A 51,359-nucleotide genomic window follows, 5' to 3' on the forward strand; every position below is an offset into this window, starting at 1 on the left:
ATTGCGACGCTTCTGGATCGCGTGCGAGCCTGTTGTTCCCCAGATACCGCCGGCTCTACAAACGACCCACCGGTAAGGTCTACCACACATTCCGCAGTGGACGCGACGTTCATATCGAGACCTCAGCTGGCTCAATAGACATGGACGCGTGCAGACGGGTTGCGCGGGCCGGGAGTCGGCCATCGTGGCTTAAACATCTAAAGGTTAGCTTGCATGGAGCCGTCTCGGCGGCGGCTATTCGTCCGACCAGTTCACAACGACGGCTGGGTTCGCGACGCTGAGAACCCGTTGTCGTGGCGGTACGGTGAGACCGCTAGCGGAACGTTGGCGCAGCCCGGCGATAAATGTCGGATAATTAGCGTCGTCAAGGGTCTGGGCTTCGCGGCCCCGTGGAATTGTCAGATAGTGGGGAGAGAAGTGGCTAAGCGCACAGCGGCGGCGGCCCAAAAACCGGCCGAGAACCCGCCACCAGGCAAACCGAAACAAATCGCCGATCAACTGCGCGGCGTGATCATCACCGGCGGATTGGACGAGGGTGACCTGCTGGGCACCGAGGCCGATCTGCTTGACCAGTTCGACGTGTCACGGCCATCTTTGCGTGAAGCCCTGCGAATCCTGGAGGCCGATGGCCTAATCTCGGTGGCACGCGGTGTGCTCGGCGGTGTGGTCGTCCATCGTCCGGACCAGCGCATGACGGCCCGCGCGGCGGCGTTGGTTCTGCAGGCGCGCAGCGTCTCGCTGTCCGATGTCTTTGACGCCAGCGCCGTCATCGAACCGGCCGCAGCGCGTATGTTGGCTACCTCGCGTGGTCGCCAGCGCGCAGCCGAACTGCTTCGGCAGGTCATTGTCGAGCAGAAGCGCACCGTCGACGATCCGCTCGGGTGGGCCAACGCCGTGGTTCGTTTCCACAGTCAGATAGTGCATCTGGCCGGAAACCAAACACTGATACTCATGGCAGAGACCATCAACGAAGTCGTCGACCGAGCGATCGCCGACGTGCTGACAAGGGGCCAAGAGCAACCCGCGACCGCACGCCGGCGTACGACTCGCGCACATGAACTGCTCGTGGAACTCATCGCCGACGGTGATGCTGATGCCGCCCAAGCACATTGGGCCACCCACATGGCGCGGCTGCGTCGCACGCTACTAGGCGAGTTTGCGACCACGTTTGTCAATCACAATCGCCACGTGTAGCGTCTTCGCACCCGGTTGATCCGGGTCATGTTGTGCCAGAAGGGGAGTCGGGTGGGACTCCATCTTCACCTTCTGGTGCGGTCGGAATGTTCCTCATTTCTTTCGCTCAACGCTCGCCTGTGCTCGGGCCCATGTGTAATCAGCTTTGCCGGCGGGACTGCGCTCAATACCGGGCCGGAACAGCACTGCCTTCGGCAGCTTGTAACGCGCCAGCGAAGCCGCCGCGTGGGTGATCAGAGCCGCGGCGTCGACCGCACCGGGTTCGGTGAGCGCGACGATCGCGATCACCTCTTGGCCCCAGCGCTCGCTCGGGCGACTGGTGACCACGACGTCGGCGACAGATGGGTGCGAGGCAATCGCCATCTCGACCTCCTCGGCGAAGACTTTTTCGCCGCCAGAGTTGATGGACGCTGCTTCCCGGCCCAATAGCTCAATTGCGCCGTCCGCCAGATGACGTGCCCGATCACCGGGTACTGCGTAGCGGATACCGTCGATGACGGGGAATGTCTTCGCAGTCTTGGCCCGGTCGTCCTTGTACCCGAGCGGAACCCATCCGCGCTGGGCTAACCAACCGGTGCCTTCATGACCTGGAGGCAGCACCCGATCGCAGTGCTCACCGACCACATAGGTATCGGGTCCCGGCTTGAATGTGCCCGTCGACACCGCGCCGGACGTCGACATGTGGGTCAATTGAGCTCCTGTCTCCGATGAACCGACGCCGTCCAGGACAATGAGCCCTGGACATGCATCGATCAAGCGTTGCTTGATCGATGCAGTCAGCCGAGCGCCGCCGTTCCCGACCAGGGCGAGCGATGACACATCGGCGTGCGAGTTTTCGATCGCTTCCGCCAGAGGACGCGCCATGGCATCGCCAACGATGGATGCCACAAAAACCTTCTCCCGCGAAATGGTGCGCACGGCCGCGTCAGCATCGAACCGGTGTGTCACGGGGGAGAACACCGCGGTGTGCCCGAGCGTGACCGCGGACATGACACCCCACTGCGCTGCGCCGTGGATAAGGGGTGGAAGCACCATGAGTTTGGTGCCTGTGGAAGAGGCGGCGCGCTCGACGACCTCCTCGATCGAGCCGACAGAGCGGCCGGTGTACAAATCGCGTCCGCCGAATGCGGCCATGAAGATGTCGTGTTGACGCCAGAGCACACCTTTCGGCATTCCAGTGGTGCCACCTGTGTAGAGGATGTAAAGGTCGTCTGGCGATGGGGTCACTGGGGGAGCTTGCGATGAACCTGCTGCGACGATCGACTCGTAATCGACTGCACCGGGAAGCAGGGGATTGCCCGACTCGTCGGCGATCTGAACGAGTACCCGCAGATCGGGTAGTCCAGGCAGCACCTCGGCCAGCACAGGTGCAAAGGTGGCGTGATAGATGAGAGCGGTTGCGGCGGAATCCGAAAGCAGGTAGGTCAATTCCGATTTGACATAGCGGTAGTTGACGTTGAACGGCGCAACCCGCGCCCGGAACGACGCGAGTAACGACTCAACGAACTCGTTGCCGCTGTAGGCGCAGATGCCGACGACATCCTGTCCGACGGCGCTGCCGTCCAGCGCGGACCGTTCGGTGTGACACCCCAGACCTTGCCCATGAAGAAAGGATGAAAGCCGGTTGGACCGGTCCCTGATCTGTGCGAATGTGTAGCGGCGGTCCCCTTGGACCACCAGCTCCCGATCGGGGACGGCGTCGGCAACGGCGTCGAGTACCGAGGGCATGGTGAAGGTCGCCGCCCCCGTGAGCGGATCGATGATGTTACGGCAATCGCTCATGCGTACGTCATTCCAAACCGCTGCGCGGAATTGTCGTGAAACCTTTGACCGCACTTCCTGAGCGCCATATACGCTGTGCCAGCGGATTTCGACCATGGCCCCAAGTACCGCGGTGCATGCGCGAAGCAGCCCCCGGCGACAAAGGTGCACAGGAACCTCACGGTGGCCACCTCGTTTCCAACTGTCAGCATGTGGTCTTAGTTGCGCCACAGGTCTATCGGCAGACTAGCGCCACATTAAACATCTAGAGATATGGGATTGTAAAGTGGGCACCCAGCCAGTTGGGCCGCGCTGACGTGACCTAACGGCCTGGACCAGCGGCCGTGGATGTTAACCAACTGCGGTGACGTGGTTGACAAAATCGATAACCGCTCCCCGCACCGTACTTCACACCGACAGACACCCGGCCGATCGGGGCGGTCCCGCGGGGCCGCCGAGCTAGGTCGAGCGCGGCATTGCCGATCCTCTGCACGCCTAGCCAGTGGGCATGGTGCACGTCTGCCGAGAGTGGTGTAATCAACTAGGACGGTACTAAGATAGATCTAAAGGTTTCGCGTGCCTTGTAGCGCCGGTTCAGTATCGCCGCCCGTTAGTGAGGAGCGGAGCGCCGAGAGGTCGGGGCTAGCGACCCGCGGTCATCGGACGGCTGACCGCCCGCGTCGAACAAGACCTAAACGCACCTGGTGGGCCGGGCCATGGTTATGAGAGGGACACAAGAAATGGCGTTGGATTACAGGCCAATTGACGTTGACCACCACTACTACGAACCGTTGGATGCCTTCACAAGGCATCTGAGCAAGTCGTTCAAGCTGCGTGGTGTGCAGATGCTCACAAATGGCAAGCGCACCACGGCCGTCATCGGCCAGCGAGTCAACCGGTTCATAGCCAACCCGACGTTCGATCCAATCATTGTGCCTGGATGTTTGGATCTACTGTTCAGGGGAGAGATCCCCGATGGCATTGATCCGGCCTCGCTCATGAAGGTTGACCGACTCGCAGAGCACCCCGAGTACCAGGACCGCGAGGCCCGTGTGAAAGTTATGGACAAGCAAGGCATCGAAACGGTCTTTATGCTGCCGACGTTCGCCTGCGGCGTTGAAGAAGCGTTGAAGCATGACGTCGAGGCCACGATGGAGTCGGTGCACGCCTTCAACTTGTGGTTGGACGAGGACTGGGGATTCCACCGGCCTGATGGACGGGTTATTTCGGCGCCGATCATCTCCCTCGCTGACCCCGACAAAGCCGTGGATGAAGTGGAACGTGTGTTGGACCGCGATGCCAAACTCGTCCTCGTACGGCCCGCCCCCGTACCGGGCGTGGTTAAACCCCGGTCACTGGGACACCCCATCCACGACCCGGTGTGGGCGCGGCTGGCTGAGGCGGGAGTGCCCGTCGGTTTCCACCTCAGTGACAGTGGCTATTTACAATTCGCGGCGCTGTGGGGCGGCAAGTCGACATTTGAGCCTTTCGGGTCCAAGCCGGATCCACTCGATCAGATCCTCGTAGACGACCGAGCCATCCACGACAGTATGGCGTCGATGATTGCCCACGGCGTATTCACTCGCCATCCGGCGTTGAAGGCGGTCAGTATCGAAAACGGATCATATTTTGTCTTCCGGCTGATCAAACGCCTCAAGAAGGCGGCGAACAACCACCCGCGGTTGTTCCCCGTAGATCCCGTGGAACAACTGCACACCAACGTTTGGATCGCCCCCTACTACGAAGACGACCTCGATGCCTTGGCCGCGGCTGTCGGAGTCGACAAGATTCTGTTCGGATCGGACTGGCCCCACGGCGAGGGGCTGGCCGATCCAGTTGCTTTCACCAGCGAGTTGACGTCCTTCAGTGACGCAGACATCCAGAAAATCATGCGCGAGAACGCGTTAGAGCTACTCGGCGGCTCCGGGTGTTGACGGGCGCAGTTACGGATCGCTCGATGTGCGAATCGACCATTGCCATCGGCGATGCTCTGGCCGGCACTTTTCGTTGGGCACTGCAACACATTCGCTTACCCCTGGAAACTTACATTGCCCTATTCGCGGACGAGGGGACGCCGCGGTGGCACCGGTAGCAAGAATTGGTTTCGCCAACCACGAGGGTGAACAGCGAGCACGGCTCGCCGCGAGTACGGTCTCATGACTGTCCGGGTCATTCAGTGGGCAACAGGCCCGGTCGGTCTGGCGCAGCTGCGTGAGGTCATCGACAGACCAGAGCTCGAACTTGTTGGCGTGTTGGTCTACTCCGAGACGAAGGTTGGGCTCGACGCCGGCGCACTTGTCGATCGACCGGCGACTGGTGTGTGCGCTACCGCTGACCAGGGCGCAATCTTCGCGCTCGAGGCGGATGTGGTTTTGCACGCTGCAAGCAAAGCCGGGACTGTGGACACGAACGTCGATGACATTGTCGCCCTGCTGTCGTCGGGGAAGAATGTCATCACCACGACTTCCTACAACCACTTGCCAAGCTGCAGTCGAGCGATCGCTGATCGCATCACCGCAGCTTGCCGTACAGGAGGGTCGCGGTTCTTTGCAGCCGGCGAGCACCCTGGATTCGTCTTCGAACGACTGGCCACAGCAGTGACCGCACTTTCCCAGCATGTCGACTGCATCACCGTGCAGGAGTTCGTCGACTGCTCAGAAATCTCGGAGCGCGGCATGCTCGTAGATCTCATGGGAATGGGCAAGCAGCCGGACGAAATCACCGTGGAGTCACCGATGTTCAGCGCAGTTTCGCTTCAGTACGAGCAGGCGCTCGGGGGAGCGGCTGATGTTCTAAACTGCCGGATCGACTCCATCGAGCGGTCAATTGAGACCGTTACGGCATCCCAGGACGTCGTTCTCCGCTGCGCGACATTGAAGGCTAGGACCGTCGTTGGGCAAAAACTCTGCTGGACTGCGTATCAGCAGGGCAAGCCCGTCCTGGTTGCTGAGGAGTACTGGTCTGCGGCGAGTGATATACCGCAGTGGAGTTCGCAGCTTGCCGGACAATTCAGGGTCCGCATCACCGTAACGGGCGTGCCCTCAATGCAGCTCGATCTCGAGATTGGCAACGGCATCGTTCCCGGACTCGCCAACGTTTCGCAGGGACAGCTTGCTGTGGCGATGACAGCGGTCCGTGCAATCGGCGACGTCATGGCGTCGCCCGCCGGACGCGTCGTCATACCGAGGGTTTTCGGCGTCTACCAGTGGCCCGAAAGCTAGCGCCGGCGGCACCGTCTGTGTCGGACTCGGTTATGCGAGACAGCCGCAGCCATTGTGACTTTCCGGAAGGCACCTGGGGATCGGAAGGACCAGCGATCGCAGAGGCTTGTCGAGCGGTGCCGATGTGCTGAGTGATGCTACGGGCGGCAACTCGTAAGGACCGCGCCCAACGGAGTAGCTGCGCAAAAGACTTCAATGCCGGGCTGGACGCCGCTAGCCGGCTGGCCCGTCGGCGAACTTGAGGAGCACCACCCCCGGAATCGACTCGAATCTGCTGACCCGTCACATAACGGGACTCGTCGCTGGCCAAAACGACGGCAACGTTGGCGATGTCCTCGGGCTCGACGTAGGGCATGGGCACCCCTTAAAGCAGGTGAATTCCGATTCCGCATCGGCCCGGCTTGTCTTCGCATTCTTCATACCGGCCGAAATATGGCATGAAGACAAGCTCAAGATGGACCTGAAAGCCGGTTGTCGAGGTGCCAACGCGGTGACCGGTCACATAACTTTCGCCTGGTCTGCTCAGGCGTGAATGTGCCGAGATGCCCGGGTGGTCATGAGCTCCCATTCGGCCACAATCGGATTCGTGTCCTCGAGGGACGGACCGGCTAGCCCCCACTGGACCATTGCGCGCGTGGCGGTGATGCACAGGACCATCACGCCGAATGCCGTCCAGTAGTTGCAATCGCTTACCGGTCGGCCGGTCCGTTGACTCCAGCGCTGCCACGTTTCTTCGGGGGAGGGCACTCCCGGCAGGGGTTCGTCGGAGTTTTGCCGGTGCATCTCGTCGAGGAACAGCCCATAGCCGATGTCGGCCGCGGGATTGCCGATATACGCCACCTCGAAATCGACCAGGGCTTGCACGCTGTCCCCGTTGACGAGGGCGTTTACCAACCGAGCGTCGCCCATGCAGATGGCCGGAGCGGCGTCGGCGTCAACTGGGATGTTGGCCTGTAGCCAGTCGAGCACCGCCAGTTGGCGAGCCACCGTTTCCGCGTCGGCAGCGTCGAGTAGCGATGATCGCCAGTACTCGATCGCAGCTCCGCAGCCGCGGGGCAGATTCTCGGATTCTGCGAACTCGCTGGGATCGACTTTGTGCAAGGTCCCCAACGCATCGACGAAGCTTTCCCAAATGAGACGTTGAGTATCCGAGGAGTGGTCCCGGAACCAGCCCGTACCGTGGTAACCGTCTGGAGTCGTGTCGGCCACACTTCGTCCGGCGACGTGTTCGAGAATAAAGCATGGCCGGCCGATTACTCGAGCTCCGTGGTCGACCGCAATGATGCGTGGCACTGGTGCGCCCAGTCGTCGGGCCGCATCCATGATTCGTGCCTCGCGACACGGATCAGCCTGAAACACCATCCCGCCGGTAACCGGTGGCGCCTTGAGGACGAATGACACGGACGCATCTGCAAGCGTGCTGTCGACTCTCCAGGCTCCCCCAGAGTGTCCACCTCCGAGTTTCGTCACTGTCAGCGGCCCTAACGAAGGGTCGACTTCGTTCGCGAGCCAGTCGTGGAGGCGTTCGATGTCGAACGCCTCTTCGGCGGTCGCGGCGGTGTCACCGGTCATTCCGTCTCCCTGAGTTGTTCTGTGAAGCTGCCTAGCAGTCGAAAATTAGTGTAGGTCGTAACACCGATCCATCTAGATATTTTCCATACATCTAGATATTTTGGTTGGGGTCACCACGGGCACTATGCGCTACGGCCTCCGATCGACGGAGACGGCCTCGTCTAGGAAGAGAGTGATGCAATGGAGCTTGTCAAGGGTCAGCGGGCAATCATCACGGGTGGGGGGACCGGTCTCGGCTTTGCCAGCGCCAAGACACTGATAGAGCACGGCGCGCACGTCCTGATTGCGGGGCGACGCGCCGATGTACTCGAGTTGGCTGCCAACGAGCTCGAGAAGTTCGCGGTGGGTGGAACCATAGCCACGCACCAGTGTGACGTCACTGAGGAGTCGCAGGTGGAAGCCGCGATGGCGGCGGCGGCAGGCCCCTCCGGGCGGATCGACATCGTAATCGCCAACGCGGGAGGGGCATTCCCCGCACCGATAACCTCACTGGATCCAGCCGGTTGGCGTTTCGCTCTGGACCTAAACGTGATCGGCACGGCGTTGACGATCAAGCACGCGGTGCCGGCAATGAAGGAGAACGGCGGTTCCATCATCACGATGTCGTCGACAGCAGGAGTTAAAGTTGAGCGCTGGATGGCAGCCTACAGCGTCAGTAAGGCGGCGGTAGAGATGCTCACAAAGTGCGCAGCATTTGAGTTGTCGCAGTTCAAAATCCGCGTCAATGGTATTCGGCCGGGGTGGCATTCCACCGAGTCCAATCTGCAGTACTGCCCTCCGGAGTTCCAGGAGGACGTGATCGGCAAGACTTTCCTCGGCCGCGCTGGTGAACCCGACGACATTGGGAATGCGGTGTTATGGCTGGCAAGTCCATTGGCTTCATTCGTCACAGGTCACATCCTCGGTGTCGACGGTGGACTCGGAGTGGACGTCGGTGAAGACTTCGAGGGCATGGTGCGGATGCTGATGGGAGACGGCATGATGGACGCGGCTCTCGGCCGGACAGATGTGGACTCAGCGCCCGTGGCTTGATCGTACTGAGTTGGTGGTGCAGGGCTGGGTCAGCGAAGGGTCTCTGACCCAGTGTTGGAGTGGTCGTTTGAGCAGCTTGCCCGTCGGCATGCGATCGATGGAATCGACGAATGCCACCGAAGCTGGGCATTTGGAGTGGGCGATCAGTTCATGAGGTAAAGCGAGGAGTTCGTTTGCCCGAGCGCTGTCGCCCGTGCCTAGAACCACAGCTTCCCTACGTGCCCGCTGGCTGTTCGGTGCGGTCACCGCCGAGAATGCGCAGTGGGCGAGCAGTATTGCCCCAGTGAGCTCGGGTGGTCAATCCACTCTTGGAGGTCTGATCGTGCAGGCGGGACCCAGATATTTCAGTGTTGGAACGCCGGTGCCAGGTGCCTCAAGGGTTGGCTGGTATGAGTTCCACCACGCTAGATGCGTTGGTGCCCAATATCACTCGTCCCAGCGCGGCCATGTGTGCACGCCAGTGGGCTTCAGCGCGGTCGGCGTCACCGGCCTCGATGATCTCGAGTAACCGTTCCTGGGAGCGTAGATCGCGTCGTCGAGTGGCGGTCACTGCGAGCACGGGGTCGCCTCGGCTGTCGTTGATCAATGCGTGCGCGACGATCTGGTTGATCGTCTCAGCGAACATACTCAGGGTGGTGTTCCCGCCCAACGAGACGAGAGCCTCATGGAAGGCGAGGTTGGCGACACCAAACGCTTCCAGGTCATCGATGGTTCGACGTTGGTCGTCGAGGAGGTACCGCAGATGAGTGAGGGCTGAACGTCTGCCCTTTCGGCGTGCGGCGATCGCTTTGGCAGCGATGGGCTCAATAAGTGAGCGGGCCTCGAATACGTCGGCAAGCGAGACATTGCGCGATCGCAACAGGATCGCGGCGGTGCGTGCGGTGGTCCGGCTGTCAGGTGCGCGAACGAATACACCGCCATTGACGCCACGAACGACTTCGATCAGCCGCTCGGCCTCGAGGATCCGCAAGGCTTCTCGCAGAGACGGTCGTGACACTCCAAAGCGAGCCACCACTTCCGGTTCGCGGCCGAGGCTTTCGCCTTCCTTGAGTACACCGCTGACGATCAGGTCACGAAGCTCTTGTGCGATCTGCTGGGGCTTTTCGATTCCCGCCGTGCGCTTGCCGTCAGCCACCGTGGGTGCTCATCGTCATCAGTGCCTGCTCAAGCTGGCAGCTGCGGAATCAACCGTCAATTCGTCAGCCGAGGCTAGATCGTCCGTCGTCCCGTTACTGGCCGTCTCACCGTGAATAGCAGACCAAGGCGGTTTGGGAAATGGCGTGGACAGACGCACGACGCCGTCGAACCCTGCCGCCTCAATCTTGTCGGCTGTGGCGGAGCAGGCAAGCAGGTCGACCATAAGCAGCGCATTGGCTTTCACTGTGCTCTATCCACTCTCCATGTTCGGCGGAAGACATTCAGGTTTGCGGGACCACCGTCAGCGGGGTCCGTCCCTCAACGGTGATCGCGATGGTGGCAGTTCCGTCCTGGTTGGCCGTGATGACGTCAGTGAGGGCTCCAACGCAGCGGTACCGGGCACCCGGACGAAGTTGCGCCAGTTCGAGGTGGTGCCGTCCGGCGTCACGCCCGGGATACAACACTGTATCCAAGGCAGCACCATCTCCGAATGCGCGCGCCACCAGCACGTCGGGATAATGCACGTTGCGCAGCACGGGGCCAGTCCGGTTCGACGGATCGCTACCAAGGGTGGCAAGGTCGTGCAGGCCATCCTTGCGGCCCACCCTACCCATCAGCAGGAGGGCGTGACCCCACACCGAAACGTCGTGGTAAGAAAGCACTTTGGCCTCGCTGCACGAGGTCAACTCGGTCTCGATAGCCGCGCATATCGCGCGAGCGAGGTCATCGTCGCCGAACTCGCGGGCGCCGTGCAACAACATCCCGAATTTGAATCCCGGGCTGCGCTTCATATTGCCCGGATCAAACGCGGGCTCGTTTTGCTTTAGCTTACTTTCGCCACTTTCGAGCTGCTCGACGACATCGTCGCGACTAAGCCACCACAAACCTTCGGCGCGCTCACGGCATAGCGGGTGCAGGCCGATCGCTGCATTCATCGTGGTGGCCGGCCCGTTAGTGAACGGAGGAGTCAATCCCGTGTAGGCCGAGCGAAGTTCGGTGATCGTCCCGTCGAGCCGGGTGAACTCTTGGGCGATGTGACGATCGAAGCGCTCGGCAACGCGGTCCCAATGTGCAGTGCCGTGCGCCGCATCGTATGCGCGGATGGCCACGCCACCGGTGGTGTTGCAAAAGAGGTAAATCCAGTTCGGCTCGCACGGCCACGCTCCGAACGGTGCGCTCTCGTATTGGGACACCAAGATCTCTATCAACGTGGGCACGTCGTAGACGTAGCGTCGACCGCGTCGCGAAACCAAGGTGTACGCACCGGGCGCGTCGTGGCGAAGGTCGCCGGTGGCGGCTTGGTACAGGCCAAGCTGTTTGCCAACGTAGCCGCTGTACATGATGTTGTCGTGAATCAGGGGGTCCGCTCCCAATCGGAAGTTGCCCCAAAGGTTCTCCCACTTCCAGTACGACCACAGTCGTGGATCGCGGGTCTTCTCCAGGAGGTTGAGCTGCGCGTCCTGAAGGTAGCCACGCATTGCCGGCAAGTAGTTGGCATTGGCCAGTGCAAGCGCCCAGCCCAGCGTGAAGATTTGGTACCGGGTCGCCGAAAGCTGCCATTGATCTCCGAAGTGGAACCCGTTGAACTGTTCGACCGGCTGAAGCGCTCGATCCAGAGCAAACCGCAGTGCCGACAGATCGGCGAGCGACAGCTCGTCGCGTTGCTCGGCGGGCCGCGCGGCCAACATCGGTGCGCGGGAGGCCCGCGCGGCGTGAAGTTGCACGCGGCCGTCGATCTGTCGGGCAACCCGATGCTTGCGGTATGTCTCAGCGGCAATGATGGCGACGACCAAAGCGGCCACGATCAGCCACGAAGTGTCGAGGACTGCATCGTGGTGCATCGTCGCTGCCAGCGCAGCCGTGCCCACCCATACGATGATGGGCAGGAGCACGATGCCGCACCACCACCACACCACCACGGCAACGGCGAAGGCCCCCGCTGAAACCGCGGCGAGTGCTAGGTGCTCAGTCACGGCCCAGAAATCACCAGCCAGATAGTGCAGGAATCCACCCCCAGGCAGAACCAGTCCCAGCCCGAAGGCGCGCCAGTGGTCGCTGGGCGCCAGCACGCTCAACGCGAATCCCGCACCGGCTACGGCACCGTAGCTGAGCCGGAATCTTCTCAGCCGTTTTCGTGTGACGGGCCCTGGCCATTGCCGCGGCACATCGAAGTACCGGCTGTCCAACTCGGTCACGTGGCTCATCGGCGAATGTTGTCCTCAAAGATCACGCGATCACTGGCACTGGAGACCGGGAGTCGCCAGTGCGTCGCGTTGGCGGCACGCCGGTCGAATCGACGATCGGCAAGAATAATTCGGCGCAGCGGGGCCAGTAACGCGGTCATCACCATCGCCCCCATCACACAGCACAGCACAGCACAACCTTACTAAAAATCTAGATCTTTCACTGCGATTTGTTTAAATGTATCTTGGGCGCTGTGCCTGGGTGAGGTGGGAAGCCGGATACTGTCCACTGCGCAAGCTCGGCCCGTTCTAATGATTGGGGTGTCAATGACGATGCTAGATGTGATCGACGGTCACACGACAGCTGTAGGCGATCGCTGATGGCACGAGGACTGTCGTCGTTCACGGCGGCCGACGAAGACCTTCATCCCATCGACCCCGGGGACTGGTCCTGGAACGAGTCGTGGTTCTTGTCCTGGATCGACGCCAACGGTGGCCCGGCGGGAGTCTTCCGCGTCGGCGTCACCCCCAACCAGGACCGCGCAATGCTTTGGTGCTTCGTACACGTCAACGGTGCATGGCTCACCATCGAGGAATCAAGGCTCAACTACGCCGACATCGCCTTCGACGACGGAGTCGCCTACGACAAATGGGGCCTGACCTTCTCCAGCCGCGACGAGCAGGCGCTCAGCAGTGGCCACCTCAGCATCGCAGGGACCGCCCTGGTCCGCTCCGGGCCTCAGACGGGCGCGCGGGTGCCGCTGTCGGTCGAGCTGGACTATGCCGCGACGGGACCGTTGCACGGAACCGGAATCGGACCGGACGAGGGCCTAACACGTTATGCCACAGGGCGTTTCGAACAGTCCCTGTCGGCTAAGGGATTCGTAACCGTCGGCGACCAGAGTCATGCCGTTCGAGCCGGAGCGCACCGGGACAAATCGTGGGGGCCACGCGACTGGCGCAAGAGCTTCGCCATGGGCGATTTGCAAACGCAGCGCCGACAACTGTATTTCGTCGGGAGTGTATGGCCCGAACTCGCCATGGGCTATCTGCGCGATGATTCCGACCACCTTCAAACCTTGACCTGCATCGATGCCCACTTCGATTACCTCGACGAACAACGAACGATCAAGTCGGCAGAACTTTCGTTCCGCATCGACGGCGGAGGAACTGTTGACGTCTCGATGGTCCCGGTCTCCGACAGCATCGTGTTCGACATAGCGCACACCTGTCAGCAGCCGGAGCACTGGTTGTATTGGCGCACCCTCGTACAAGCGGAGGTCTCGGGATGGGAGGCGCCGGCGCGGGGATGGTTCGAATCCTCCCGGTACGACATCTGATGACTCATGTCGCAGGTGACATAGCGCCCAGAACAGTCCTAGTGGAGCGCCCCTCTAAGCGGTACGCGGTGGTGAGGCTGAACAATCCCGCGCGGTTGAATGCGCTCAGCATGGACCTCGTGGCTACGCTGCACGACACCCTCGACCAACTGGCAACAGACCCGACGTGTCGCGTCATCGTTCTTACCGGCGCTGGCCGCGGGTTCTGCTCTGGCCTGGACCTGTCTGAACCCCCCGTGGCACCGACCGCTCATCACCGCAGTGGATCGGGTGCGGCACTTCGTACCCAGGAGTTCGTCGCGGCTGTGATTCCGAAGATGATGCGACTACCTCAACCGATCATCGCGGCGATCAATGGTCACGCGTTCGGAGGTGGCCTCGCTCTCGCGGCCGCCTGCGATCTGAGGCTTGCCTCGACCGGTGCCACCTTCTGCACGCAGACCATCCGACTGGGGATCTCGGGGTGCGACGTGGGCATGAGCTACACCCTCCCGCGCGCGGTGGGTGGCACTCGCGCAGCAGAACTGATGTACACCGCACGAACCTTCGATGCCTATGACGCCTTGAAGATGGGCTTCGTCACCGAGCTGGCCGCTGACGATCAGCTGATGGAACGCGCCGAGGTTCTGGCCGACACGTTGGTGAGTCACAGCCCACTTGCCTTGGAGATGACCAAACAGGTATTGCGCGCCAACGAGAATGCGCCCAGCATCGACGCCGCCGTGGCACTGGAGAATCGCACACAGGTACTTGCCGGCAGTGACGGAGACTTCGTCGAGGCACTCGCGTCGCGAGCGGAGAAGCGCAAACCCCATTGGCTCACCGATGATGACGGGAGCGCCGGGTCATGACAGGTGTAAGCAGCAACCCTGACGGCGCCTGCCCTGCCCCTGATTTGCAGGCCATTCTTGAAATGCAACGGCGGTCATTCATCTCCGATGGGCCCCCGTCGGCCGCAGTGCGTCAGAGCCGGATCGATCGTCTGCTGACGCTCGTGCTGGACAACTGCGACGAGTTCGCCGAGGCACTCGTTGAGGATTTCGGCACCCGGTCGAAGACCGCATCGACCTTCATGGAGGCCTACGGCATCGTCGCGCAGATCCAGCATTCGCGTGCGCGGCTCAAGGACTGGATGCGTCCGGTCAAACCGATGCGCGCTGGGCGAATCTTCGGTGTGAGAGCCGAGATTCGGCCAACCCCCATCGGCGTCGTCGGCATCATCGGTCCGTGGAATATCCCGGTGAATCTAGTCGCACTGCCAGCCGCGGACGCCTTCGCCGCAGGCAACCGGGTGATGATCAAGGCCTCCGAGATCACCCCGCGTACAGCAGACATCCTTCAGCGCAAAGCCCCGGAGTATTTCGATCAGACCGAACTTGCCGTTGTGACAGGGGGCGTCGACGTTTCCGCTCGGTTCGCCGCGCTACCGTTGGATCACATCTTCTTTACTGGGTCCCCGCAGGTGGGTGCGTTGGTTGCGCAGGCGGCCGCACCGAACTTGGTTCCAGTCACCTTGGAGCTCGGCGGGAAGAATCCCGTGGTGATTTCCCGCGCGGCGGACATCGGCGTGGCTGCAAAACGAATTGCCAAGGGAAGACTTGTCAACGGCGGACAAACCTGTATCTGCCCTGAGTACGTGTTCGTCCCCGCGGAGAGCATGGACGATTTCGCCGAAGCGCTTCGTCACGCATTCCGAGCGATCGCACCGACGATCGAAGGTAACGACGACTACTGTTCCAGTGTCAACGCCGCCAACTATGAACGGGTGGTGGCGCTGATCGACGACGCCCGTCACCTCGGCGCCAGCATCGACGTCGTCGCGCCATCCACCGAACACCTGCCGAACTCCGTTCTGCGCAAAATCGCGCCAACCATTGTCCGTGGTGTCACCGACGAGATGCGGATCGCATCGGAGGAAACGTTCGGCCCGGCAATCTGCCTGCTGTCCTACACCCATGTCGACGATGTGATCCGCTACGTTAACGCTCGACCGGCGCCACTCGTCGCGTATTGGTACGGCCCCGACAGCACCGACTTTCGGGAGTTCATCCGGCGCACGCGCAGCGGCAGTGTGGCTCGCAACGACTATGGCGCACAGATGATTGCGCTATCAGCTCCGTTCGGCGGGGTGGGCCGTAGCGGGATGGGGGCATACCACGGCAAGGCAGGATTCGACAACTTCAGCCACTACCGGACAGTGGTTGGTACCGACCTGCCTTTCAGCATTACCGGGATCGTCGCTCCGCCGTACCCCGCCGCGAAACGAGTAGCAGTGCGCATCGCCGTGGCGTCTGCGCGCAGACGTGCCCACCGCCGCATCGCCCGAAACCGCACGGAGTGAAACCCGCCAGGACGCTGGCTATGCAATCAACGCACCCAAAGAAGAAGGTAGGCATCGTGCCAACCATGCATCCCTGCGACACCGTCGATCTGGCCGTGTTCGAGCACCCGAATTTTCACGCCAGCGTCGAGCTGACCGTCACACCCAGGCAGGCCTTCGAGGTGCTTGAAGACGCCGATGCGTGGCCGCAGTGGCTGACAAGTCTGCGGAATGTGACGTGGACCAGTCCAGATCCCAAGGGTGTGGGCACCACTCGCACTGTGCGGATGGGTGGCGGAATCGTGGCCGAGGAAGTGTTTCTCGCGTGGGACGTCGAGCGGCGGATGGCATTTCGGTTCACCAAGTGCTCGGCTTCGGCTTTCGTCCTCTTCGCAGAGGATTACCGACTCGATCCCACATCGGACGGCTGCCGCCTCACGTGGAGTGTGGTGATCGAGGGCAACGGGGTATTGGGTCATGTGTTGCCTCGTCTAGCACCGGTGATGAACCGTGTCCTCCGTCGATTCCTCATCAACCTCAGAAGATTCACCGACGCGCGTTATTCCGAAACGACGCCAGGGCGGCACTGGCCCGTATGCCCGAAGAGGAACGATGGACAAGATTCAGGGTAGGACTGCTGTCATCACTGGTGCGGCTCGCGGTATCGGCCTGGCCACAGCGCGAGCACTCCGGGCGCGCGGCGCCACGGTGATCATCGGTGACCGCGACATCCGCGCGCTCGAAACAGCATTGGCCGAATTATCGCCTGCTGGAGGTGTCACCGGATATCTGCTCGACGTGACTGACCGAGAATCGTTTGCGGCGTTCATCGTCAGAGCCAAGGCTGACGGTGGTGGGCAGATTGACATCCTCATCAACAACGCCGGCGTGATGCCGGTCGGGTCATTTGTGGATCAATCGCAACAGGCCATCCGATCCTGTCTCGAGGTGAATTGTTACGGTGTACTCAACGGTTGTCAGCTGATTCTGCCCGACATGATCGCCAGGGGCAGCGGTCACATCATCAACATCGCGTCGATGGCCGGCATCATGGCCGTCCCCGGGCAGGTCGTCTATGCCGGCACAAAGTACGCGGTCATCGGATTCACCACCGCAATGGCCGATGAGGTCGCACCTCACGGCGTAGATATCACCGCCGTGCTGCCGCCCTTCACGCGAACCGATCTGATCGCCGGAACCAAATCCACCGGAGTCGGTAGGGCGGTCGGGCCGGACGTGGTGGCCGCGGCCATCGTCGCAGCGATCGATAAGCCGCGCACGCACGTTGCCATTCCCCGGGCCGCTCGCTTTATTGGACCATTCGTTGCCTCGCTTGGGCCACGTGGCCGACGGTGGATCAACAAGCGAACGCGTGCCGACAGGATCTTTCTCGACGACATGGACCAAGACGCCAGACGCATTTACGAACAACGCGCAGAAACATCGATCGGACTAGATGAGTCTTGACAACGACGGGCCCTCTGGCGACGGCAATGACGCGACGCCATGGTGGGAGTAAGCCGGCCACGCGGACCATTACGGCCACGGCAGAGGTAGCAGCCGGTGTTGAGTCGGAAGCCGGCGTCGCAGCGCTCGCAATGAGCCGTAGTCGGTCCCTTAACAATTCGCGCAACTGTACGCTGGATAAGCGCGCTGACCGTCGGTGATCCTGTGAAGAAGAGGTGATCTAGCATCGCGGCACCGCGTGGGTCCGACTCGGTTACGCGAGGCGCCGCTGCCATTGCGGCTTTCCGCAATGCACGTGGGATCGGCCAGGCCCAGCGATCGCACGGGCTTGTCGAGCGGTGTAGGGTTCGCATAACCTTTATAGGTATAGATGACCACCGAGATCGAGAATCCGACAATTCCTATTTATAGCACCCGCTCCAACGATGCGATGCCTGCGCTTGGTGGGCACCTAAACGTTCGAATGCCCTCCAACAGCAGACAGTTGCGTCATCTCCGTTGCCGCCGTGGTACGGGTGTGGGGAGGTCCGGCTCGGTTTGGAGCATTGGCGGCGGGAATCGTCTAGCACAGTCAAACAAGCGTCCAGTAGCTAGGAGGGCCCAATGAAGGTGCCGTTCACGTGGAAGGTCACCGGTTGGTTCATGATCGGATGGTCGGCGGAGTATGAAGTCGGCGCGGTCAGGGCGTTGAAGTACTTCGGTGAGGACCTCGCCGCCTACCGGGACGAGAGCGGCGAGTTACATGTGCTCGAGGCGAACTGCAAACACCTTGGCGCTCATATCGGACACGGCGGCAAGGTGGTGGGTGACTGCATCGAGTGCCCGTTCCACGGGTGGCGATGGGGGCCGCAGGGAGACAACACCTATATCCCGTATCAGCCCGACCGACCCAACCGCGGGCTTAAGTTGCGCACTTACCCGGTCAAGGAGCAGTACGGCTGCATCTTCATGTGGTACCACCCCGCCGGTGATGCGCCGCGGTGGGAATTGCCGGATATCTTCTTGAAGTTCCCACAATTCGAAGTGGATCCCATCGCCTACTACCGGCCCTTTCCGGAATTCTCCAGCAGGGCCGACGCGATACCGGTGCACCCGCAGATTGTTGCCGAGAACGGCCCGGACAGTTCACATTTCCGCTACGTGCACGGCGCCACGGTGACCCCGGTCTGCCTGGACTGGGAACACGAGGCTGAGGAATGGCGGTTCCTTACCGGGTGGCCAGACGCCCGCAGCGATGACCCGGACAAGATGGCACTGCGCATCCACAGCCACTTCTCCGGGCTTGGCTTTGCCATGAGCGCGTTCGAGGGGACGTCGAACCATCGATTGATCTTCGCCTGCACACCGGTCGATGACGACGTCTCCGACATGTTCTACTCGATCTGGTGGCCCAAGGTTCCTGGTGAGTCCTCGGACATCCCACCGGATTACGTCCGCAGTCAGGTTGAGCGGCAGTTCCTTAAGACGGTCTGGGAGGACTGCGACATCTGGCGCTACCAGAAGTACGTCGAGCACCCACCATTGGCCAAGATCGACGCAAAGCCCTACATGGCCCTCCGTAAATGGGCCACCCAATTCTACGAAGTCCCGCCTGCTGAGAGACACGCATCCCTCTGACCGATCGGCAGGATGGACACGCCGAAAGGCTCTGAAACGCGAAAACTTCATTGCCGGCTCCGACGCCACTAGCCCGGCCCCGCAGGCAGATTGAACGGCGTCCCCACATCGACTCGAATCTGCTGACTCGTCACATAACCGGACCTGTCGCCGGGTCAGACGGCAAGGTTGTTCGATGTCGTCGGGCTCGATGACGGGGAGGACATCGCCTGAAGTTGGTTCCGTATCGGCCGAGATTGCTTGGCTCTTCATGTCCGGCCGACATCCCGCATAACGGACGTGGCCATGCAACAGGCGGGTGTCGCAGTTCGTGGGATGAATGGCGTTGACCCCGATGAGTTGGAGTGCCCGGTGTAGCGCCATCGGTTGGACCTAGCTGATGATGGAGTTGGTTGGCCCAGACGTAACCGGCGCCGGCCCTCACCGTTGAGGTGAGCCCGTCGTAGTGGTCCAGTTGTTGTGGGACTCTGCTGCGACGGCCGCGGTGATCTGGTTGCGCCACAACAGGTTCGCCTCGGCGACGAGGCGGGAACCTGGCCGCTGCTCACGCGGGCCGCCATCGACGGCACCGGAATCGATGTGCGGGCCGCCAACGCTGCGGCCAAGACTTGGTGCGCGCCGAGGTCAACGCCAAGATCCATTCCGAGATTCAGGCAATCCCCGATGAGCACCTCTGGCCGAATATGAACTCCTACAACCACTGCCATCACTACGTCTGCAGATCGGGGCGCCCTCGGTACTACTCAAGGTCGACCGGCTGTCGTGGATCCGGTATGCCCGGCCCGCTATTCAGTGCCGACCCGGTCGATTGGAACAACTGTGGCCGTGGTGCTCGATCACGGCGGCGTCTGCCTCGATGAGCCCAGCACCGGGATGATCGTCGCCAAGCACGAACTCGTCCCCCCAAGGCGCCGCCTCGATCCTCGATGACCACTACGAAGGACCACGACCGGCGCCCAGCCGGGGCCGCGACCCAAAGCCCATACTGATCAACAGTCCTGCGACCTCGGAGAGGACGCCCAAGCATTTCTCGCCGGGGCTGCGGCCACCGGCAACACCCGCCTGAGATCGGAACCAGAGGCACTCTGGAAACTGGCGCCGCCCACGGCGTCGACGCCTTCACCGCGGCGCTACGCGGCGCAGTCGCCATCCGACGGTGCCGCGTCAGTGCCGTCCGCTCCATCCTGGCTGCTGGCGCGGGGAACACCTCAACCCCGGACCGTCGGGGACACGTTGATCCTGGGCCTGCTGGCCGCCCCGGCTCGCTCCCTGGATGCCTACACGGTGACTCCCGCCGCCGATGGTGGTGCCACGTCATGGCCAAGTGCCGAACAACATTGCCGGACCCGGTTGTACCGCCGGCTGTTCCAGCGCTAGCGACTGATCTCGATACTGGACTTCCGGCGGCTCCGCTTCTGGCGTTATGTGCTGATCTGGCAGAAGCCAGCCGCCCAAAACGCCTGAGGGTGGGATCCTTTCGCGTGCAGTGTCTAACACCTGAAGGCGGCGCCCTACTTGGGTTGGTTCGGTACGCCCGGGAAAAGCTCGTCCGTGGTTCCTGCGGAGGTGACCCAGCCGCCCAGCTTCGCCGCCAGATGCGGCGCGAACACCGCGCCATAGAGGAGGTTTCCGATTACCACGACCCCGACAATCGACAGGATCGACGATGTAAGTCGACTCGATGATCTCTTGTCGGCCCACATTTCGATGACATTTCGCCCTTCGGAATCCGTTCTTCCGAGTAGGTAGGTAAAGACCATCATCTGCACGCCCATCGCCAGGGCGTCGTACACGGGGTACTGATGCTTGGTTCCCTCCCACAACCCGAGCCCGGGGATCACATAGCCGTAGTAGAAGACGCCGAGCCGTGCTCCCAAGATCGCGTTGAAGAGAAAGGCCCAGCAGGCCCCGACCACGAGCCCGACGGTCAGCAAGGTGATCGGCCGTCGCCATTGGAGCTTCGCGCTCAACCATCGCCCGAGCGTGGCGCCGATTACGGCAGGCAGCACGAAGTAGGCGATATAACCCAGGGGGACCACCGCCGGCAGCCCACCCCATGTCATGTTTAATGGCCACCACGACGGCATGCGGGGGGCCGAGGGCGGGAACTGCGCGTACATCGCCCAGTCATAGGGCGCCTCGATCCAGGAGAATGAGATCGCAGAAATAGCGATGAGTAACAGAGGATGAAGGCGCCGGCGGCGATAGCTCAGATACACACCAAAGGCGAGAAACGCGATACCCCCGACGTAGCCGAAGGTTGTCGAAAACCCCTCGGCGCTCACCGGTTGCCCCCCTCATGCGGGGCGCGACGCGCCTCCGGATCGTAGCGGAGTACCACCCCGTATATCACAATAATCAGTCCGAACAGCGTGCTCAACATGATCACAGTACCCACGTTCATACCTCGCTTTCGATAAGCGTCGCTCGATACATGCTAAGCCTCTAGAGATATCAAAGAGATTATCGCAATTCTGTTCCCATTCCATGCGTTTCGAAGACCTGAGGTGAGCCCGCTGTAGTGGTCCAGTTGTTGTGGGACTCTGTTGCCCGGTGTTCGGGCAAGGAAGAATCGACAACGACAGCGCATCGAACAAGCGCCGGCGGCATACGCCGGATCAGATCATCCGCAAGCTCGCCGAGGGCAACAAACTGCCCGGGTCTGCCCAGGAACTCAACGAGGTATGCCGTCCCTGAAGATCACTGAGTCGACGTGGCATCGCTGGCTTGCCAAGTGCGGCGGCATGAAAGCCAACGAGGCCAAGCGGCTCAAAGAGCTCGAGGCCGAGAACGCCCGGCTCAAGAAGCGAGTCGCTAACCAGGCACTCGACATCGACATGCTCAGGGAGATCTCGGCGGGAAACTTCTAACCCCGATCCGCAAGCGCTGCGCCGTTTCGGCGCTTCGCGACTGGTTCGGGGTGTCCGAACGCCGCGCCTGCACGGTGGTGGGTCTTTACCCTTCCACGATGTGTCTGATGCCACCACCGATCACTGCGGAGGAGGCCAAGTCGCGTGCCTGGTTACGCCGGTTCTCCACCTACCGGCCCTGCTGGGGATGGTGGCGGGCAGCCAAGAGGCCCGCAGAGGTGGCTGGCAGGTCAACAACAAGCGCGTCCGCCGGTTGCGGCGGGACGAGGGCCTGTGGGTTGCGCAGCGGCGTAAGAAGAACCGTCTGACCGGTATTGGTGTCGCCGTGGGCGCGATGTCACCGATTCGTCCGAACGTGATCTGAACGACGGACTTTCAGTTCGACACGACCGCCGATGGGCGCACGTTGAAGATGTTGAACGTGATCGAGGAGTTCACCCGCGAAGCACTCGATCGACGTCGAACGTGGTATCGATGCCGACGGCGTCGTCGATGTCTTGGATCGCCTGGTCCTGCAACAGGGGCGCCGCACTACGTGCGTTTCGGCAACGGTCCCGAGTTCGTGGCGCGCGCCGTGCACGATTGGTGCCGATCTAACAGTGCCGGTTCACTTTTCATCGACCCTGGCTCGCCTGTGGCGGAACGCCTGGATCGAGTCGTTTAACGGCCGGCTGCGTGACGAGCTGCTCGACGCGTGGCGCTTCGACGCGCTGCTGGAAGCCCGCGTGATCATCCAAGACTGGCGCTGCGACTACAACGCCAGCAGACCCCACTCCGCCCACGGCGAACTCATCCCAACCGAGTTCGCTCTACAGTGGACCACGACCACCAACCCCAAGCTGCACAGCGAATGGACCACCAAACTGATCTCCCTCACCATTGCCGAGCTATCGGTGATGGCGGGCGTCATAACGGCCGTCGATCCGACCGATGATGACGCCCTACTGATGGAGAGGTGCGTTACGACGATTGCCCATAGTGCTCCATGGGTTTGGGGTCTTGGGGGACCTCAGATGGTGGCGAAGTCAATGACACCGCGGATGTTGGATCCCTCGCGCATATGCTTGATCGCATCGTTGATTTCGTCGAGTTGATATCGTCGCGTAATCAGTTCGTCAATCTTGAGGTCACCGGTTTCATACATCGACAACAGCATCGGCATGCTGGCCCGCGCATTCATCTCTCCGTACAACGAGCCTTTGAGCGTCTTCGACGAGTTGACCAAATCTGCCAGGACCATCGGCACGTTCATCTCCGATAGAGGCGTCATGGCCGTCATCACGCAGGTACCACCTTTGCGAGTCAGCATCAGCGCCAAGGGCACTAGACCGGTGTCGACCACACCAACGGTGACAACGACGGCGTCAGCCATTACGCCCCAGGTAATCTCCTTGACCAGCTCAAGCGCTGCGCCGGCGTCGAGCACCGTGTGCGTCGCCCCAAACGAGTGTGCGACTTCGCGCTTGAAGTCGACCGGGTCGACGGCTACGACGTATTTGGCTCCGGCGATCCGCGCGCCCTGGACCGCGTTCATGCCTACCCCACCGACGCCGATCACCACGACGGTGTCGCCGGGCTTGGTGCCCGCGCTGATGCTGCCGGACCCGAATCCCGTTGTAACCCCGCATGATACAAGTGCAGCGGCTTGAAGTGGTATCCAATCGTGCACCTTGATCAGAGAGCGTTCGGAGGCGACCACGTATTCTGAAAACGTACCGACCTGCATCATCGCCATCAGGTCCTCGCCGTCTAGGTGGCGTCGTGGTGTGTCGTCGGTGATCATGTTCTTGCTGAACATGTCGGCGCCCACGTCGCACAGAAAGCTGGATCCAGTTACGCACCATCGGCACTTGCCACAGCATGGCAGGAACGACACGGCGACGTGGTCGCCAGGTTTAAACGTTTTGACGTCGGGCCCGACCTGTTCGACGACGCCCGCACCTTCATGTCCGCCCAATAACGGGAACCACTGGGGCGCGGGCATACCCGCGGCCAACATGGCGGCGACCAAGTCCTCGCCGGGAACGCTGTCACCGGTGGCGAAGTGGTCGTCGGAATGGCAGATGCCAGCAACGGACGTCTTGACCAGGACCTCCCCGCTGCGTGGCGGGTCGATGTCGATGGTGGTGACGTCCCATTCTTGGCCGACGCCGTGAAGTACCGCTGCTCTTGATTTCATCGAGGACTCTTTCCGATCGGATTTGGTTGGTAGAAATGCCGGAGGCTGACGCCGCTTGTGTCAGGTGCGGACGGGAAGTTTCGCCCAGCCTCGTACACTGGCGGTGTGTGCGTGCACGGCATTGGTGTAGTCGACTTCCCAGTCGGGCCAGCGTTCGATCACCTCTTCCAACGCAACACGCGCCTCCATCCGCGCTAGTGCTGCACCCAGACAAAAGTGAAGGCCCTGACCGAAACTGAGATGTGATGCTCGGCGATGGATATCGAAGCGGTCAGCGTCCGGATAGCGGCGATCATCACGGTTGGCCGATCCGTTGATGAGCAGCATCACCGACCCCTCGGGCACAGTGACACCGTAATGCTCGGTATCGGCGGCCACGTAACGCGCCTGCACCGGGGAGGGGGCCTCATAGCGCAGCACTTCTTCAACCGCATTGGGGATCAGTGAACGGTTTGCGGCAATCTCCCGGCGCTCATCGGGATGATCGGACAGCAGCTGGCCGGCGAATCCGATCAGTCGAGTGGTCGTTTCGCTGCCCGCTCCCATGATGGTGCTGATGTAGGTCAGAATCTCGGTGCGGGTGAGCGCACGTTTGGTGCCGTCCTCCTCCTCGACTTCAGCCTTGATCAGGTCGGTCATGAGGTCGTCGGAAGGGTGACGGGCGCGCCAGTCAACATATTCGCCGATCATCTCGAGGTTGGGCGGTGTAAACACCTTGCCCCTGCTAGGCCCCCTCGCTGGCGCGCCGGCCCTGAGTGCAATGACCTTGTCGGTTTGGTCGCGCATCGTGGGCTGATCCTGTTCGGGGATACCCAACAACGCACCGATGGTGCGCATCGGCATCCAGGCGCCGAGGTGCTCGATGAAGTCGAAACCGCCTGCGCCGACAAGGGGATCCAGTGCGGCGATGGTGAATTGACGAGCGATCGGCTCGACGTCCGCCATGCGTCGTGGCGTGAACACACGAGACAGGATGCGCCGGTGGATGTCATGTAGCGGCGGGTCTTCGAAAAGGACCAGGCCCGGCGGGATCTCCATCCCGCTGGCGATGACGTCAAGGACTGTCCCGCGCCCGGACCGGAACGTCTGCCAGTTGTACAGCCCCTCGGCGACGTCGTTGTAGCGGCTCAGCGCGTAGAAGCCGTACTTGTCGTTGTGGTAAAGCGGAGCGTGCTCGCGTAGCTGCTTCCACACCGGGTAGGGGTCATCGTCGATCGCGAAATCGTAGGGATCGTAATACACATTTACTTCGGCGGCGTCAGGCATGGCTGGTCTTAATGCTCCTTGCGTGATGGTTGGTTAGGGCAGCAACCTGAGCAGCTGCAGATCCGTCATGTACTTGGCTATGATCGCCGGTGTTATGTGCGGAATATCTGGATACTGAGTTGTTTTCGCTGCCTGCACTGCAGCGCGGAATCGGTATGCGGGTGCCAAGGTCCCGCGCTGCGCAACCTGGGGCCTTGAGTACCTTTGCATAATTGGCAGCAGCGAGTATTGGCGTTGTCGATCAGGCAAGTTGGTTAGAGCGGTGTGCAGTCGCGCATACCATTCGTCGTACGAGTCGACACGTTGGATGCGGTAGCCGGCGTCGATCAGCCAGTCGACATAGGTGTCGAGGCTGACGCCGTCGTCGTGCGGATTGATCGTGTGGTAGGTATGAAATCCCTTGGTAGCGTGTGCACCTAGTGTGGACATCGCCATGGCGATGAACTCGACGGGTAACGCATCATAGTGGGCCGGCTGCCGTCGGCCCTCGGTGTCGAGTTCGTAGAATGATGGCGGCGCCAGGCCGGTGGCCCCTATCGACAGCATCAGGCGGCTGGACATGTCGGCTACGTTGAGCTGGCCCGCGTAAGTGGTGTCAGCCAAGATCATTCCGCACCGGAACACCGAGACCGGCAGGCCACACAACTCGTGTGCCTCGCGCAGCAAGACCTCGCCGCCCCATTTGCTGGTGGTATAGCCGTTGGCATAGCCGCCATCGATGCGGCGCGTGGGATTGATCGCGCGGATGTCGGTGTTTTCGAGGAACTCGCCGAGCATCGGCGCCGCTCCGATGCCGATGGTCGAGGCATGAATGATCGGCTTGATCGTCGACGTCAGGCCAAGGCGGATAAGCTCGGCTGTGCCTAGCACGTTGGGTCCGAACAGTTCGTGGTAGGGCAGCATGTGGTTGACCATCGCGGCCGAATCCACGATCAGATCCACTGATACGGCCAGCCTGCCCCACGTCTTGGCGCCCACACCCAGGTTGGCTGTGCCCTTGTCGCCTGCGATGACCTCGAGGTGATCGGTGGCTAGATGACGATAGTGCGTACTTAGTTTCGCGTCACCATTGTCAAAGACGGCGTCGAGGCGGGCGCGGGCGGCGACATCATCTTTGGCGCGCACAACACAGATCACCGTGCCACCGACGGCTGCCATTCGTTGCAGCCATTGCAGTGCCAAGTAGCGACCCAGGAATCCGGTAGCGCCGGTCAGCAGCACGATGCGGATGTCGTCGTTGCGCTGGGGCAGTCCGGGTGTGGTGGTCAGTGTTTCAGCGTCGAGAAACTTATCCAGCGTCAGATCACGGGCATGTACCTCGGCGGGATCGCACCCGTGCACCGACGAAAACGTGGGCCGCTCAGTGCCCCGTTGTCGTTGTGTTTCGATATAGGCGGCAATGGCCGCCAGGTCGCTGGCTGGGCTGACGATCGGGCTGACGGGTACGTCGACGCCCACGGCATCCTGGATCAGGCCGGAAAATGTCAACGCCGACAACGAGTCACCACCGTGATCGGTGAAATGGGAGTTGAGCCGTACGTCCGACGCCGGCACTCCTAACAGGGCCCTCACGGCGCGTCGCACCGTGTCGGTGACCGGGCGCTCAGAGCCGCCCTGTCGCAAGGTCCGCAGTTCTGCCGCCTCATTATCGGCCAGCTCGATATAGAGCCGGTCGAGCCGATGCTGATAGGTCCGCTTGAGTTTGTGCCGGCTGAGTTTGCGTATGCCGGTGAGTAGACCGTTTTCCACGGTGAAGGGTTCGGTCTCCACGATGAAGTCGCGGGGAATTTCATAGGGCGCCACCCCTGCGCTCTGGGCGGTCTCTTGCAGGGATGTAGCGATGAGCGCTTTAAGCGCGGTGGTGGGGTAGCGTTCCAGGGCCTGCATGGTGGGCACGACGACTGCCAGCAGGTAAGAGCGGGCGCTATCGCCGTAAAGGTAGATCTGGTGGATTAGTTCATTGGTGGCGTAGAGCGCCTCCAGCTTGGACACTGCGACGAATTCACCTTGGGCGAGCTTGAGCACACTGTTGCGGCGATCGACGAATTCCACACAATCCGGCCTGATCTCGGCGACGACATCACCCGTCAGATAGAAACCGTCGGCGTCGAACACCTCGGCCGTGTCTTGCGGGCGCTGGTAATACCCCATGAACAAGCTGCTCGACCTGATCGCGAGCTCGCCTCGTGGGTAGGGACGGTCGGTGCGGAAGTAACCGAGGTCTGGGACGTCTGCAAGTTTGTAGTCGGTCACCGGTGGACGCTGAACTCGGCCATCAACGGCCACCGAGCCCGACTCTGTGGCGCCCAGGGCGTCCATGAGGTGAGCGTCAAGTAGGCGTTCAACCCAGCAAGCCAGACCCGGTGATATCGGGGCCGACCCGGTCAACGCGGAGACGTATCGACCGCCCAACAATTTTTTACGCATTTCGTCCATCACATGCGTTTGCGCCGCCGCGGTCTGTGCACCGTCCGCGCAGCGGCGGTCGACCTCGCGCTGGAAGTGGCTGTGCAGGATCTCCCACACCCGTGGAACCAAGTTCAACTGCGTGGGGCGCACCAGTCGAAGGTCATCGAGCAAGGTCGACAGGTCACTGCGTGCGCAGAAGTACGCCGTCCCGCCGACACCCAGGGTGGAGTACAACATGCTGCGCCCACCGGTGTGGCTCATCGGCAGGTAATTCAAGGTGATCGACGGTATGGCGAAGCCGAGCTCGACCATCGCGGCCGCGGCGTATGTCCACGAAGCGCCCAGCTGAGCCTCTGACAGCATCACACCTTTGGGGCTGCCGCTGCTTCCGGAGGTGTAGATCACGATGGCCAACCGGCTGGTGTCGCTGTGCCAGGCAGCAGGCTGCGGCAGTGCGCGACCCTGCTCGACGATGTCGTCGAGTACATGTACGAGCACCCTGCTCCCCGCAACTGTCAATTGCTCACGTGCTGCGGCCAGCGCGTCACGATGGTCGTCAGTCTCTCGGTTGTCGTCGAGCAACACCAGGGCCGACGGTGCGTGCGCTGTAAGCGCCAACTGCACGGCGTCGCCCAGATACTCGACGCTGCAAGCTATTACCACCGGCTCGGTTTCGGTTACCATCGCGGCGAGCTCGTCCACCGGCGCGCCGGCGTGTAACGGCACCGATACCCCGCCCAGCAGCGCCACGGCCATGTCCACTGTCGTGTAGCCGATGCTGGGGAAGCCCAGCGTGGCGACGCAGCGTCCCGGATGAACCGGCATGTCGGCCAGCGCGCGGGCTGCTGCGGTTACTTGGTCCCACAGATCGGCATACGTGATCGTGCGAAAGTAGGGCAACAGCTGCGCATAGCGCCTGCCGGTGACCGGGTCGGTTTGCAGGCGAATCGCGCGCTCGCCCAGTGCCGTTCGCTGCGCATAGCCGACGGCGGCTGTGTGCATTGCCTCAGGTAATCCCAGTGCACGGGTAATCGCTTGAGAAACCTCGAGATCTGGCTGGGCCTTGGCAAACTGGGCATCGGTGTGATGGAGCGCTGATATGCGCTGTGCCAGTGTCGCGGACCCTCCACCGTTCAGCATTCCCCGACGCTCGCACTGTCGTTTCCAGCGGTACGTCGATACTCGACAATTTTCCGGTGGGCACGCCGACGTGCCCGCTTTGCCCCGAAGTCTGCGATCCATTGCCTCCCGGGCGGATACGGCGGGGCCATCGTTCCGGCAACGCTGAAGGAGAGGTCATTACCCACAACGGTGCGGAAGTGGCTGAAGTTGCCGAAGCCGGCCTTGCCGTGGTAGGCGCCCCATGCCGCTGTGGCCAACGCCGCCGAATGGCGCCGACAGCGGGATCATTTGGGCGCCATAATCATTCCGAACCACCGCGCCGTTGTGCGTGAACTTAACGAAGTGTCCGACGCCGACTGGCGTTGGCGGCACTTCGGCGCGATCACCGAGCATGCGGCCGATGCCACGCATCATCTTCGTCGGCTTCGTCCACCTCTCGAGACTCGCCCCCGAGTGTTCTAGTTGGGCGTCCATTCCATAGGCATCCAAGAATTTCCACGCCGTTCGGGATCGCGTTCCGAAGTCGTCCATCAGCGCGTTGGTGAACGGATCGGCGTTGACGCGGACAAGTGCCGTCAAGCGGCCGATGTGATTGCGCCGCAATGCCGCACAAGGAGGTTCTTCCTCGATGAACGACTGCCACTGAACATTGAGGATTTGCCGCAGGCCGCCGCACGCCGCATCGCTCTGATCGGGCACCTGCGACTTGGTCATGTCGGCCCTTTCATATCGTTGCGATCCGCAGGCACCCACGGCCGCCCGCAACATGTCCACAAGCGCGCCCTCGAATGCACCGCCAACGGACAGCAGTCCACTACCCGCAGTGGAGGATGCTACATTTAGACGAATCCGACGTAAAGCTCTAGATGAATCACGTTACAGCAGAAGTCGTAGGACATGCTCGGTCGACGAAGTCATCGCCGAGTACCGCACGTCTGCCAACCCTTGTTCGGGCCACCGACACGGAAACTGCGAAGTGGGCCTGATGATTTGGCAGGCATTTGAGGAATGAAGGTGAGTAGTGATCATGAAGGCCGATGCACTCTTCATGGCCGATCTCTCTGATTACCCGGCAACGGCTAAAGCGGCAGAAGCGGCAGGTTTCGACGGCGTCATGAGCCCAGAACTTGCACACGACCCGTTTCTACCGCTGGTCAGCGCCGCCACGACGACATCCTCCGTCGATCTCGTCACGGGGATCGCCGTGGCATTTGCCCGCAGTCCGATGACCGTTGCGGTGACGAGCGCGGACATTCACCGACTGTCAGAAGGTCGGCTGGTGTTGGGGCTGGGTACCCAAGTCAAGGCGCATATCACCCGGCGATACTCGATGGAGTGGTCACGGCCGGCAGTGAGGATGCGTGAGTACATTTGTGCGTTACGCGCGATCTGGACAGCGTGGAACGAGGGGACACCGCTGGCGTTTGAGGGTGAGTTCTATCGACACACGCTGATGACGCCGGTGTTCGATCCCGGCCCGAGTCCGGTCGGTGATCCGAAGATTCTGCTCGCTGCGGTTGGGCCGGCGATGACAGCAGTGGCCGGTGAAGTTGCTGATGGTTTGCTGCTGCACGCCTTCACCACCCCGGCGTATGCCCGCGACGTGACAATGCCCAGCCTTCAGGTAGGACTGGTACGGTCCGCCCGCGATCGTTCGGACCTGGAGGTCTCCATCCCGGCAATGGCGATCATCGCCGACACCGAGGAGGCACACGAAGCCAAGACCTCTGCGGCGCGAGCACAGCTGGCCTTCTACGGATCAACTCCTTCGTATCGGCCCGTATTGGCACATCACGGCTGGGGTGCGTTGGGTGAGGAGCTGCACCGCCTGTCCAAATCCGGGGACTGGACCACCATGGCGGGTCTGGTCGACGACGAGGTTTTGTACGCCTTCAGCGTCATCGCCGAAACACCAGAGGCCGCAGGTGCTGAAATCGCCCAACGCTACGGATCGATCGTGGACCGCGTGCAGATCGCTTTCGACCCGGCGTCTCCCGACGATAGTGCTCGCCTTGTGGCCGCCATTCGGTCCAGCGTTTCGCCAGAGGTTTTCGAGCGCACCCACTGCGGGAAGCCAGCACTGGTTGGCACCGAGCTTTCTGGCGACCAAGAACTTTGATCTCGGGCGTACCCGCGTCACGATGACAACCCGCCAGAAGTTGCCGGAACGGCCTGTGCAAACGGCAAATTCGGCGCATCAAGCACGTGCAGTGGGCGAATCGGACGCATGCGGTTACGTCGAGATCGCGTTTCTCAATGCCGTTCCCAGGATGTGCACTGGAGATCCGGGACTGATCAACAACCTCACGCCGGCACCGCACGCCGGCGCCTATTCCAAGCCGTGAACCCTCAGCGGCCCCGTGCGAGCTGAAACCGGGCCATCATCATGTCGAGGACCTCCGGGGTGAGCATGCCTCCGGCGTACTCGACCCAGCACCAGCTTCGAGATGGCGTTTTGCCGGCTGAACTGCCGGTCAGCTGGCCGAAAAAGTGGATGAAGCTGCCCGCGGTGTCGAAGGTGAAGGTGTAGTTATCCGCACCGATGGAAACCTCCAGCGTGGTCAACCTGCCGGCGTCGTTGAAGGTCGGCGTGGCGACGATGTCGTCATGGGCTGTGGTGATTTCGTCTTTGACTTGGTAACCCGGTCCGAACTTCAGACCGTCGCGGCCTTGCCAGCAGCAACCACCGCCTAGCTGCCCGTCGTCGTATTGATGTAGCCACGATACCCACATGCCCTGCAGGTGCCGCGCGATGGGTAGTTCCGGCTAGACCATGCCGACCGGACCGTAAGAGTAATCCTGATGCAGGTATCCCGAAACCTCCTCACCGTTGACTTTGCCTGTGGCCCAGAGCAGTTCGTGTCGATAGTAGACGTCGGTGTCGATGCCGTCTTGTGCGGGGACGTGGACGGTGAAGATGTCAGAGGCGTTCCTGCCGTGGATCTCCCACCTGTTGCTTGCGTCGTACCAGTGGAAGCCGTCGCCGTCGCGCTCAATTCGGCCGCTGTCGTAATTTAGTGTCACCGCAGCGCCGGTGTCGGTGTATCCGAGAGGTTCGAACCAGTCGATAGAGGAGTATTCGGTGAACAGGTGCGGTGGGTCGGCGTCGAGTGTCGTCTGCAACTTCCTGAATCCGGTGATTGGCGACACCACGTGAGTCATGCCGGCGAGGAAGTCGTCGGCTCCACGCAGTCCCCAGTAATCCTGCCCGGATGCGTCGGCTACAACAGCGCCGATCCACATTCCAGCCAAGCCCACTCCCGGACTGGGCACCCACTCGCGCCGATAGTGGTCCAATGATGGCGGTTCAACGCGGACATCGAATTCGATGTGATCGAGCATTTCCTTCTCCTCTACTTGCGAATGGGATGCTATGAGACCCATTGGCATTCAGTCGGCGACTCCGCAGCAGTCCTGGTCGGCTGAGGAAAGCTACCCTGCGGGGCCGTTGGGAAATTTCAGCAACGCCCCGGCGTCCACTCGGATCTGTTGGCCGGTAACGTAACGCGACTCGTCGCTGGCCAGGAACACCGCGAGGTTCGCGATGTCTTCAGGTTCGACGTAGGGGATGGGCATCGCCTGAAAGTGGGTGAAGGCCAGTTCGGCGTCGGCCCGACTTGGTTTGTCTTTCTTCATGTCTGGCCGGAATACCGCGTAGAGGCCGTCGTTGTGCAGCAGGTCGGTGTTGCAGTTGGTGGGGTGGATGGCGTTGACTCGGATGAGTCGCGGTGCCAGGTGCACCGCCATCTGTTCGACGTAGCCGACGAGTGTGTTCTTCGCCCAGGCGTATCCGGCACCGCCGGGGCCCATTAGGGAGTTCGTTGTGGTGGCAGGCATCAGGCCAGCCGTCGATCCGGTGACGATGATGGAACCACCGTCACTGATATGCGGTAACGAGACGGCGATCGTGTTGAGCACTCCGAGAAGGTCGACGTCGGTCGCGTCGACGAAGTCTGAGGGCTGCGGGTGCCCCATGGCCATCGGCAGGATTCCCGCGTTGGCAACGACGATGTCGAGGTGGCCGAGCTCGGTGATTGCCTCGTCTAGCGCTGTGCGTAGTTCGCCGCGTTCGCGGACGTCGGCCTTGACGGCGATGCAGCGCCGACCGAGGTTTTCGACGAGCTTGGCTGTGGTCTTGAGGTCTTCGACGCTCGATAGCGGGTACTTGTTCGATTCGATCTGCGCGCAGATGTCGATAGCGATGATGTCGGCGCCTTGAGCGGCCATCTGGATGGCATGCGCACGACCTTGGCCGCGTGCTGCGCCGGTGATGAATGCAACCTTGTCTTCGAGTTGATTAGTCATTGCACTCCATGAAGTTCGGGCGTGACGTGTTGGTTGGGTGTGTGTGACGCTTGCGCACCGTCGAATCGGCGGCGCTGACGTGATTAGGCGCTGGTGAAGTCGACGACAGCGCGGGAACCAAGTACGTGGCCGCCGGGGTCATCGGCGCTGTCATCCACGACGTATTCCGCCGATGAGCCGATCATGAACCAGCCCGCGTCCTTCCAGGTGAACGGGACTTGCATGGAGGACACCTCGGCTTTGCTCTCAGTAGGGGTTGATCTGCCCGCGCCGACCTGGTGCGTGAGTCGCTGTCACGGACGTGCCCGCGCGTTGGCCGGCTAGCGCCATTTAAACCTCTACAGGAATCATTTGTAAAGTGGGTGACGATCGGCTGCGGCCGCAGGTGCGCGGTATGACACGCCGGAGAACCCATGCCGATAGCATCAGAACGGCATCTGGAGCCGAAGATGGCTGAACGAACAGCGGTCAAACGCCAGCCTGGCCGTCGGACCGGCGCGCGCGGGTGAGCCCGAGCAGCCAACCGGTTGCGCAAGATCACATGATCTTTCAAACCACCGCGCCGTGTGGCACACGGGAATGCCGTCGCCGGTTGCACCGCCCGCGAAACGCGCTTCGATACCCACTCCGATCCCGTCGATCCATTCGAGCCGAACATTCTGAAAGCTATATAGGTTTATGTGGACGTACATCGACGCTGTGGGGTACGTTGAGCCGCAACATTAAATGTCAGATATTTCGCGCCAGGCGCTGTTGAGCACGCCCGCGCAACGAGGAGGTGCCGTGAAGGCCGAGGACATGATTCTGGTGAGCGTGGACGACCACTTGGTCGAACCTCCTCACTTGTTCCACGGGTTGCTACCGGCCAAATATGAGGATCAAGCACCGAAGGTGATCACCACCGAGGACGGCGCAGATGTGTGGACCTTCAACGGCACGATCATCCCCAACATCGGGCTCAATGCCGTTGCGGGCCGTCCCCGGGAGGAGTACGGCGCCGAGCCGACCAACTTCGAAGAGATGCGACCCGGGTGCTTCGACATCGATGAACGCGTCAAGGACATGAATGCCGGAGGCGTGCTCGGCTCTATGTGCTTTCCGTCCTTCCCAGGATTCGCCGGGCGGCTGTTCGCCGCCGCCGACGACAAGGACCTCGCGCTGGCAGTCACTCGCGCCTACAACGACTGGCACATTGATCAGTGGTGCGGCAGTTACCCAGGCCGGTTCATTCCGATGGCGCTGCCGATCATCTGGGACGCCGAGTTGTGCGCTGACGAGATCCGACGGGTGGCTGCCAAGGGTTGTCATTCGCTGACCTTCACCGAGAACCCGGCCACGTTGGGCTGTCCCAGTTTTCACGACGAATACTGGGATCCGGTGTGGCGGGCGCTGTCTGAGACCGGCACCGTGATGTCGGTCCACCTCGGTTCCTCGGGCCGGTTGTCTGTCACTGCGGCCGACGCCCCCGTCGATGTGATGATCACCTTGCAACCGATGAACATCTGTCAGGCCGCTGCTGACCTGTTGTGGTCACGGGTGATCAAACAATTCCCCGACGTGCGATTCGCGCTGTCTGAAGGCGGCACCGGTTGGATCCCATACTTCTTGGACCGCATCGACCGCACCTACGAGATGCACCATTTGTGGACCGGGCAGGATTTCGGCGGCAAGCTGCCCAGCGAGGTGTTCGGCGAACGATTCCTGACCTGCTTCATCGCCGACCCAGTGGGCATCAAGCTGCGCCACGATATCGGCGTCGACAACATCGCGTGGGAGTGCGACTATCCGCACAGCGATTCGTCTTGGCCGAACGCCGCCGAGGAACTCGAAGAAGTCACCGCCGGCGTGCCGGACCATGAGATCAACAAGATCACCTTCGAAAACGCCTGCCGCTGGTATTCATTCGACCCCTTCATCCGCCGCCCGCGGCTGATGTCGACCGTCGGGGCGCTGCGCGAGGAGGCCGCCGGCCACGACGTGTCGATCAGGAGTTTCGACCGCGGGCGATACGAGAAGAAACTCGGAATCAACATGGGGGAGCTCACCACTCGAGTCAAAGCATGACGACCACGCGACCGGTGCACGAGGCTCGGATGCTCATCGACGGCAAGCTCGTCGAGGCGCAGAGCGGACGGATATTCGACAACGTCAACCCCGCCACCGAACAGGTCATCGGCCACTGCGCTGACGGATCCCGCGCCGATATGCACCGCGCCGTCGCAGCCGCCAGGACCGCGTTCGACACCACCGACTGGGCACGTGACCACGGTGGCCGCAAGCGGGCGTTGCTGCAATTGCAGACCGCGCTGGAGGCTGAGCGCGAGGATCTGCGGTCTGAGCTTGTCGCTGAGGTCGGCTGCCCCGTTCTGACGACGTTCGGGCCGCAGCTCGACGTCCCGATGCGTGAGGCGCTGCGGTGGCCCGCGCAAATGATCGATGAATTCACCTGGTCGCGTCCGCTGCCGGATAACGACGCCTTCGCCACGGGTTCGCTGTCGGCTCGGGAGGTCTGGAAAGAGCCGATCGGCGTGGTCGGGGTCATCGTGCCCTGGAACTTTCCCGCCGAGATCACGCTCAACAAGATCGGCCCGGTTCTGGCGATGGGCAATACGTGCGTCATCAAACCTTCACCCGAAACCCCGTACAACGCCACGCGGATTGGACGGCTCATCGCTGACCACACGGACATCCCGCCTGGTGTGGTCAACATCGTCACGTCATCGGACCATCTCGTCGGCGAGGTGTTGTCGACAGAACCGTCGGTGGACATGGTCGCCTTCACCGGATCCACCGCCACCGGCCGCCAAGTCATGGCTGCAGCTTCGGCGACGCTCAAGCCGACGTTCCTGGAACTCGGAGGCAAGTCAGTAAACCTGATCCTCGACGACGCCTCCGACTTCACCCGCGTCGTCCGCGACGCTGCCGCGATCGTGTGCATGCACGCCGGCCAAGGCTGTGCGATGCCGACGCGGTTGTTGGTACCCAACGCGCGCTACGACGAGGCGATAGAGATCGCGAAGGCAACGCTGGAGGCTATCCGGTACGGGGATCCAACCGATCCATCCATGCTGCAAGGGCCGTTGGTGTCCAAGAGGCAACAGGACAGGGTCCTGGGCTACATCGCCAAAGGGCGTCAGGAAGGAGCACGGGTTGTGACCGGCGGCGGTGTGCCCGCTCATCTGCCTCGCGGCCACTATGTCGAACCGACATTATTTGCCGATGTCGACAACGCCATGACGATCGCCCAAGAGGAGATCTTCGGGCCGGTGCTCGTCGCGATCGGCTACGACGGCGACGACGATGCCGTGCGGATAGCCAACGACTCGATCTACGGGCTGTCAGGCATGATCGTTGCGGGAGACCTCGAGCGCGGCAAGGATGTAGCACGGCGGATCCGCACCGGCACCCTTGGCATCAACGGCGCGATGTGGTTGGGCGCCGACGCCCCGTTCGGCGGCTACAAACAATCGGGCATCGGACGCCAGGGCGGCATCGAAGGCTTGGAAATCTTCACCGAGACCAAAACCGTGGCATGGCCGGCGAGCACGTGAGCCCCGGCGGGGTCACCGAAGCCGACGCCCCCATCGCACGATTCGATTTCGTGAACGGATCGGCCGGCATGTCGCTGTCGGCAAAGGATCCGCACCAACGAAATCACGCAATGGCGCTGCGCCGCGTCGTGGCCCTCGGGGACGGCGCGCTGGTTTGTTCTCGAGAACTGGTCACCGAGACGTTGACCAGTCCGGCCGTGTTCTCGTCGGCGGATCTCGTGGAGCAGGGCAACACCCTGCCACTGATCCCGCTCGGTATCGACCCACCAGATCACGGGCGCTACCGCAAGCTGCTCGACCCGATGTTCTCACCGCGGCGCATGGACGCACAGGAAGCCGATATCGCCGAGCGGGTGAACCACTTCATCGACATGTTCATCGATCGCGGATCATGCGATTTCACAGCCGAATTCGCCGAGCTGTTTCCGTCCGCGGTGTTCCTCGGACTGATGGGGCTACCTTGGGATCAGCTCGACGAGCTGGTGCGGCTGCGTGAGGGGCTTTTGCACCCCGGCTCGCCGGACTCAACCCCCGCGCAGCGGAGCGCCATCCAGCGCCAAACCGCACAGGAGGTGTACAGCTACTTCGACGCGATCCTCGACCAACGCGCCGCCGATCCGCACGGCGACCTGCTCACCGAGATCGTCACCAGCGAACTCGACGGCCGCCCCCTGTCGCGCGAGGACGCCTTGTCGATCTGCTTCGTGCTGTTGACAGCGGGTCTGGACACCGTCACCGATTCGCTGACCTGTTTCTGGGCCTACCTGGCTCGACATCCGCGACAGCGTCAACGCATCGCCGAAGACAACGAGGTCATTCCCCGCGCGGTCGAGGAACTCTTGCGTTGGGAAACGCCGGTGCCTCTGGTGGTGCGGTGGGCACGTAAGGACAGCAGGATCGGTGATCAGACGGTGGGCGCGGGCCAACACGTATTGGTCAGTCTCAGCGCCGCAAACGTCGATCCCGCCCAATTCTCCGATCCACTTGAGGTGAATCTCGACCGGCGCGGCAATTCGCACCTGGCCTTCGGTGGCGGCGCACACCGCTGTTTGGGATCACACCTGGCGCGCCGCGAGTTGCGCATCGCTATGCGCGAATGGCACCGCCGCATACCGGAATACACGCTGGCGCCAGGCTACGAGGTGCGCTACCGGCCGCCGATGCGGTTCGTGCCCGATCTGCAATTGGTCTGGCCCGGCAACGCATGACCGTCACGCGTGTCGCCCAGTGGGCGACTGGCACCACCGGTTCAAAGGCTCTTGGTGCCGTCATCGATGCCCCGGGGCTGGAACTGGTCGGCGTGCGTGTGTACGACCCGGCCAAGGTCGGTGTGGACGCCGGCGTCCTGGCGGGCCGCGCGCCGACGGGCGTGCGGGCCACCAACGACACCGCGGCGTTGCTCGCCGCGCGACCTGATGTGGTCCTTTACATGGGCCAGGTGGAGAAATCACCCGACGACTGCTTCGCCGACGTCGCCGCAGTTCTAAACGCGGGGGTCAACGTCATCACGACGGGGAGCTCCTTCATCGACGTCGCCGCGTTCGACCCGGCACGTGGTGCATTGATCGCTGATGCCTGCCGGCGCGGAAAGAGTTCGTTTCTCGGACTCGGCTTGTTCCCCGGATTCTGGGGCGAGGTCGTGGCGCCGGTGCTGGCACGGCTATCTGCGCAGTGCACTGGGATCACCGTGCGCGAATCTTTGTCGTATGCAGGCTATCCCAGCCGCCAGATGCTCGTCGACGTGATGGGCTACGGTCAACCTCCCGATTCCCGCTCGCCTCTGCTCGGTGATCCCAACCGCGCCGGTGCTGCGTTCATCGGCACCGTCACCGTGCTGGCCAAAGCATTGGGGTTGACGCCCACGTCCGTCGAGGCGTTCCGCGAAACTGCGGTCACCAACACCGATCTGCACGTCGCTGCCGGCCCGATCGCCGCCGGGACAGTTGCCGCGATGAAATTGGGAGTACGCGCCGACTGCGGGCCGATGACGATTGCCGTCGAGCACGTGACATGGCTGGACGACGCTGTGGCTCCGAACTGGTCCAGCGCGCAAGGCTACGAACTCGAGTTCGTCGGAACACCGGCCATGCGATGCCAACTCGTTCTAGGTGGAGACGGCCAGGACCACACGGACATGGGGTGTCTGGCCACCGCCAGGCATGCAGTAAGCGCCATCCCGTTCATCACCGCTGCGCCGCCGGGTGTCGTGGACCTGGCCGATATGGCGTCGTTGACAGGAGGTCATTGATGGCTGCAGAAGTAGCCCCAGCCCGCATCGGATTGCTCATCGACTACCTCGAGGACAATCTGCAGGGCAGTGGCGGATACGACGAAAACATCCTGCCGACATTGCAATTGGTGGCCGACGACTACCTGCAGCGTGGGATCCTCGAGCGTCCAGTCGAATTCGTTGTACGGGCGGTACAGGGACTGCCCAACGGCTCGTTCCGGCCCGTGCGCGAGGCGTTCTACGAACTGGTCGACCAGGACGCGTCGGTGATCTTCGGGCCGTGGGTGTCGGAAAACGGCGTCGCGCTGCGTCCCTTCGTGGAGGACCTGGCACAGGTGCCGATCATCACCATGGGCGCTTCGGAAACCATGCTGGGGGAGTGGGTCTTCGGCCTGCCCGCGGGCTCGATGGAGGAAGAACCGATCATCATGGCGGCCGTGGCCGCCTACGACGGATGCACAAGCGTCGGGTTGGCGTTCGAGGACAGCCTGATTGGCCGCGAGTACCTTCGCACCACCCGCGAGGCCTGCCGCAACGCCGGGCTGACCATCACCGCCGAGGTGGCCATCCCGCAGGTCGAGTCCGACAAGCGCGCAGCGATGGCCACACTGGCTGCAGACAAACCTGACGCGATCATGCACGTCGGCTTCGGCCTGGGCATCATCGGGATGAATGCGGCCCTGGAAGCGATCGGTTGGAAGCCGCACCGATACACCACTACCGCATTCGAATTCGCGGCCACCGGGGGGTGGTGGCGCAAACAGCTCGCCGGATGGGTCGGCCTAGACCAGTACGACGAACGCAATCGGACCGGACAACAGTTCCTCGACCGCTTCCAGGAACGCTACGGCCGCCGCCCCGAATACTTCTTCCCCGTGTATTGCTACGATGTCGGCCGGCTGATGATGACGGCGTTGGCGACCGCACATCCGCTGACCGGTCCCGCGGTCAAGGAGGCGTTGGAGCGGATCAAGATGATGCCCGCAGCCACCGGTGCGCCCGGGACGCGGTTGCGGTTCGGAAAATTCATCCGCCACGGGTGGGTCGGCAGTGAATTCCTCGTGGCGCGCAAAGTTCTGCCCGATGCGAGCAGGTCGATTCTGCACGCCACGATCGAAGGCCTTATCGAGCCCACGCGATGACGCCCAAGGTCATCCACGGTCAGCGGTCCGGTCGTCGCGACGCAGCTGAGCGGCATCGTTGAACCTCACGTACCCGCATGCCTGCTTCTCACGGTTTCTATGATTACCATACCTCTAGATATTTAAGGCATATGCCGATGTCGCCACCGCCAGGCGTCGAGCCCCAAGTACAGCGGCGGCGCGGTAGGGCGTCCCGGCAGAACAGGAGGGCGTATGACTGTGCAAGGCACCCAGGGGCTGTTCGACCTCACCGGGCGGGTGGCTGTGGTGACCGGATCGACCCGCGGAATCGGACGCGCAATCCTGCAAGGATATTCACGCGCTGGCGCGTCAGTCGTGGTATCCGGCCGCAAGCAGCAACGTTGCGACGAGGTGGCCGCCGAGCTCAACGCTGTTGGTATCAAGGCGAGCGGGATCGCTTGTCATGTCGGCGACTGGGATGCCATCCCAGCCTTTGTCGAAGCGGTCATCGCGGAATTCGGCCGCATCGACATCTTGGTCAACAACGCCGGAATCAACCCAGCAGTCGCCGACCTCAATGAGCTCTCACTTGGATTGTGGCGCAAGGTGTTCAACGTCAACGTCGAGGGGGCGCTGCGCATGAGTCAATGCGTCGCTCCGGTGATGCGCGAGCACGGTGGAGGCAGCATCATCAACATCGGCTCCATGGAGTCCTACTACCCGTCAAGTCCGATATCGGTGGCCTACAGTGCATCCAAGGCCGCGTTGCGGAACTTGACAGTTTCAATGGCCAACCTGTGGGCTCCGTGGTCGGTACGCGTAAATATTCTCTGCCCGGGCCCGTTCGCCACGGAGCTGCTCATGGAGGCCGACCGCTACCAGCCCGGCGCCTTGTCGCTGCTGGCTGATATGAACCCGCAGAAACGCATCGCTGATCTCTCCGAAATCGTCGGACCCGCGCTGTATCTGGCCAGCGACGCCTCTTCGTTCGTCACCGGTGACGACATCACCGTGTGCGGGGGCATGCGCAAGTAGTGGTCCCCGACATCGCACCAGCGAGACTGGGACCACATATACCTATAAGGGTATGGCCAACCAAGGTTCACCGAGGCGCCAGATGCAATAGCCAGCGCGCTGCGGCCTCAACGATCACACCTAACTACCATGGCCGAGGCTGACGTTCCAGCAACACCTTGGCCAGAGTACTCAAACATCCTTGCCTGCATACAATATTGCCGTCACGTCACGGACCGGCGCGATTACACAGATGGTCAGCTGCCGCCGCCCGGCCCCTCAACGGGACGCCGTCCTCGCCCCTCCGGTTGCGCTAAGAGCGACGTCGCCAAGCTGATCGGCATAGCCCGACCACGGCAACGCTGGCCCGCCGCCGGTGATGGGCACGACGCGACGAAGGCCAATTGGCGGGAGGCCGATGTCGAAACCGTCGTCGACGGTGAATTCGAGACTCAAGCAGATGGCAGCCCAACGGCATTCGGATGCGGGCTCCCAATGTGTGGGAGGCCGCCGCGTCGACGCCGGCGCTGTCCTCACGGCCATCACAGTGGTTGCTTAGTCCCGGTCTCGTCGCGTGGGGGCGTCGGGAATTGAGTCGATGATCGTCTGGGCACACATCGCTGGATCATCGATCATGGGGACGTGGCCGACTCCGGGCAGCATGATGAATCGCGCGTTCGGTAGCCGTCGTCGTGCGTTGGCCCCGAAGACATCTGGTGGGAAGATGCGGTCCTTTGCCGACCACGCCACGGTGATCGGGCAGGGCAGTGGGTCCAGCGTTTCCAGGTGTTCGGTCGTGTCGAGGAGATCGTCTGCGGCATCGCATCCCACCAGATCGTTGAAGGCCCGAACGGCCTGATCGAAGGATAGACGCTCTGCGTGGACGGCGATGTCCGCCATCGTGAGCCGGCGCAGCGCCCCGAATCTCAGAAGCGAGGGGGTGAGGTGCCGGGTGGCGTCGGCGAGCTTCTTGGTGCGGCGCAGGGTGTCTCGGCTTCGGTTGCGGGAATCGCATGCATTCCACAATCCCGCCGGGGATATGGCGCACACCGCGCCGGCGCGCCCTCGGCGGGCCAGCTCGATGGCCATCCACCCGCCCATCGAGTTCCCGGCGATGTGAACGGTGGCAAGCTTGCGGTCGTCGAGAAGTCGCTCGGTGACGTCGGTCAATGCGCGTATTGTCGCCGGCCCCGATATCTTTGGGCCGCCCCGATGGCCGGCTGCAGTGGGGACGATCAACTCGAAGCGGTCGGCGAGCAGGGGCGTGACGTTGTCCCAGGCGGCGGCCGACATGGTGACTCCGTGCAACAACAGCAGGGGAGGTTTACCGATCATGGGGCTTAGTTCCGGCGGTCGGCAAATCCGGGGGGTAGCTCGCCAGGCGCGGTGGCAATGATCGTCTCGTCGTCGACGCCGACGTGCTCGAACAAGGTGATGGTGGCGAATTCGGGCACGACGTAGATGGGGTAGGTAGGTCCGGCGTCGCGGTAGGCACGCATCTCATCAAGATGCTCGTTCTGGTAGAGCACAGTCCTGGCCCCATTGGCACGAATCCACTCGGGGAAGAAGATGGTGCCGTGCAAACGGCGTAGGGCGGGCATGACATTGACCACGACACTCGTCCCGGTCGGCTCGGTCCAGGAGATCTTGTAGACGTCGGAAGCCAGCAAGACGAGGTCGACCGTCTGATCGCGAACCCAGCGGCCGCCCACGTGGCCGGTGTGGATGCGGTAGTCGATGGTGGTGGCGTTCTTCACGTACATCTCGTACTGCCAGCCATTGGCGTAGGTGTAGATGAATCGATGGCCGATCAAGCCGTAAATGTCGTTATCGAAGTTCGCATGCGCGCCGGATTCCACGATCATATGATGAGTTTAGTGCAAAATAGTTTTGTTAGGAACCTATTGAACGACGAATCGGCCGCCAGCACGGCAGCAGCGCTATCGCGCATGCTGGGTCCTCTTCGCCGCGCGGTCCTTCGGGCCACTCGCGCGGCCGAAGGACTACCCGACCTGCCTGACACGTACATCGAGATCATGCGGGCGGTGGCAGTCAGTCCCGACATCAGCCCGCGCGCGATCGCGGATCGACTCGGACTGGCGCGACCGACGGTGAGCAATCTGATCCAGAGGATGAAGCGGCAAGGACTGCTCACCCTCGTCCGCAGCGCCAACGACGCACGCGTCGTCCACGTCACCGTCACGGACTTCGCGGCGGGGTTGTTGAGCCGCTACGACACCGCCAGCGAACGGATCGTGTCGGCGGCGCTCAATCAGCTCGCCGCGAAGGAACGGTCGGCGGTCACTGCGGCGATGCCCGCACTGACCCACCTGCAAGTGATTCTCAACGCCCGCCAGCAGAACGACGCGACGTGATCGCCGTTGCTGTGTCTGTGCTCCGAACCCTTCGTCACGCCGTCGCACACCATGTCCGAGGACCGTTCCGATGGGTCCGCGAATCGCATCGTGCGCTACCACGATTTCATTGGCGGTCACCCGGCGAGCTTTAACTGGCCCGACGTTGATGAGCATCGAGGACCGGAGCCCGCTTCGACGAGGCTTACGAGGCCACAGTGTCCAAGGACACCATCTCCCGAATCACCGACAAGGTCATCGAGGACACGACCGAATGGTGCAACCGGCCCCTAGAGTCGGTGTATCCCGTGATGTTCATCGATGCGATCTTCGTCAGAGTCCGCTGCGGGGATTCATTCTGCCAAACATGCTGTAAAGCAAGGGGTCTGCACACAATGGTCAGACCTCAGTTTTCAATTGGTGGCCGATTCGCCTTGTGCCAGGCGAGCGGATTCAGTTCACGGTAGGGGTCGACGTTGCGGACTTCGAGGAGGGCGGCGATGGTCTGCTCCAGTGATTCCTGTGTGCATTGTTTGACCGTTGCCACCCACTCGTCGTTGGCGACCCGCGCGGGTTTGGCTGTCGCAATGGGTGCTCCGAAGCGCAGATACATTCGCTGTGGTCGAGGAATGAGGGTGGGGCCGACCCCACGCATCAGTGGCACGGCCATGTCGGCGCGGCCGGATATTCTCTCTGCCATCCGCTGGCTCAGCCGCTCCCAGCGTCCACCGCGCGTCGTCAGGCTCCGGTAAACGTCATCGCCTCCGACGAGGCCGACCGGCACGATCGGATAGCTGTTTTCCACTGACAACCGGGCGAATCCGGCTCGGCCCTGCCAGCGCAACGTGTGCTCCTCACCCTTGAACTTGGCGATCTCGCGGCCTCCGCCCGGAAACACCAGAATGGGTTCGTTGTGGCGCATCAATTCACCCGCGGTTTCAGGGTTCCCGACAACAGCGCCCGCGGCCGCGAGCAGATCACCCGGCAAGCCGCGCATACGGCCGAAATTGCGGTCGGCCAAAGGCCGCACGCGCATGCCGGTCTCACGCCGCACCAAGTAGGGAATCAATAGGCCCTCCACTCCGAACTGGGTGTGGTTCCCGACCAGCAGGAACCGGCCGTCGGAGGGCAGGTTCGGCAGCCCGTCGACATAGGGTCGGTAGAGATCGATCAGCGGTGCGGCCCCGTTGGCGACGGATTCCACGACGCGGCGCAACCTCTGAATCCGGCCGGGTTGGTTCATGATCGCGTCGATGTTCAGCGTGCTCATGACTGTTGGGAGTCCTTATGTTGCGGGGTGTTTGAACACATCGGTGTCGCGCCGGGTCGGGAGAAGACCAGACTGGCCATTCCGGGTCCGAACCGGATGGCTCTTGGCAGGAATTCGACGCGCATGTGCGGGTCGACCGCTTTGCCGAGGGCCACAAACGCCGATTGGCTGTAGACGCGCAGGCTGCTGATGAAGCCATCGTGAATGACGTGCCTGAAAGAGGGCCGCACTGTCATCGCGATTGCCGCTAATGGCGCGATCATCAAGTGGGTGAGGATCAGCTGCAGCGGCGACGAACGTTCGATATCGATCACCAGAAATTGCCGGCCAACCCTGGTCGCTTCGGCGATCGTGCGCACCGCGGTCGCCGGCGGCAAATGGTGAAACGCCGCAGCGAACACCACCAGGTCGTAGCTACCGTCGTCGGCGTCGATCGCGCCGGCATCGACGATCTGGGTGCGCACCCGGGTGTGGGCGCCTAGATCACCGGTGGCGATGGTGGCCACCGAGGTCGGATCCAGGTCACTGACCGTCACCGTCGCCGTGGGATGCAACTCCACGATTTTGGCCGACAACTTGCCGTGTCCGGCGCCGAGTTCGAGGATGCGCGGGTTCGGAATGTCTGCCACCACACCCAGAGCTGTGCGGGCGTTCTTTTCGTGCTGGCCGGTGCGGGTGCCTACACGATCCAAAGCGCGGATCACTGTCTGCTTGACCTCGTCGGGGACGTCGTAGCGGTCGGTGTACTCCAGCGCGCCGGTCTGCAGGCGCCGATCCAGCCACGAAGCGTTCGGACCGCCTCGTGGCATGCCCGCGATGGCGGGGTCCACCGCCGTCGCCTTGGCCTCACCCATCATGAGCTCCTAACTTTTGTGACATCCGATGGCGACTCCACCGTACAGAACGAACTAGTTTGTTTGTTAGGGTCTTGCTGTGAGAAGTAGAACTGAGCTTCGCGGCGAGATCCTGTCGGCTGCCCGAGCGGAGTTCGCCCAATATGGATTGGCCGGTGCCCGCATCGACCGCATCGCGAGCCACGCGCAGGCCAGCAAGGAGCGTCTGTACGCGCATTTCGGCGATAAGGCAGCCCTCTTTCGTGAGGTAGTGGCCGAGGACAGTGCCGAGTTCTTCCGGGCGATCAACTTGCGCCGCGGCAACATTGCGGAGTTTGTCGGCGACGTCTACGACGTGGCCCGCAATCGCCCCGAGCACCTGCGGATGATCACGTGGGCACGGCTGGAGGGGTTCACCCTGGATGAACCCCAGGCCGACGGCCAACCCGTTTTCGCCGATACGATCGAAGCGATCCGAGCTGCGCAGGCCGCCGGCGACGTGGACCCGTGGTGGGAGCCCGCCGACCTGATCGTCCTCCTGCTGGGCATGGGTCTGGCGTGGGCGAACTCGCCCGACCCTCACTCCGCGACCGGCGACGGCACTGTCATCGCACGCCGTCGCGCCGCCGCCGTCGAAGCGGCCAGCCGAATCATCGCAACCCGGCGCTGAAGTCTAGTGCAATCACTAGGCAGAGTTATGTTGCGGCGCAAGCGCTTTGCCCCAAGTTGTCATCGAAGGATGTATCCAATTAACCCTCGAAACTAGGAGTACTCATTGCCGTGGACCAGAGAGACGTCGCCGTTAGCGACTTAGCCGGAAAGTTGATCGTCGTCACCGGCTCCACCTCCGGCGTCGGGCTCGGCCTGACCAGCCGGCTCTCCGCCGCGGGCGCCGAGGTTATCATGGCGATCCGCAACCAGAGCAAGGGCGAACGCGCGCTCGCACAGATCCGCGCGAGGACCCCCGACGCTGCGGTGACAATCAAAGACCTCGACCTGGCGTCGCTGGACAGCGTCGCCGCGCTGGGCGCAGAACTCAACGCCGAGGGAAGACCCATCGACGTCCTGATCAACAATGCCGCCGTCATCGCAGCGATGAAGCGCGACACCACCGCCGACGGGTTCGAAATGCAGTTCGGTACCAACCATCTCGGGCATTTCGCGCTGACCGCACACCTGTTGCCGCTGCTGCGGGCTGCGCGGTCACCGCGCGTCGTCACCATCAGCGCGATGGCCGCCCGCAGCGCCCGCATCCGCTTCGACGACCTGCAGTTCGAAAAGAACTACAAACCTATGCAGGCCTATGGCCAGTCGAAGCTGGCGAATCTGATCTTCGCCCGCGAGCTCGACCGGCGAGGTCGCCGCGCGGGCTGGGGCGTGATGTCCAACGCCGCACACCCGGGAATGGCGAAACTAAACCCCGCCAACGGCACAACACCGGACGACAAGACCAACGTTTCCCGCCATGACAGGTTCATCAGGTTCACCCAACGGCTTCTGTCTTTCATGTGGCAGGAAATAGACCAAGCCATCGAGCCCACCCTCTACGCAGCTACCTCGCCCCAAGCCAAGGGCGCCGCGTTGTATACCCCGCGCGGATTCCTCGAAGCGACGGGCGGTGGCGTGCGCGAAGCCGACATCCCGGCTCAGGCCAGAAACGAGGCCGACGCCCGCCGACTATGGGAGATCTCCGAACACCTCACCGGCGTGAAATACCCCGCCGTGTCCTAAAGCTCATCGTCAAGACGCTGATGTCACCTGCATTCCGACACCCAAGCATCGCAACGCTCCTGCGAGTCGGTGACGCTCTCGGCGCCGGGCGCCCAGCTCTTGTTAGTACTGATTCCGTGCGTGTAAGACCTTGCAGCCGGGCAGTTTCAGCGACGTTGATACTAGCCCGACGACTCGCGCTTTTGCATCACTGTGACGAATCGAATTCTGCGCGTGGTGCCAGCGGCTGGCTGTCTCCGAACAGGTACTTGCAGTGTTGGTGAAGTGGACATGAAAGTGAGAATCCGTGAAGTGGACATCGTGAGAACGCCGCTGTCGGCGCAGCTCAGCAAGCGGACTGTGGACACGAAGTTTGAGACGCCACCTTGTAGCGGTAATCGCAACCTGCTGAAGGGGGGTGCACTATCCGCTCGGTGCTTCAAGCTCGGTCGCCAGCCTCTCTTGGGTGGCCGCCCACGACGCCAGGAGCACGAGACCGTCCGCGGTCGGCGTGCACGCGGGCGCGGTGTGGATGATTAGGTGCAGGAGGCTGGGCCAGTTCTCTGGCAGGCAGTCTGGTGAGTTGATGAAGTGCCGCTTTGCTGCGCTTAAAGAGGGAGCCTACGCAAACCGCACCCAGCTGGCCGGCAGATCCAATCTGCTCTGGGGACTGGGTACCCACCCCGGCGTCGAGAAGTCGCTGGCCCAATTCGATACGACGTCGTTTTGCAAATTGCTGCCGAGTTTCGCCCTCGTCGGCGAGGTGGGGCTGGATCGTCGCGGCCATCCCATCCAAACCGAGGTCTTCCGCGAGATACTCTCCGCAGTGGCCAATCAGCCTGTGATCCTCAGTGTGCACAGCGCTGGCATGTGTTCGGCGGTGCTCGACGAGATCGAACGCAGTCCGCACCCCGGGATTGTGCTGCACTGGTTCAACGGAACCGCCGCTGATATTCGGCGGGCTGTGGAGATGCACTGTTTCTTCTCCGTCAATGCAGCGATGAAACACCATGTTTTAGAACAGATCCCGATGGACAAGACATTGACCGAGACCGATTTTCCCTCAAGTATGTCGCGCACCAGGGCCCGGCGCCCGGGAGACGTGTCAGCGATCGAATCCGTTCTGGAGCAGATTCACGGTGGTGTGGCTCGCGACCACTCATGGAGAAATTTTTCCGATTTGGTGGCGCGATCTGGGGTTCGCGACCGATTACCTCCGACGATCCGCGATGCGCTTTGTGACTGAATCGCCGCCGTCCGTCATCGACCCAGCCAGCGAAGTTTCGCCAGATTCGATAGCTCAGCTATGTGGACTTTTGCAATGAAGATTGACAGACTTCGCGACACGCCGAAGGTCGGTCAAAGTCGCTCGGCGATTCTGGTCAATCTTGGCTGCATCTCGACAGCGGCGCCGCGGTCGGTGTCGAACCGACTGCGATCCTCGCTAAGGCCGACGAGCTGCCCTGACCGGACCCCGTGAACTGGTCCACATGGATCGACCGATCGGGGTCAGGCCAGGCCCCCCTGCCCTGCAGCCGCCGGCCGATAAATCCCTTTCGCACCGCACGCAAAGAAAGCGCTTGAGGGCAGTGTGCACGAGCCGGAGATGCACGGCCACAAGCGGGTAGACGCAGAACATGTTCTGTGCTGAGTTGACGAGAGAGCCTGACAGTATCGATGTCAATGTCCTGACAAGCTGCGGTGGTTCGTACGAATCGATCCGCGAGCGCGTGGACCGGCTTTGGCGCGCGAGAACCACAATTTATAGCGATGTATATAGCGGTATAGCAATCGGCAGGAATGAAGAGGACGTCAATACCGTCTAATCAACGAGACGGATATGAAGCCCGCCGCGTGTGATCAACGAAGGCTCTTTGCTATCGGTCACCCACGCCGTGATGTCCTGCAATGGCATTCACGTTCGATCGACCGCGATGTCTGGGATGCTACCGAGCAGTGTCGATCCATGCGCAGTTGCGGTGACTGTGCGGATCTTCAGAACACGTCCATACCCGAGGTCGACCGCGGCAGAGGCCGACTCGCTGATGTCATGAACGCCATTGCTAAGCAGCAGCTCTCGGCAAGATTCAGCGTCGTTGGAGCGACTTCTTGCAATGCTCACAATCGACTGGAGAACGTGGTACGCACGCTGGTAGTCGACCCTCCAGTCTTCGCGGCTCTGGGCCAGGCTTGACTTCGATGAGAGGACCTCGGTTAGTGGATGATATGACGGGGTAGTCTTGCGAAAATCCCTGTTGCCCTTACCGATCACGCGTGGGTCCCAAATTCTGTCAGAATGGGATCGCCAGGCCCCAGCAAGCCGCCGAACTTGTGACGGATGGAACATGCGGTCGAACATGCTTGCTTCGCGCGCAGTAGACCGCATGCAATCGGCAAAGATTACGAGCAGGTCAGCGATCTTGTGCTGCGCGACGAACAATCGGTCCTTGGTCGACTGCCTTGAAGACCATGAAATCTGGCCGATACTCGCAAGCTGGATGTAGCGCGTTCTTGCCCTTTCGAACATCTTCACCTCATCCATGATGCGGCTGGCAACAGACTCACACCGGGCGATATGCGGCTGCACCGTCTCGTGCCAACCGTCGATGCTTGCGATATCGGTGCCACAGCGGAGAGTCCTGGCATCGAGTTCGACCATCAGGACGTATTTCATTTGTTGGAGTGCATCGGCCATCTTCATCAGTTCGTCAACAAATGGCTGTCGAATCGTTGGGTAGATGACTTCAATGGCTGTGGCACTCGCGCGAGCCCGAACATCAAGGAGCGGAACGCAACCGGAGGAGACTAGCGCTTGATTCAGCTTCGCGACCAAGTGATTGAACGTTTGCTTCCTCGGGCGTGACGTGTTGGTCACGTTGCACCCTGTGTACCTTCTCACCAGGCCGGGCGTGACACCGGCGGCGATGGCGAACTGGGCGAGTGCTGTGAGTGCGTTGGCGAGCGCGTGAGCTGTCTGTTCGAGAGTCTGATCGCTCATCGCCCGAGGGTCTAGGACAGTCATATCGGCACCTTAACGCCGCGCAGTGACATCGCGAACCTTATGTATTCAATCGCCGGCAGATGACGTGATTTTGTTCTGGATGGGCATTGACCTGCTATTTCTCAGCATGTTGGCGCGGTGGGCAGTTCAGACGCAAACCAGTAGCAGGCTCTACATGGGCGAGAGGTACTCGCCCTGCAGTGAAAGGGTCTGACAAATGGCTGATTTGACGACTTTGAAGGTGCCAGTGCCGTCGGAATTACTGTTAGTGATCGGTACAGGTGGTGGAGGACGGACGAGGACCGTCTATCGTGACGGCTCTGCGACCGACGAACTCGTACAACGCGATGGGGCAGCGGTTCATCGGCTTTCGGGTGTAGCGGTGTCCGTCGCCGGCGTCGGTCTCGACGGGGCGATGCTAGAGACGACAACTCCCCTTGAGACCGTGGCCGCGGGAACAGTTTTCCGTGTCGAAGGCGCTGCAGAACTCACAGTACGTGCGGACGCACGGCCGGGGTTCGGCGACCGAGGGCCGCGCGGAGTGCTGGCAGTGTCGGTGTATGCGCAGACGTTGACTCCAGTAGGTTCAGTGGACCAACTGCTACGGGGCGGATCGCGGCGAGCGAGCGGTGAATGATGTTTAGACCGCGACGCTTTCGTTATTCGGACCCGTTCAAGCTTTCGACGATGGGACGTCTACGCGCGGGTATGGCCTGGTTGCGCGGACCTGCCACCCTTCCACGTTGGTGGCTAATCTCAATCACAATTTGCGTGGTGCTCACTGTTGCGCTAGCGGTCACAGGGGCGGTGATGCAGGCTGCATCACCGACCTCACCGGCGTCGCGCGTCACCGTTAACGGCAGATCGCAGCCACGCGACTTGAAAGAGCTGCTCCACGCTGGTCCGTCGTCGTCAAACGTGGTGGATATGCCCGGGTATCAGTGTCGGCCTATGCCAGGCCGGCGAGTCTTCTATTTCGACCCGTTCGATCCAGGACCGAGTGTGGTCGTCATCGACCGAGACGGTGTCGTGTGGGGGCCGTCATGCGTCGTAAGCGCAGGAATTGCGGGTTTGTGACGATGGGCGACCCGTTAAGTGCCTTCGTCCTCCACCGCAGGGCGATGGTTGTGAAGACCCTCTTGAAGGACAAGCTGAGCAATCGGCGTGGTTCGGATCGGGTAATCGAGTTTGATTTCTACCGATGCCCCAGCGAGATACGTACTGCCATCCTGGAAAAAGGACAGCGAACGTGCCTGTGGTGGAAGGGCTCAGGCTGGGATACGCCAATCGAGATCCCG

40 protein-coding genes and 5 pseudogenes are annotated in these 51,359 nt (G+C 61.9%); 26 read left to right on the top strand and 19 right to left on the bottom strand.

What is annotated here, in order from left to right; all coding sequences use genetic code 11:
* Positions 1-405: 405 nt before the first annotated feature.
* Positions 406-1,194, top strand: a complete 789-nt coding sequence (locus tag JF781_RS20695; RefSeq protein WP_225341299.1) for a FadR/GntR family transcriptional regulator — start codon at positions 406-408, stop codon at positions 1,192-1,194.
* A gap of 93 nt (positions 1,195-1,287) precedes the next feature.
* Here the strand turns inward: JF781_RS20695 and JF781_RS20700 are convergent, their stop codons facing one another.
* A complete protein-coding gene (locus JF781_RS20700) occupies positions 1,288-2,976 on the bottom strand; it encodes an acyl-CoA synthetase (protein WP_225329172.1) in 1,689 nt (562 codons plus the stop codon).
* Between the two features lie 719 nt (positions 2,977-3,695).
* Here JF781_RS20700 and JF781_RS20705 point away from each other — a divergent pair.
* Together JF781_RS20705 and JF781_RS20710 are read left to right on the top strand one after the other, a co-directional pair.
* Positions 3,696-4,889: an amidohydrolase family protein gene (locus JF781_RS20705; protein WP_225329136.1), complete on the top strand. Its 1,194-nt coding sequence runs from the start codon at positions 3,696-3,698 to the stop codon at positions 4,887-4,889.
* 222 nt (positions 4,890-5,111) lie between these two features.
* Positions 5,112-6,176 carry a dihydrodipicolinate synthase gene (locus JF781_RS20710; protein WP_225329137.1) on the top strand — a complete coding sequence of 355 codons (1,065 nt, stop codon included), beginning with the start codon at positions 5,112-5,114 and terminating at the stop codon, positions 6,174-6,176.
* A gap of 213 nt (positions 6,177-6,389) precedes the next feature.
* Here JF781_RS20710 and JF781_RS20715 read toward each other — a convergent pair.
* Together JF781_RS20715 and JF781_RS20720 are read right to left on the bottom strand one after the other, a co-directional pair.
* A pseudogene (locus JF781_RS20715) lies at positions 6,390-6,575 on the bottom strand (SDR family oxidoreductase); the annotation flags it as partial.
* Positions 6,576-6,698: 123 nt separating this feature from the next.
* Positions 6,699-7,748 (bottom strand): phosphotransferase family protein, encoded by a 1,050-nt coding sequence (locus JF781_RS20720; protein WP_225329138.1) that lies wholly within the window; start codon positions 7,746-7,748, stop codon positions 6,699-6,701.
* A gap of 180 nt (positions 7,749-7,928) precedes the next feature.
* Between JF781_RS20720 and JF781_RS20725 the strand changes: the two genes are divergently transcribed.
* On the top strand, positions 7,929-8,780 hold the full coding sequence (locus JF781_RS20725) for an SDR family NAD(P)-dependent oxidoreductase (RefSeq protein ID WP_225329139.1): 852 nt from the start codon (positions 7,929-7,931) through the stop codon (positions 8,778-8,780).
* Between the two features lie 373 nt (positions 8,781-9,153).
* Here JF781_RS20725 and JF781_RS28580 read toward each other — a convergent pair whose 3' ends face one another.
* The 3 genes from JF781_RS28580 to JF781_RS20740 form a co-directional block, all read right to left on the bottom strand.
* The gene (locus JF781_RS28580; protein WP_225329140.1) at positions 9,154-9,915 is read right to left on the bottom strand and encodes a FadR/GntR family transcriptional regulator; all 762 of its coding nucleotides are present in this window, start codon (positions 9,913-9,915) and stop codon (positions 9,154-9,156) included.
* Positions 9,916-10,198: 283 nt separating this feature from the next.
* A complete protein-coding gene (locus JF781_RS20735) occupies positions 10,199-12,121 on the bottom strand; it encodes a hypothetical protein (RefSeq protein WP_225329141.1) in 1,923 nt (640 codons plus the stop codon).
* Positions 12,118-12,267 carry a hypothetical protein gene (locus JF781_RS20740; RefSeq protein ID WP_225329142.1) on the bottom strand — a complete coding sequence of 50 codons (150 nt, stop codon included), beginning with the start codon at positions 12,265-12,267 and terminating at the stop codon, positions 12,118-12,120. The genes JF781_RS20735 and JF781_RS20740 overlap by 4 nt, the downstream gene beginning before the upstream one ends.
* 213 nt (positions 12,268-12,480) lie before the next feature.
* Between JF781_RS20740 and JF781_RS20745 the strand changes: the two genes are divergently transcribed.
* The 7 genes and pseudogenes from JF781_RS20745 to JF781_RS20775 form a co-directional block, all read left to right on the top strand.
* The gene (locus JF781_RS20745; RefSeq protein WP_225329143.1) at positions 12,481-13,440 is read left to right on the top strand and encodes a hypothetical protein; all 960 of its coding nucleotides are present in this window, start codon (positions 12,481-12,483) and stop codon (positions 13,438-13,440) included.
* A gap of 68 nt (positions 13,441-13,508) precedes the next feature.
* Positions 13,509-14,291 (top strand): enoyl-CoA hydratase/isomerase family protein, encoded by a 783-nt coding sequence (locus JF781_RS20750; protein ID WP_308011575.1) that lies wholly within the window; start codon positions 13,509-13,511, stop codon positions 14,289-14,291.
* On the top strand, positions 14,288-15,781 hold the full coding sequence (locus tag JF781_RS20755) for an aldehyde dehydrogenase family protein (RefSeq protein ID WP_225329145.1): 1,494 nt from the start codon (positions 14,288-14,290) through the stop codon (positions 15,779-15,781). Before JF781_RS20750 ends, JF781_RS20755 begins: the two co-directional genes overlap by 4 nt.
* Positions 15,782-15,801: 20 nt before the next feature.
* Positions 15,802-16,392, top strand: a complete 591-nt coding sequence (locus tag JF781_RS20760; RefSeq protein ID WP_225329146.1) for an SRPBCC family protein — start codon at positions 15,802-15,804, stop codon at positions 16,390-16,392.
* Positions 16,373-17,227 (top strand): SDR family oxidoreductase, encoded by an 855-nt coding sequence (locus JF781_RS20765; RefSeq protein ID WP_225329147.1) that lies wholly within the window; start codon positions 16,373-16,375, stop codon positions 17,225-17,227. The genes JF781_RS20760 and JF781_RS20765 overlap by 20 nt, the downstream gene beginning before the upstream one ends.
* A 603-nt stretch (positions 17,228-17,830) precedes the next feature.
* A complete protein-coding gene (locus JF781_RS20770; protein WP_225329148.1) occupies positions 17,831-18,844 on the top strand; it encodes a Rieske 2Fe-2S domain-containing protein in 1,014 nt (337 codons plus the stop codon).
* Positions 18,845-19,381: 537 nt separating this feature from the next.
* A pseudogene (locus JF781_RS20775) lies at positions 19,382-20,155 on the top strand (IS21 family transposase); the annotation flags it as partial.
* A 200-nt stretch (positions 20,156-20,355) separates the two neighbouring features.
* On the opposite strand, the gene JF781_RS20780 reads toward JF781_RS20775, so the two are convergent.
* Positions 20,356-21,129, bottom strand: a complete 774-nt coding sequence (locus JF781_RS20780; RefSeq protein WP_225329149.1) for a spirocyclase AveC family protein — start codon at positions 21,127-21,129, stop codon at positions 20,356-20,358.
* A 286-nt stretch (positions 21,130-21,415) separates the two neighbouring features.
* Between JF781_RS20780 and JF781_RS20785 the strand changes: the two are divergent.
* Positions 21,416-22,558 (top strand): annotated as a pseudogene (locus tag JF781_RS20785) (IS3 family transposase); the annotation flags it as partial.
* A 165-nt stretch (positions 22,559-22,723) separates the two neighbouring features.
* Here the strand turns inward: JF781_RS20785 and JF781_RS20790 are convergent.
* The 4 genes from JF781_RS20790 to JF781_RS28585 all read right to left on the bottom strand — a co-directional run bounded on the left by JF781_RS20790 (position 22,724) and on the right by JF781_RS28585 (position 29,404).
* A complete protein-coding gene (locus tag JF781_RS20790; RefSeq protein WP_225329150.1) occupies positions 22,724-23,893 on the bottom strand; it encodes an NDMA-dependent alcohol dehydrogenase in 1,170 nt (389 codons plus the stop codon).
* A gap of 60 nt (positions 23,894-23,953) precedes the next feature.
* Positions 23,954-25,159, bottom strand: a complete 1,206-nt coding sequence (locus tag JF781_RS20795; protein WP_225329151.1) for a cytochrome P450 — start codon at positions 25,157-25,159, stop codon at positions 23,954-23,956.
* A gap of 33 nt (positions 25,160-25,192) precedes the next feature.
* Positions 25,193-28,708, bottom strand: a complete 3,516-nt coding sequence (gene car / locus JF781_RS20800) for a carboxylic acid reductase (protein WP_225329152.1) — start codon at positions 28,706-28,708, stop codon at positions 25,193-25,195.
* A 159-nt stretch (positions 28,709-28,867) separates the two neighbouring features.
* Positions 28,868-29,404, bottom strand: a complete 537-nt coding sequence (locus JF781_RS28585) for a hypothetical protein (RefSeq protein WP_308011578.1) — start codon at positions 29,402-29,404, stop codon at positions 28,868-28,870.
* 313 nt (positions 29,405-29,717) lie between these two features.
* Here JF781_RS28585 and JF781_RS20810 point away from each other — a divergent pair, with 313 nt between their 5' ends.
* Both JF781_RS20810 and JF781_RS20815 read left to right on the top strand, forming a co-directional pair.
* Positions 29,718-30,809: a TIGR03617 family F420-dependent LLM class oxidoreductase gene (locus JF781_RS20810; RefSeq protein ID WP_225329153.1), complete on the top strand. Its 1,092-nt coding sequence runs from the start codon at positions 29,718-29,720 to the stop codon at positions 30,807-30,809.
* Positions 30,810-30,831: 22 nt separating this feature from the next.
* Complete coding sequence (locus JF781_RS20815; protein WP_225329154.1) at positions 30,832-31,035, top strand: hypothetical protein; 204 nt, start codon at positions 30,832-30,834, stop codon at positions 31,033-31,035.
* A 4-nt stretch (positions 31,036-31,039) separates the two neighbouring features.
* On the opposite strand, the pseudogene JF781_RS28590 reads toward JF781_RS20815, so the two are convergent.
* The 3 genes and pseudogenes from JF781_RS28590 to JF781_RS20835 all read right to left on the bottom strand — a co-directional run bounded on the left by JF781_RS28590 (position 31,040) and on the right by JF781_RS20835 (position 33,219).
* Positions 31,040-32,032 (bottom strand): annotated as a pseudogene (locus JF781_RS28590) (hypothetical protein).
* A gap of 90 nt (positions 32,033-32,122) precedes the next feature.
* On the bottom strand, positions 32,123-32,995 hold the full coding sequence (locus JF781_RS20830; protein WP_225329157.1) for a mycofactocin-coupled SDR family oxidoreductase: 873 nt from the start codon (positions 32,993-32,995) through the stop codon (positions 32,123-32,125).
* 83 nt (positions 32,996-33,078) lie between these two features.
* Positions 33,079-33,219: a hypothetical protein gene (locus JF781_RS20835; RefSeq protein ID WP_225329158.1), complete on the bottom strand. Its 141-nt coding sequence runs from the start codon at positions 33,217-33,219 to the stop codon at positions 33,079-33,081.
* A gap of 559 nt (positions 33,220-33,778) precedes the next feature.
* Between JF781_RS20835 and JF781_RS20840 the strand changes: the two genes are divergently transcribed.
* The 6 genes from JF781_RS20840 (at position 33,779) to JF781_RS20865 (ending at position 40,914) form a co-directional block, all read left to right on the top strand.
* Positions 33,779-35,059, top strand: coding sequence for an amidohydrolase family protein (locus JF781_RS20840; protein ID WP_225329173.1), 1,281 nt, complete (start codon positions 33,779-33,781; stop codon positions 35,057-35,059).
* Between the two features lie 29 nt (positions 35,060-35,088).
* Positions 35,089-36,546 carry an aldehyde dehydrogenase family protein gene (locus JF781_RS20845; protein ID WP_225329174.1) on the top strand — a complete coding sequence of 486 codons (1,458 nt, stop codon included), beginning with the start codon at positions 35,089-35,091 and terminating at the stop codon, positions 36,544-36,546.
* Complete coding sequence (locus tag JF781_RS20850) at positions 36,528-37,754, top strand: cytochrome P450 (RefSeq protein WP_225329159.1); 1,227 nt, start codon at positions 36,528-36,530, stop codon at positions 37,752-37,754. The genes JF781_RS20845 and JF781_RS20850 overlap by 19 nt, the downstream gene beginning before the upstream one ends.
* Entirely contained in the window at positions 37,751-38,794 is a 1,044-nt protein-coding gene (locus JF781_RS20855; RefSeq protein ID WP_225329160.1) for a dihydrodipicolinate reductase, read from the top strand. Before JF781_RS20850 ends, JF781_RS20855 begins: the two co-directional genes overlap by 4 nt.
* Complete coding sequence (locus JF781_RS20860; protein WP_225329161.1) at positions 38,794-39,918, top strand: ABC transporter substrate-binding protein; 1,125 nt, start codon at positions 38,794-38,796, stop codon at positions 39,916-39,918. Before JF781_RS20855 ends, JF781_RS20860 begins: the two co-directional genes overlap by 1 nt.
* 213 nt (positions 39,919-40,131) lie before the next feature.
* Complete coding sequence (locus JF781_RS20865) at positions 40,132-40,914, top strand: SDR family NAD(P)-dependent oxidoreductase (RefSeq protein ID WP_225329162.1); 783 nt, start codon at positions 40,132-40,134, stop codon at positions 40,912-40,914.
* Between the two features lie 534 nt (positions 40,915-41,448).
* Here the strand turns inward: JF781_RS20865 and JF781_RS20870 are convergent.
* Both JF781_RS20870 and JF781_RS20875 read right to left on the bottom strand, forming a co-directional pair.
* Positions 41,449-42,228, bottom strand: coding sequence for an alpha/beta fold hydrolase (locus JF781_RS20870; RefSeq protein ID WP_225329163.1), 780 nt, complete (start codon positions 42,226-42,228; stop codon positions 41,449-41,451).
* 5 nt (positions 42,229-42,233) lie between these two features.
* Positions 42,234-42,758, bottom strand: coding sequence for a phenolic acid decarboxylase (locus JF781_RS20875; RefSeq protein WP_225329164.1), 525 nt, complete (start codon positions 42,756-42,758; stop codon positions 42,234-42,236).
* Here JF781_RS20875 and JF781_RS20880 point away from each other — a divergent pair.
* Together JF781_RS20880 and JF781_RS28470 are read left to right on the top strand one after the other, a co-directional pair.
* Positions 42,696-43,268 carry a MarR family winged helix-turn-helix transcriptional regulator gene (locus tag JF781_RS20880; RefSeq protein ID WP_225329165.1) on the top strand — a complete coding sequence of 191 codons (573 nt, stop codon included), beginning with the start codon at positions 42,696-42,698 and terminating at the stop codon, positions 43,266-43,268. The two genes, JF781_RS20875 and JF781_RS20880, sit on opposite strands and share 63 nt — an antisense overlap.
* Before the next feature lie 185 nt (positions 43,269-43,453).
* Positions 43,454-43,714 (top strand): annotated as a pseudogene (locus JF781_RS28470) (transposase); the annotation flags it as partial.
* On the opposite strand, the gene JF781_RS20890 reads toward JF781_RS28470, so the two are convergent.
* Both JF781_RS20890 and JF781_RS20895 read right to left on the bottom strand, forming a co-directional pair.
* The gene (locus JF781_RS20890; protein WP_225329166.1) at positions 43,654-44,517 is read right to left on the bottom strand and encodes a lysophospholipid acyltransferase family protein; all 864 of its coding nucleotides are present in this window, start codon (positions 44,515-44,517) and stop codon (positions 43,654-43,656) included. The pseudogene JF781_RS28470 and the gene JF781_RS20890 overlap by 61 nt on opposite strands.
* Positions 44,514-45,371, bottom strand: coding sequence for a class I SAM-dependent methyltransferase (locus tag JF781_RS20895; RefSeq protein ID WP_225329167.1), 858 nt, complete (start codon positions 45,369-45,371; stop codon positions 44,514-44,516). The genes JF781_RS20890 and JF781_RS20895 overlap by 4 nt, the downstream gene beginning before the upstream one ends.
* Positions 45,372-45,450: 79 nt before the next feature.
* On the opposite strand from JF781_RS20895, the gene JF781_RS20900 reads away from it, so the two are divergent.
* The 3 genes from JF781_RS20900 to JF781_RS20915 all read left to right on the top strand — a co-directional run bounded on the left by JF781_RS20900 (position 45,451) and on the right by JF781_RS20915 (position 48,306).
* Entirely contained in the window at positions 45,451-46,020 is a 570-nt protein-coding gene (locus tag JF781_RS20900) for a TetR family transcriptional regulator (RefSeq protein ID WP_225329168.1), read from the top strand.
* A gap of 110 nt (positions 46,021-46,130) precedes the next feature.
* Entirely contained in the window at positions 46,131-47,081 is a 951-nt protein-coding gene (locus tag JF781_RS20905; protein ID WP_225329169.1) for an SDR family oxidoreductase, read from the top strand.
* 445 nt (positions 47,082-47,526) lie between these two features.
* Entirely contained in the window at positions 47,527-48,306 is a 780-nt protein-coding gene (locus JF781_RS20915) for a TatD family hydrolase (RefSeq protein WP_374109725.1), read from the top strand.
* A 669-nt stretch (positions 48,307-48,975) separates the two neighbouring features.
* Here JF781_RS20915 and JF781_RS20920 read toward each other — a convergent pair.
* Positions 48,976-50,058 carry a hypothetical protein gene (locus JF781_RS20920; protein ID WP_225329170.1) on the bottom strand — a complete coding sequence of 361 codons (1,083 nt, stop codon included), beginning with the start codon at positions 50,056-50,058 and terminating at the stop codon, positions 48,976-48,978.
* Positions 50,059-51,134: 1,076 nt separating this feature from the next.
* Here JF781_RS20920 and JF781_RS20925 point away from each other — a divergent pair.
* Positions 51,135-51,359 (top strand): hypothetical protein (locus JF781_RS20925; RefSeq protein ID WP_225329171.1); only part of this gene is annotated, 225 nt, incomplete at its 3' end.

The organism is Mycobacterium sp. WUMAC-067 (assembly GCF_020217485.1).
GTDB lineage: Bacteria > Actinomycetota > Actinomycetes > Mycobacteriales > Mycobacteriaceae > Mycobacterium.

Coding starts and splice junctions, on each gene's coding strand:
- JF781_RS20700 (WP_225329172.1), bottom strand. CDS start 2,976: ATGAGCGATTGCCGTAACATCATCGATCCGCTCACGGGGGCGGCGACC.
- JF781_RS20705 (WP_225329136.1), top strand. CDS start 3,696: ATGGCGTTGGATTACAGGCCAATTGACGTTGACCACCACTACTACGAA.
- JF781_RS20710 (WP_225329137.1), top strand. CDS start 5,112: ATGACTGTCCGGGTCATTCAGTGGGCAACAGGCCCGGTCGGTCTGGCG.
- JF781_RS20720 (WP_225329138.1), bottom strand. CDS start 7,748: ATGACCGGTGACACCGCCGCGACCGCCGAAGAGGCGTTCGACATCGAA.
- JF781_RS20725 (WP_225329139.1), top strand. CDS start 7,929: ATGGAGCTTGTCAAGGGTCAGCGGGCAATCATCACGGGTGGGGGGACC.
- JF781_RS20735 (WP_225329141.1), bottom strand. CDS start 12,121: ATGAGCCACGTGACCGAGTTGGACAGCCGGTACTTCGATGTGCCGCGG.
- JF781_RS20740 (WP_225329142.1), bottom strand. CDS start 12,267: ATGGTGATGACCGCGTTACTGGCCCCGCTGCGCCGAATTATTCTTGCC.
- JF781_RS20745 (WP_225329143.1), top strand. CDS start 12,481: ATGGCACGAGGACTGTCGTCGTTCACGGCGGCCGACGAAGACCTTCAT.
- JF781_RS20755 (WP_225329145.1), top strand. CDS start 14,288: ATGACAGGTGTAAGCAGCAACCCTGACGGCGCCTGCCCTGCCCCTGAT.
- JF781_RS20760 (WP_225329146.1), top strand. CDS start 15,802: ATGCAATCAACGCACCCAAAGAAGAAGGTAGGCATCGTGCCAACCATG.
- JF781_RS20765 (WP_225329147.1), top strand. CDS start 16,373: ATGGACAAGATTCAGGGTAGGACTGCTGTCATCACTGGTGCGGCTCGC.
- JF781_RS20770 (WP_225329148.1), top strand. CDS start 17,831: ATGAAGGTGCCGTTCACGTGGAAGGTCACCGGTTGGTTCATGATCGGA.
- JF781_RS20790 (WP_225329150.1), bottom strand. CDS start 23,893: ATGAAATCAAGAGCAGCGGTACTTCACGGCGTCGGCCAAGAATGGGAC.
- JF781_RS20795 (WP_225329151.1), bottom strand. CDS start 25,159: ATGCCTGACGCCGCCGAAGTAAATGTGTATTACGATCCCTACGATTTC.
- car (WP_225329152.1), bottom strand. CDS start 28,708: ATGCTGAACGGTGGAGGGTCCGCGACACTGGCACAGCGCATATCAGCG.
- JF781_RS28585 (WP_308011578.1), bottom strand. CDS start 29,404: ATGACCAAGTCGCAGGTGCCCGATCAGAGCGATGCGGCGTGCGGCGGC.
- JF781_RS20810 (WP_225329153.1), top strand. CDS start 29,718: ATGAAGGCCGATGCACTCTTCATGGCCGATCTCTCTGATTACCCGGCA.
- JF781_RS20815 (WP_225329154.1), top strand. CDS start 30,832: ATGACAACCCGCCAGAAGTTGCCGGAACGGCCTGTGCAAACGGCAAAT.
- JF781_RS20830 (WP_225329157.1), bottom strand. CDS start 32,995: ATGACTAATCAACTCGAAGACAAGGTTGCATTCATCACCGGCGCAGCA.
- JF781_RS20835 (WP_225329158.1), bottom strand. CDS start 33,219: ATGCAAGTCCCGTTCACCTGGAAGGACGCGGGCTGGTTCATGATCGGC.
- JF781_RS20845 (WP_225329174.1), top strand. CDS start 35,089: ATGCTCATCGACGGCAAGCTCGTCGAGGCGCAGAGCGGACGGATATTC.
- JF781_RS20850 (WP_225329159.1), top strand. CDS start 36,528: ATGGCCGGCGAGCACGTGAGCCCCGGCGGGGTCACCGAAGCCGACGCC.
- JF781_RS20855 (WP_225329160.1), top strand. CDS start 37,751: ATGACCGTCACGCGTGTCGCCCAGTGGGCGACTGGCACCACCGGTTCA.
- JF781_RS20860 (WP_225329161.1), top strand. CDS start 38,794: ATGGCTGCAGAAGTAGCCCCAGCCCGCATCGGATTGCTCATCGACTAC.
- JF781_RS20865 (WP_225329162.1), top strand. CDS start 40,132: ATGACTGTGCAAGGCACCCAGGGGCTGTTCGACCTCACCGGGCGGGTG.
- JF781_RS20870 (WP_225329163.1), bottom strand. CDS start 42,228: ATGATCGGTAAACCTCCCCTGCTGTTGTTGCACGGAGTCACCATGTCG.
- JF781_RS20880 (WP_225329165.1), top strand. CDS start 42,696: ATGGCCGATCAAGCCGTAAATGTCGTTATCGAAGTTCGCATGCGCGCC.
- JF781_RS20875 (WP_225329164.1), bottom strand. CDS start 42,758: ATGATCGTGGAATCCGGCGCGCATGCGAACTTCGATAACGACATTTAC.
- JF781_RS20890 (WP_225329166.1), bottom strand. CDS start 44,517: ATGAGCACGCTGAACATCGACGCGATCATGAACCAACCCGGCCGGATT.
- JF781_RS20895 (WP_225329167.1), bottom strand. CDS start 45,371: ATGGGTGAGGCCAAGGCGACGGCGGTGGACCCCGCCATCGCGGGCATG.
- JF781_RS20920 (WP_225329170.1), bottom strand. CDS start 50,058: ATGAGCGATCAGACTCTCGAACAGACAGCTCACGCGCTCGCCAACGCA.